This window comes from Kitasatospora sp. NPDC127111 (genome assembly GCF_042677465.1).
Classification (GTDB): Bacteria; Actinomycetota; Actinomycetes; order Streptomycetales; family Streptomycetaceae; genus Kitasatospora.
The window spans coordinates 1-54,468 of sequence record NZ_JBHXTG010000053.1; the positions used below are offsets into that span (position 1 = coordinate 1).

At 75.3% G+C, this 54,468-nt stretch carries 53 protein-coding genes and 1 riboswitch (1 of these 54 only partly in view); of the genes, 31 read left to right on the top strand and 22 right to left on the bottom strand.

Annotation, left to right across the window (positions count from 1 at the left end):
* Positions 1-208: 208 nt before the first annotated feature.
* Positions 209-4,201, bottom strand: coding sequence for an AAA domain-containing protein (locus ACFVHB_RS27255; RefSeq protein ID WP_380327480.1), 3,993 nt, complete (start codon positions 4,199-4,201; stop codon positions 209-211).
* A gap of 324 nt (positions 4,202-4,525) precedes the next feature.
* Positions 4,526-4,668: riboswitch (SAM riboswitch) on the top strand.
* 199 nt (positions 4,669-4,867) lie between these two features.
* Between ACFVHB_RS27255 and ACFVHB_RS27260 the strand changes: the two genes are divergently transcribed.
* Entirely contained in the window at positions 4,868-5,581 is a 714-nt protein-coding gene (locus ACFVHB_RS27260) for an IclR family transcriptional regulator (protein WP_380327482.1), read from the top strand.
* 116 nt (positions 5,582-5,697) lie between these two features.
* Here ACFVHB_RS27260 and ACFVHB_RS27265 read toward each other — a convergent pair whose 3' ends face one another.
* Both ACFVHB_RS27265 and ACFVHB_RS27270 read right to left on the bottom strand, forming a co-directional pair.
* Positions 5,698-6,372, bottom strand: coding sequence for a GNAT family N-acetyltransferase (locus ACFVHB_RS27265; protein WP_380327484.1), 675 nt, complete (start codon positions 6,370-6,372; stop codon positions 5,698-5,700).
* A gap of 146 nt (positions 6,373-6,518) precedes the next feature.
* Entirely contained in the window at positions 6,519-6,995 is a 477-nt protein-coding gene (locus ACFVHB_RS27270; RefSeq protein ID WP_380327486.1) for a flavin reductase family protein, read from the bottom strand.
* Positions 6,996-7,305: 310 nt separating this feature from the next.
* Here ACFVHB_RS27270 and ACFVHB_RS27275 point away from each other — a divergent pair, with 310 nt between their 5' ends.
* Both ACFVHB_RS27275 and ACFVHB_RS27280 read left to right on the top strand, forming a co-directional pair.
* Entirely contained in the window at positions 7,306-7,791 is a 486-nt protein-coding gene (locus ACFVHB_RS27275; RefSeq protein WP_380327488.1) for a DUF4231 domain-containing protein, read from the top strand.
* Positions 7,792-7,924: 133 nt separating this feature from the next.
* Positions 7,925-8,575 (top strand): hypothetical protein, encoded by a 651-nt coding sequence (locus ACFVHB_RS27280; RefSeq protein ID WP_380327490.1) that lies wholly within the window; start codon positions 7,925-7,927, stop codon positions 8,573-8,575.
* On the opposite strand, the gene ACFVHB_RS27285 is transcribed toward ACFVHB_RS27280, so the two are convergent.
* Positions 8,529-9,119 carry a hypothetical protein gene (locus ACFVHB_RS27285; protein WP_380327492.1) on the bottom strand — a complete coding sequence of 197 codons (591 nt, stop codon included), beginning with the start codon at positions 9,117-9,119 and terminating at the stop codon, positions 8,529-8,531. The genes ACFVHB_RS27280 and ACFVHB_RS27285 overlap by 47 nt on opposite strands.
* 301 nt (positions 9,120-9,420) lie before the next feature.
* On the opposite strand from ACFVHB_RS27285, the gene ACFVHB_RS27290 reads away from it, so the two are divergent.
* Positions 9,421-10,119, top strand: coding sequence for a hypothetical protein (locus ACFVHB_RS27290; RefSeq protein ID WP_380327494.1), 699 nt, complete (start codon positions 9,421-9,423; stop codon positions 10,117-10,119).
* Between the two features lie 96 nt (positions 10,120-10,215).
* Here ACFVHB_RS27290 and ACFVHB_RS27295 read toward each other — a convergent pair whose 3' ends face one another.
* The 4 genes from ACFVHB_RS27295 to ACFVHB_RS27310 form a co-directional block, all read right to left on the bottom strand.
* Entirely contained in the window at positions 10,216-11,604 is a 1,389-nt protein-coding gene (locus ACFVHB_RS27295) for a glutamate decarboxylase (protein ID WP_380327496.1), read from the bottom strand.
* Positions 11,605-11,805: 201 nt separating this feature from the next.
* Positions 11,806-12,600: a hypothetical protein gene (locus ACFVHB_RS27300; RefSeq protein ID WP_380327498.1), complete on the bottom strand. Its 795-nt coding sequence runs from the start codon at positions 12,598-12,600 to the stop codon at positions 11,806-11,808.
* A gap of 92 nt (positions 12,601-12,692) precedes the next feature.
* Positions 12,693-13,190, bottom strand: a complete 498-nt coding sequence (locus ACFVHB_RS27305) for a potassium channel family protein (RefSeq protein ID WP_380327500.1) — start codon at positions 13,188-13,190, stop codon at positions 12,693-12,695.
* 92 nt (positions 13,191-13,282) lie between these two features.
* Entirely contained in the window at positions 13,283-14,212 is a 930-nt protein-coding gene (locus ACFVHB_RS27310) for a hypothetical protein (RefSeq protein ID WP_380327502.1), read from the bottom strand.
* A 513-nt stretch (positions 14,213-14,725) separates the two neighbouring features.
* On the opposite strand from ACFVHB_RS27310, the gene ACFVHB_RS27315 reads away from it, so the two are divergent.
* The 3 genes from ACFVHB_RS27315 to ACFVHB_RS27325 all read left to right on the top strand — a co-directional run bounded on the left by ACFVHB_RS27315 (position 14,726) and on the right by ACFVHB_RS27325 (position 17,489).
* The gene (locus tag ACFVHB_RS27315) at positions 14,726-15,466 is read left to right on the top strand and encodes a leucine-rich repeat domain-containing protein (RefSeq protein ID WP_380327504.1); all 741 of its coding nucleotides are present in this window, start codon (positions 14,726-14,728) and stop codon (positions 15,464-15,466) included.
* A 210-nt stretch (positions 15,467-15,676) separates the two neighbouring features.
* A complete protein-coding gene (gene thrS / locus ACFVHB_RS27320; protein WP_380327506.1) occupies positions 15,677-16,909 on the top strand; it encodes a threonine--tRNA ligase in 1,233 nt (410 codons plus the stop codon).
* Between the two features lie 271 nt (positions 16,910-17,180).
* Entirely contained in the window at positions 17,181-17,489 is a 309-nt protein-coding gene (locus ACFVHB_RS27325) for a hypothetical protein (protein WP_380327508.1), read from the top strand.
* Positions 17,490-17,560: 71 nt separating this feature from the next.
* On the opposite strand, the gene ACFVHB_RS27330 is transcribed toward ACFVHB_RS27325, so the two are convergent.
* Entirely contained in the window at positions 17,561-17,968 is a 408-nt protein-coding gene (locus tag ACFVHB_RS27330; protein WP_380327510.1) for a VOC family protein, read from the bottom strand.
* An 88-nt stretch (positions 17,969-18,056) separates the two neighbouring features.
* Here ACFVHB_RS27330 and ACFVHB_RS27335 point away from each other — a divergent pair, with 88 nt between their 5' ends.
* A complete protein-coding gene (locus ACFVHB_RS27335) occupies positions 18,057-18,584 on the top strand; it encodes a MarR family winged helix-turn-helix transcriptional regulator (protein ID WP_380327512.1) in 528 nt (175 codons plus the stop codon).
* A gap of 86 nt (positions 18,585-18,670) precedes the next feature.
* Here ACFVHB_RS27335 and ACFVHB_RS27340 read toward each other — a convergent pair whose 3' ends face one another.
* The gene (locus ACFVHB_RS27340) at positions 18,671-19,306 is read right to left on the bottom strand and encodes a C40 family peptidase (protein WP_380327514.1); all 636 of its coding nucleotides are present in this window, start codon (positions 19,304-19,306) and stop codon (positions 18,671-18,673) included.
* A gap of 191 nt (positions 19,307-19,497) precedes the next feature.
* On the opposite strand from ACFVHB_RS27340, the gene ACFVHB_RS27345 reads away from it, so the two are divergent.
* A complete protein-coding gene (locus ACFVHB_RS27345; RefSeq protein WP_380327516.1) occupies positions 19,498-19,968 on the top strand; it encodes a RidA family protein in 471 nt (156 codons plus the stop codon).
* On the opposite strand, the gene ACFVHB_RS27350 is transcribed toward ACFVHB_RS27345, so the two are convergent.
* Both ACFVHB_RS27350 and ACFVHB_RS27355 read right to left on the bottom strand, forming a co-directional pair.
* Positions 19,932-20,420, bottom strand: a complete 489-nt coding sequence (locus ACFVHB_RS27350; RefSeq protein ID WP_380327518.1) for an SRPBCC family protein — start codon at positions 20,418-20,420, stop codon at positions 19,932-19,934. The genes ACFVHB_RS27345 and ACFVHB_RS27350 overlap by 37 nt on opposite strands.
* 17 nt (positions 20,421-20,437) lie before the next feature.
* Complete coding sequence (locus tag ACFVHB_RS27355) at positions 20,438-20,911, bottom strand: ArsR/SmtB family transcription factor (protein ID WP_380327519.1); 474 nt, start codon at positions 20,909-20,911, stop codon at positions 20,438-20,440.
* Positions 20,912-21,267: 356 nt separating this feature from the next.
* Here ACFVHB_RS27355 and ACFVHB_RS27360 point away from each other — a divergent pair, with 356 nt between their 5' ends.
* The 3 genes from ACFVHB_RS27360 (at position 21,268) to ACFVHB_RS27370 (ending at position 26,605) form a co-directional block, all read left to right on the top strand.
* The gene (locus ACFVHB_RS27360; RefSeq protein ID WP_380327520.1) at positions 21,268-22,761 is read left to right on the top strand and encodes a class I adenylate-forming enzyme family protein; all 1,494 of its coding nucleotides are present in this window, start codon (positions 21,268-21,270) and stop codon (positions 22,759-22,761) included.
* A 164-nt stretch (positions 22,762-22,925) separates the two neighbouring features.
* Positions 22,926-26,303, top strand: coding sequence for an amino acid adenylation domain-containing protein (locus ACFVHB_RS27365; protein WP_380327522.1), 3,378 nt, complete (start codon positions 22,926-22,928; stop codon positions 26,301-26,303).
* Complete coding sequence (locus ACFVHB_RS27370) at positions 26,300-26,605, top strand: acyl carrier protein (RefSeq protein WP_380327524.1); 306 nt, start codon at positions 26,300-26,302, stop codon at positions 26,603-26,605. Before ACFVHB_RS27365 ends, ACFVHB_RS27370 begins: the two co-directional genes overlap by 4 nt.
* Positions 26,606-26,727: 122 nt before the next feature.
* Here ACFVHB_RS27370 and ACFVHB_RS27375 read toward each other — a convergent pair whose 3' ends face one another.
* Complete coding sequence (locus ACFVHB_RS27375) at positions 26,728-28,197, bottom strand: hypothetical protein (protein ID WP_380327526.1); 1,470 nt, start codon at positions 28,195-28,197, stop codon at positions 26,728-26,730.
* Positions 28,198-29,073: 876 nt separating this feature from the next.
* Here ACFVHB_RS27375 and ACFVHB_RS27380 point away from each other — a divergent pair.
* Positions 29,074-30,639: a multicopper oxidase family protein gene (locus tag ACFVHB_RS27380; protein ID WP_380327528.1), complete on the top strand. Its 1,566-nt coding sequence runs from the start codon at positions 29,074-29,076 to the stop codon at positions 30,637-30,639.
* 139 nt (positions 30,640-30,778) lie between these two features.
* Positions 30,779-32,845, top strand: coding sequence for an NAD-dependent DNA ligase LigA (ligA, locus tag ACFVHB_RS27385; protein ID WP_380327530.1), 2,067 nt, complete (start codon positions 30,779-30,781; stop codon positions 32,843-32,845).
* Between the two features lie 114 nt (positions 32,846-32,959).
* On the opposite strand, the gene ACFVHB_RS27390 is transcribed toward ligA, so the two are convergent.
* Positions 32,960-33,625, bottom strand: a complete 666-nt coding sequence (locus tag ACFVHB_RS27390; protein ID WP_380327532.1) for an HAD-IA family hydrolase — start codon at positions 33,623-33,625, stop codon at positions 32,960-32,962.
* 268 nt (positions 33,626-33,893) lie between these two features.
* On the opposite strand from ACFVHB_RS27390, the gene ACFVHB_RS27395 reads away from it, so the two are divergent.
* From ACFVHB_RS27395 to ACFVHB_RS27415, 5 genes are all read left to right on the top strand, one after another.
* Positions 33,894-34,664, top strand: a complete 771-nt coding sequence (locus ACFVHB_RS27395; protein ID WP_380327534.1) for a putative protein N(5)-glutamine methyltransferase — start codon at positions 33,894-33,896, stop codon at positions 34,662-34,664.
* A gap of 99 nt (positions 34,665-34,763) precedes the next feature.
* Positions 34,764-35,567 (top strand): GNAT family N-acetyltransferase, encoded by an 804-nt coding sequence (locus ACFVHB_RS27400; RefSeq protein WP_380327536.1) that lies wholly within the window; start codon positions 34,764-34,766, stop codon positions 35,565-35,567.
* A 101-nt stretch (positions 35,568-35,668) separates the two neighbouring features.
* A complete protein-coding gene (locus tag ACFVHB_RS27405; RefSeq protein ID WP_380327538.1) occupies positions 35,669-36,565 on the top strand; it encodes an NAD(P)H-binding protein in 897 nt (298 codons plus the stop codon).
* 241 nt (positions 36,566-36,806) lie between these two features.
* Positions 36,807-37,400 (top strand): DUF1772 domain-containing protein, encoded by a 594-nt coding sequence (locus ACFVHB_RS27410; protein ID WP_380327540.1) that lies wholly within the window; start codon positions 36,807-36,809, stop codon positions 37,398-37,400.
* A gap of 220 nt (positions 37,401-37,620) precedes the next feature.
* Complete coding sequence (locus ACFVHB_RS27415; protein ID WP_380327542.1) at positions 37,621-38,022, top strand: hypothetical protein; 402 nt, start codon at positions 37,621-37,623, stop codon at positions 38,020-38,022.
* Positions 38,023-38,124: 102 nt separating this feature from the next.
* On the opposite strand, the gene ACFVHB_RS27420 is transcribed toward ACFVHB_RS27415, so the two are convergent.
* Positions 38,125-38,625: a DUF1772 domain-containing protein gene (locus ACFVHB_RS27420; protein ID WP_380327544.1), complete on the bottom strand. Its 501-nt coding sequence runs from the start codon at positions 38,623-38,625 to the stop codon at positions 38,125-38,127.
* Between the two features lie 161 nt (positions 38,626-38,786).
* On the opposite strand from ACFVHB_RS27420, the gene ACFVHB_RS27425 reads away from it, so the two are divergent.
* Positions 38,787-39,800, top strand: coding sequence for an AraC family transcriptional regulator (locus ACFVHB_RS27425; RefSeq protein ID WP_380327546.1), 1,014 nt, complete (start codon positions 38,787-38,789; stop codon positions 39,798-39,800).
* Positions 39,801-39,879: 79 nt separating this feature from the next.
* Here ACFVHB_RS27425 and ACFVHB_RS27430 read toward each other — a convergent pair whose 3' ends face one another.
* The gene (locus ACFVHB_RS27430; RefSeq protein WP_380327548.1) at positions 39,880-40,554 is read right to left on the bottom strand and encodes a phosphoribosyltransferase; all 675 of its coding nucleotides are present in this window, start codon (positions 40,552-40,554) and stop codon (positions 39,880-39,882) included.
* Positions 40,555-40,810: 256 nt separating this feature from the next.
* On the opposite strand from ACFVHB_RS27430, the gene ACFVHB_RS27435 reads away from it, so the two are divergent.
* The 4 genes from ACFVHB_RS27435 to ACFVHB_RS27450 all read left to right on the top strand — a co-directional run bounded on the left by ACFVHB_RS27435 (position 40,811) and on the right by ACFVHB_RS27450 (position 43,475).
* Entirely contained in the window at positions 40,811-41,329 is a 519-nt protein-coding gene (locus tag ACFVHB_RS27435) for a hypothetical protein (RefSeq protein WP_380327550.1), read from the top strand.
* 42 nt (positions 41,330-41,371) lie between these two features.
* Complete coding sequence (locus tag ACFVHB_RS27440) at positions 41,372-41,632, top strand: hypothetical protein (RefSeq protein WP_380327552.1); 261 nt, start codon at positions 41,372-41,374, stop codon at positions 41,630-41,632.
* 184 nt (positions 41,633-41,816) lie between these two features.
* Positions 41,817-42,620: a DUF2182 domain-containing protein gene (locus ACFVHB_RS27445; protein WP_380327554.1), complete on the top strand. Its 804-nt coding sequence runs from the start codon at positions 41,817-41,819 to the stop codon at positions 42,618-42,620.
* A 195-nt stretch (positions 42,621-42,815) separates the two neighbouring features.
* Positions 42,816-43,475: a DUF1326 domain-containing protein gene (locus ACFVHB_RS27450; protein WP_380327556.1), complete on the top strand. Its 660-nt coding sequence runs from the start codon at positions 42,816-42,818 to the stop codon at positions 43,473-43,475.
* A gap of 174 nt (positions 43,476-43,649) precedes the next feature.
* On the opposite strand, the gene ACFVHB_RS27455 is transcribed toward ACFVHB_RS27450, so the two are convergent.
* Entirely contained in the window at positions 43,650-43,826 is a 177-nt protein-coding gene (locus ACFVHB_RS27455; protein ID WP_380327558.1) for a hypothetical protein, read from the bottom strand.
* Positions 43,827-44,084: 258 nt separating this feature from the next.
* Here ACFVHB_RS27455 and ACFVHB_RS27460 point away from each other — a divergent pair, with 258 nt between their 5' ends.
* The 3 genes from ACFVHB_RS27460 to ACFVHB_RS27470 all read left to right on the top strand — a co-directional run bounded on the left by ACFVHB_RS27460 (position 44,085) and on the right by ACFVHB_RS27470 (position 46,825).
* Positions 44,085-44,600, top strand: coding sequence for a hypothetical protein (locus ACFVHB_RS27460; RefSeq protein WP_380327560.1), 516 nt, complete (start codon positions 44,085-44,087; stop codon positions 44,598-44,600).
* A gap of 135 nt (positions 44,601-44,735) precedes the next feature.
* Positions 44,736-45,809, top strand: coding sequence for an MsnO8 family LLM class oxidoreductase (locus ACFVHB_RS27465; protein ID WP_380327597.1), 1,074 nt, complete (start codon positions 44,736-44,738; stop codon positions 45,807-45,809).
* 101 nt (positions 45,810-45,910) lie between these two features.
* Positions 45,911-46,825 carry a hypothetical protein gene (locus ACFVHB_RS27470; RefSeq protein ID WP_380327562.1) on the top strand — a complete coding sequence of 305 codons (915 nt, stop codon included), beginning with the start codon at positions 45,911-45,913 and terminating at the stop codon, positions 46,823-46,825.
* A gap of 95 nt (positions 46,826-46,920) precedes the next feature.
* Here ACFVHB_RS27470 and ACFVHB_RS27475 read toward each other — a convergent pair whose 3' ends face one another.
* Both ACFVHB_RS27475 and ACFVHB_RS27480 read right to left on the bottom strand, forming a co-directional pair.
* The gene (locus ACFVHB_RS27475) at positions 46,921-47,454 is read right to left on the bottom strand and encodes an EF-hand domain-containing protein (protein WP_380327564.1); all 534 of its coding nucleotides are present in this window, start codon (positions 47,452-47,454) and stop codon (positions 46,921-46,923) included.
* Positions 47,455-47,503: 49 nt separating this feature from the next.
* Positions 47,504-48,058 (bottom strand): hypothetical protein, encoded by a 555-nt coding sequence (locus ACFVHB_RS27480; protein ID WP_380327566.1) that lies wholly within the window; start codon positions 48,056-48,058, stop codon positions 47,504-47,506.
* A gap of 271 nt (positions 48,059-48,329) precedes the next feature.
* Here ACFVHB_RS27480 and bla point away from each other — a divergent pair, with 271 nt between their 5' ends.
* Both bla and ACFVHB_RS27490 read left to right on the top strand, forming a co-directional pair.
* A complete protein-coding gene (bla, locus tag ACFVHB_RS27485; protein ID WP_380327568.1) occupies positions 48,330-49,286 on the top strand; it encodes a class A beta-lactamase in 957 nt (318 codons plus the stop codon).
* Between the two features lie 99 nt (positions 49,287-49,385).
* Positions 49,386-50,297 carry a glutaminase gene (locus ACFVHB_RS27490; RefSeq protein WP_380327599.1) on the top strand — a complete coding sequence of 304 codons (912 nt, stop codon included), beginning with the start codon at positions 49,386-49,388 and terminating at the stop codon, positions 50,295-50,297.
* Between the two features lie 128 nt (positions 50,298-50,425).
* On the opposite strand, the gene ACFVHB_RS27495 is transcribed toward ACFVHB_RS27490, so the two are convergent.
* Positions 50,426-51,649 (bottom strand): alginate lyase family protein, encoded by a 1,224-nt coding sequence (locus ACFVHB_RS27495; protein ID WP_380327570.1) that lies wholly within the window; start codon positions 51,647-51,649, stop codon positions 50,426-50,428.
* Between the two features lie 174 nt (positions 51,650-51,823).
* Complete coding sequence (locus tag ACFVHB_RS27500) at positions 51,824-52,396, bottom strand: TetR/AcrR family transcriptional regulator (protein ID WP_380327572.1); 573 nt, start codon at positions 52,394-52,396, stop codon at positions 51,824-51,826.
* A 162-nt stretch (positions 52,397-52,558) separates the two neighbouring features.
* On the opposite strand from ACFVHB_RS27500, the gene ACFVHB_RS27505 reads away from it, so the two are divergent.
* Positions 52,559-53,296, top strand: a complete 738-nt coding sequence (locus ACFVHB_RS27505) for an SDR family oxidoreductase (protein ID WP_380327574.1) — start codon at positions 52,559-52,561, stop codon at positions 53,294-53,296.
* Between the two features lie 94 nt (positions 53,297-53,390).
* On the opposite strand, the gene ACFVHB_RS27510 is transcribed toward ACFVHB_RS27505, so the two are convergent.
* Positions 53,391-54,347, bottom strand: a complete 957-nt coding sequence (locus ACFVHB_RS27510) for a GlxA family transcriptional regulator (RefSeq protein WP_380327576.1) — start codon at positions 54,345-54,347, stop codon at positions 53,391-53,393.
* Positions 54,348-54,427: 80 nt separating this feature from the next.
* Between ACFVHB_RS27510 and ACFVHB_RS27515 the strand changes: the two genes are divergently transcribed.
* A protein-coding gene (locus ACFVHB_RS27515; RefSeq protein ID WP_380327601.1) for an NADP-dependent oxidoreductase crosses the window boundary here: on the top strand, positions 54,428-54,468 show its beginning. It continues 895 nt past the right edge of the window; the window shows 41 of its 936 coding nt (coding positions 1-41); the start codon lies at positions 54,428-54,430; the stop codon falls past the right edge of the window.

Sequence of the window (54,468 nt, forward strand, 5' to 3'; positions counted from 1 at the left end):
CCGATGGTACTGCAGGGGGGACCCTGTGGGAGAGTAGGACGCCGCCGAACAATCATTCACAGAGAACCCCCACCCGGATCCCGGGTGGGGGTTCTCTGCATTTGCCGGTCGATTTGCCGGCCACCCCCGGCCTCGCGCCGATGGACCGGACGGCCGCCGGCGACTGACCGTCGCCGGCGGGCTCGCCGACGTGCGTGCCCGGCCCGCTTCAGGCCTCCTCGGCAGCCGACGGTCCGCCGCCCGGGCGCCAGGCTTCGCGGTCGCGGAGGTGGTCGAACTCCTCCACGGCGGCGGCGAGGACGTCGAAGTGGGGGAGCGGCGCCCACAGGCTGCGTTCACCGACGACGTACAGGCGGCGTTTGGCACGACTGGCGGCGACGTTGAGCAGGTGCGGGGTGCGGGCGGCCCAGTCGCGGGCGCCGGGCCGGGCACCGCCGAGGACGAGGATGACGACGTCGGCCTCCTTGCCCTGGGCCCGGTGGACGGTGGCGCAGCGTTCGTCGAGGACCTCGAAGGTCCAGCCGGGGCGGTTGCCGCAGATCTTCTGGCACTCGGCGACCAGGGCGCGGAAGGGGGTGATGATCCGCAGCCGGGTGAGGTCGACGCCGTGCTGGTCGAGCCGGTCGAGGACGAACTCGAAGGCGCGGCGGTCGCGCTCGCCCCAGGGGGCGTCGGGTGGCCGGGTGGGGTCGTCGGTGTTGAGCCAGCGGCTCGGCAGCAGGCCGTCGCGCTCGTCGTCGGGGAAGGGTTTGCCCGGGGTGCCGTAGACCATGAGGCCGCCGTAGGCGACCTCGTTGCTGATGGTGAACATCGGTTCTTCGCAGCGGCGGTGGACGCGCAGGGGCGAGCCGACCCAGACCTGTTCGTCGTCCCCGTCGGGGGCGGGCAGGTAGGTGCCGTAGCGGTTGGTGCGGTCGGCGACGGCCTGGGCGGAGGTGGCCGAGGGCAGCCACTGTTCGTCGACGCCGTAGGCGCGCAGCAGCCGGCGTTGCAGCGCGGTGGGCATGGTGACGACGGGTTCGAGCTGGAGGGGGTCGCCGACGAGCACGGCGCGGCGGGCGCGCCACAGGGCGCCGACGGCGGCCTGCGGGGTGGCCTGGCCGGCTTCGTCGACGAGGACCCAGCCGATGCTGCCCCGGCCGAGGCGGGCGAACATGCTGCCGATGGAGGAGAAGGTGGTGGAGACGACCGGGACCAGGAGGAAGAGGGTCTGCCAGGCGCGCTCGACCTCCTCGTCGGGGATCGGCCCGTTGGTGTTCGTCATCAGCTCCATGAGGACCTGGAGGTTTCCGTGGACCTTCTTGGCGGCTCCGGCGACGAGGGCGCGGTGCAGGTCGAGGGCGCGCAGGAAGAGGTCACTGCGGGCGGTCGCCCAGGCCTCGTCGGACCAGGGCGAGCCGAGTTCCTGGTCGCGCTCGTCGACGTGGAGCCAGCCGAGCGGCAGCGAGGGCAGCGTAGTCGCGGCCTCCCGCAGCCGGCGGTGGCGGGCGTCGAGGTCGGCGATGGCGGTGTCGAGGTCGCGCCGGGCCGCCGCGGCGGCGGTGCGGGCGCCCGAGAGGTCGGCGGCGGCCGCGTTCTGCCGGGCGAGGGCGGCCTGTTCGCGGGTCCGGGCGATGGCGAGTGCGTCGGCGGCGTCGGCGACCGCGCTGCCGGCGTCGGCGTGGCGGTCGGTGGCCAGGGCCTCGGAGTGGACGGCGGTGGCGACCTGCTCCACGGCGTCGTCGAGGGCGCGGCGTTGCTGGACGAGCAGGTGCATGATCTCGGCCTGGGTGCGTTCGCGGTGCTGCTCGGCGGCCTGCCGGTCGGCGGTGCTCTGCAGCAGCCGGCGCAGCCCGCCGCGCACACCGCGTTCGACGGCCGGGGGCGCGTCGTAGCGGGCGGTCAGTGCGTCCACGTACTCGCGGTGGTGCGCGGCCCGTTCGCGCGCACCGGACAGTCGTGCGCGGGCGGTCGCCAGCTCCTGACGGGCCGCGGGAACCCGCTCGCCGGCCGCCCGGTGGCCGGCCTCGGCCGTCGCGGTGGCAGCACGGGCGGCGGCGACGGCAGCGTCGGCCGCATCGAGGCGGGCCGCGGACGCGCCCACCCGTGCGTCGGCCCGCTCGATCGCGGCCTCCAGATCGGTGATCCGCAGGGCGGCCTGCGGGGACTCGACGGCCTCCAGCGCGGCGGCCAGGCGGGTGCGTTGCGCGCGCAGGCGCTCCACCTCGGCCTCGGCGGTGCGGAACGCGGCGACGGCCTCGCGCCACGACGGCACGGGCCGGGCGGGAGCGGCGGCCGGGACGGTGCCGGCACCAGCGGCCGGGCGGCGTCCGCGGGGCCCCGGCGGGTTCGGTGGCACCCAGTCGCCGAGGATCGACTTCATGCCGCGCAGCGGCGGCAGCCCGGCGGCGGTGCGGGCGTCGGTCTCCCGCTCCGGCAGGCGGCCCCACCAGAACCGCTCGCTGAACTCCCGGCGGTTGGCCTTGTTGCCGAGTACGGCCGCCACCAGGCCCCAGGCCGGCGCCCCGCCGAGCAGGGCGGAGGCGAGATCGGAGAAGTGGTCCGGGCCGCCCTGCCAGTGCTCGCCGAGTGCGTCCAGGCCCGGCAGTTCGGCGGTGATGTTCTCCACCGCGCCGTTGTTGGAGGAGGTGACCACGATCTCGAACCCGGTCAGCCGCGGGTCCAGCCGGACGACGTAGCGCCGGTGCCTGCCCTGCCGGTCGAGGCCCTGCCACGCGCGGCCGGTGAACGCCTGCCCCGGCCGGTCGAAGGAGGCCATGACGGCCGCCCGTTCGACCACCAGGGCGGCCACCAGGTCGCGCAGCATCGTGGTCTTGCCCGTGCCCGGCGGACCGTTCACCGAGAACATCCCGCCCTCGGTGCCGGTGCGGTCGGCGAGCATGCGGTCCACCGCGAACTGCTGGCTCAGCGCGAGCGGGAAGCGCGCGGGTGAGGGCCACCGGCCGGCCGGCACCAGAGCCGGGGCCACCCCGGCCAGGACGGCCTCGCGCGCCTGCCGCACGTCGGTGCGTGCCCCCACGTCGACCGAGTCCCGCTCGGTCAGGTAGGCGTCCAGCGCCGGCCCGAGCCCTTCGCCGGCCGCCGCCCGCACCCGGGCCAGGTCGGGTGGAAGAAGGCTGTTCAGGAACGGCGCGGCGACGGTGGCCTTCGCCCGCGGGTCACGCGGACGGTGGACCAGCCGGCTGCGCACGCGGATCACCCGCGGCCTCAGGTGCGCCTCGACCCCGCACAGGTCCGCGATCTGTGCGGTCAGCGCGACCAGGTCGGCGAGACCCACTGCCCGCGGACCCGCATCGTCCGCCCCGTCGGGCGGACCCGCGTCCGGGGTCGCAGGCGCGGCGGCGTGCCCGGAGCCGGCCGGGCGGCCGTCCTCCGGGCCGTCCGGCTCATCCGGGTCCTCTGCGTGCTCCGCGGCGGGACGGCGGGCAGCGGCCCAGTCGGCGGCGCGCCGTACGAGCGGTTCCGCGGCGCCCTGCCATGCGGCGCCGGCGACCTCGCCGAACAGCGCCCCCACCGCGCCCACGGCCGCGCCGCCCAGGATCTCGGCCAGCAGCTGCCGCCAGGCGGAGGCCCGGGACGCGGACGCGGGATCCGCCGCAGCTTGCGGGTGGGACGGCTGCCCGGGCACCGGTCCCGAGCCGGGGGAGTAGGGGATGCGGACGGCGGTCAGCTTGTCGATCGCGTTGCCGAACGCGTCGTTCAGGTCCTCGAAGCCGTCCAGCCACCCCGGCACGGACGGCCCGGGATCGAAGAGCCGACCGGTTGCCCACCCGCACGCGGAGATCACCGACGTGTCCTCCACCGGCCGGCCCTCATCGTCCAGGACCAGGGCGAACATGGCGCTCTGCCCCGACAGCACCAGCTCCGCCTGCGGCACCCCGGGGTCGGGGTCGGTCCCCTCGGGCAGCACCGTGATCATCGCCTGGCGCAGCAGCTCCAGGTCGAAGACGCCGCCGTACACCTCGTGGCGCCACATCTTGCCGTAGGGAGCCCGGCGCTTCGCCGTCGCCGGGTGGTCCGGATGCCACGGCAACGGCAGGCGCTCCTGGCCCGGTTGTGGGTCCAGGTCCACGACGTACTCGTCCGCGGGCCCGGAGCGCGCGGCACGGCGCCGGCGCGGCAGCGAGGGGATGCCCGGAGGGCTGAACAGCTCGATCGCCCGCCAGCACTCCAGCACGGCCTCCCGGTGACGGTCCCGCACGTGTCCGTTCCGCACTCATTGCCCCCGTGTCGAATGCGCGGCACGCGGCCGCTTCGTGTGCCGATCAGCTGCCCGCAGAATCTACCGGACGCCGGCCCCCGGGCCGAGTGGGCTGATCACCGCCCTGTCGAGGCGTCAGGGACCCTGGCCTGTCGGCATATCGGAGGCGGAGTGGCCTCCTCCTCCCGGAGCTGCCCGGCAGCACGGCAGCCACGGCCCGGTGGAGCCGACGGGCGGTGCGCCGGCACGGAGGGCACGAAGCACCCGGGCGTGAAGGCGGGGAGGTTTGGCGGGGCGGCCGGGGAATCTTGTATGGTTCCTCGCGAATCATCCAGAGGGGTGGAGGGACCGGCCCTACGAAGCCCCGGCAACTCCCCGGTCGACCCGGCGTGCGAAGTACGCGCCGTGCCGCCCGGGATCAGTGCCAACTCCGGCCTGTCGCCAACGTGGCGCGGGAAAGATGAGGAGACACGGTGCTCTCTGTGCTGTCCTTCGCCCGGGCGCTTCCCGCCCCGGCCCTTCCGCGTACCCGTCTCGTGCCCGGCGCAGGCAATCGGCCGACTTCTCCGGCCCGTCCTCGCTGACCGCCCCCGCTCCCCGCGCGGGAGCCCCCCCTGGGCGGACCCCCCCGCCGCTCACGGGATTTCGAGACTGGAGTACCCATCCATGGACATCACGAGCGGCGTCGGCGTGCTCGACAAGGCCACCTCGATCCTCGGCACCCTGGAGGCCGGGCCGACCACCCTGGCCGGACTCGTCGCCGCCACCGGCTTGGCGCGGCCCACCGCCCACCGGCTCGCGGTCGCGCTGGAACACCACCGCCTGGTCAGCCGGGACCTGCAGGGCCGGTTCGTGCTCGGCCCCCGGCTCGCCGAGCTCTCGGCGGCCGCCGGCGAGGACCGGCTGCTGGCCGCCGCCGGTTCGGTCCTCACCCACCTGCGGGACGTCACCGGGGAGAGCGCGCAGCTCTACCGCCGCCAGGGCGAGGTCCGCATCTGCGTGGCCGCCGCCGAGCGGCTCTCCGGACTTCGCGACACCGTCCCCGTCGGCGTCACCCTCCCCATGAAGGCCGGCTCCGCCGCCCAGATCCTGCTCGCCTGGGAGGAGCCCGAGCGCCTCCACCGCGGTCTCCAGGGCGCCCGTTTCACCGCCACCGCCCTGAGCGGCGTACGGCGCCGCGGCTGGGCGCAGTCCGTCGGTGAACGCGAGCCGGGGGTGGTCTCCGTGTCCGCGCCCGTCCGCGGCCCGTCCAACCGGGTGGTGGCCGCGGTCTCCGTCTCCGGTCCGGTCGAACGCCTCTCGCGCCACCCCGGCGCGCACGTCTCCCAGGTCGTCGTCGAGGCGGGACACCGCCTCACCGAAGCCCTCCGCCACTCCTGAACGGCCCGCGGCGCTTCCTGACGCCGCCGCGCCGCCGCCGGGGGCGCCGGCGGCGGGCGGGTCAGTCGAGCTCGTTCTTGTGGACGACACCACCCTTGACGATGAGGCAGTGGACGCTAGCGCGGGGCTGCGCGTGCCGCCTCGGGGAGGGCGGCCGCCGGGGCTCCGGGGTGGCGGGGGCCGAGCAGGACGACCACGCCGTCGGGGTGCGGTGCCGGGCGGGTGACCGGGCGCCAGCCGTGCCGCAGGTAGAAGTCGAGCGGCCCGCCGGCGGCGGCCGTGGTGAACAGCCAGAGCCGGCCGCGGGGCGCTGCCGCGCTCACCGCGTTCAGCAGGGCCGTTCCCAGGCCCTGGCCGGCGTGGTCGGGGTGGACCGCCAGTTCGTCGATCTTCAGGGCACCGCCCAGCAGGTCGCGGGTGCCGCGCTCGCCGAGGCCCTCGGTGGCGTGGCGGTAGGAGCCTTCGGAGGGGAAGGGCTCCGGCGTGGTCCAGGCGGTGGCGAATCCGACGAGACGACCGTCGGCGCGGCGGGCGGCGGCCGCGGTGAACCCCGGTCGGTCGGCGTCCCGGCCCAGTCGGTCCAGGAACTCGTCGGCCAGGTGGGCGGGTTCGTTCCACGGCGGTCGGCCGAAGGCCTGCGCGTACACGTCGCGGACGTCGGCGGCCCGGCCGAGCAGCGCGGTCCGGTCCACCCGGCGCACGTCGACGGCGGTGGTACGACGCGCGCCGTGGCCGGCGACGGAGTCGTCGCGGGACGACTCGATGCCCGGCGCCCCCGGTGATCCCGTCATCGGCCCCAGCTCCCCCTTTTTGCTTATGGAATGCAGCTGCATCATATAAGCAATAAGCCTGCGCCTGGGAGTTCTTGACCGAAAGCGGGGGAACGTGAAAGGGCGCGGGGGCGGCGCCGTGCGGGTGTACCCGGCCCGGGCGGGAATCAGGCGGGGTGGCCTGCCTCGATGTCGGAGACGTCCCGGTAGGACAGCACCGACGCGCCGGTGGGCGGGGCACTGACGGCCACCGGCGCCAGCAGCAGGCCGGTGTGGTCGCCCCAGTCCGCGCAGTCGATGACGCGGCCCACGAACCAGGCCGGCGCGTCCGCGAGGACCGGCACGCCGTAGGGCCCGTGGTACCACTCCACGCGGGCGAACTTGTCGGTGTCGTCGCCGCTCCGCCCGCCGAACAGTTCGGCCAGCCCCTGCCCGTGCGGCAGCAGGTGGACGCCCAGCGCGTCGGCCGCCAGGGCGGCGTCGTACGTGTGGTTCGCCTTGGAGATCCACACCACGAACCGCGGAGGGTGGATGGAGCACTGCCCCGCGAACCCGACCAGGCACCCCGCCGGCGGTGGACCGGGAGCGGTCACCACGTAGACCGGCTGGTCCAGCAGATCCGTGAACGCGTCGAACTCGCCCATGTCCTCAGCCTAGGGTCATGCCGCGGCGGGCGCCGACCGAGGCCGGGCGGCCGCCCCGTTCCGCCTGCGGGCCCTGCGGAGCGCGGAGCGGCCGTGCGGCCCGCCGGTGGCCGCCGGTGACCCGGGAGGGGTTCGCGGGTCGGCCGGATCAGGGCCGAGGCCGAGGGTGCGGAGCCGTCCGCACGCGGGCCGGTCCGCCCGGGACCGCCGGACGGCAGGAAGCCGACGGTCCGTCCACGGACGTGCGGTGTGAGAGCCTACGGTGGGGAGTCGCAGGTGTGCCGCGAGCGGCGGAGGAAGCGGGGGAGACATGGGATCTGGCGGGCTCGTGGGCGTCGGGCTGGCCCCGGCGGACACCGCTGGGCACCTCCTGGAGAAGATCCGGGAGGGCAACGGGTACGCCCGAACGAGGAAGAAGCGTTTCCGCCGCGCCTCGTCGGCGTTGAAGGTGCTGACACTCTCGCTGTCCGCCGCCTCGACGATCATTCTCGGCCTGCAGGACCTGGACTTCTGGGCCGGCCTGGGCTTCGCCCTCGTCGCACTGGTCACCCTGCTGGGGGCCGTTGAGTCGTTCTTCAACTGGCGATCGCGCTGGGTTCTGATGGAGGAGACCCAGTACCGGTTCCAGCGCCTCGCCGATGACCTCGAGTACCTGATCGCCTCAACACCGGCCGGTGAGCTCACGCACGACCGGCTCCGGCCGTTCTTCGACGAGTACCAGGGTGTGTGGGCGCACCTCAGCGAGCGGTGGCTGCAGGAGCGTCGCGCGCTGAGCGCTTCCGCCGAGAGCCGGTGAGCCGTCAGGTGCTCGGGGGGCAACCCGGCGGTCGTCGGGGTCACCCCCGGCCGGGGTGTCGGTCGGGTGCGGCTCGTGCCGCCGTGCTCCCGCGGAGGCCGCGGGTGGGCGCCCGTTCTGGGAGCATGCCCCCATGGACACCGAGACGCATGCCCCCATGGACACCGAGACGGTCGTACGCACCCGCCGGGCCCTGCACGCGGTGGCCGAGCTGATCCTGGCCGGGCCGCAGTACCGGGACAGCGGCACGATCCGGCTGCGCGCCTGCGCGGGCGGCTTCGCCACCTCCGTCGAGCCGCGGTTGCGGGTGGTCGGCGCGGAGCTGGTGGCGCCCGGGCAGGTGCTGTCCCTCGAACGGACGACCTGCGCGGCGCTCGGCGCGGCACTCGGGATCACGGTCGGCGCTCCCGCCGGGCTGTACCGGGACGGCTCGGGCGCCGCCGGCGACCACCCGGTCGAGGCGGACCCGTCCGCCGCCGGCTGGCTCGCACACTGCTTCGCGCTCGGCGACGCCGCGCTGCGCGGACTGTTCCCGGACGTGGATCCGGTGATCTGGCCCGAGCACTTCGACATCGGAGTGACCGCGGACGGGGTGAACTACGGCGTCTCGCCCGGTGACGCGTTCCGGCAGGAGCCGTACGCCTACGTCGGCCCGCACACCCCGCGGCAGGGCGAGTTCTGGAACGCGCCGTTCGGTGCCGCCCGGACGATCCGCGAGCTCGGCGGCGTCAGCGGCATCACGGCCTTCCTGGAGCGGGGCCGCCGGCTGGCCCACGGCGCCTGACGGGCCCCGGGCGCACCGAGGACCGCGCGCTTCCCGACGGCGTCCGCTCCTGGGGCGGCACCGGCCCCACGACCTGGGCGGCTTCGGCCTGACGGGCGTCGAGGATGTCCGCCTGGCGCTCGGCCCGGGCCTCCAGGCGCCGCAGCCGCGAGTCGAGCAGGTCGTCGGAGGTCGCGGCGCGCAGTGCCCGCCAGAGCGCGAGTTTGCCCTGGACGCCCGAGCGCATGGCCTCCACCTCCAGCAGGTCGCTCAGCGGCGACCGGCGGACCAGCCGTCCGTTGAGCTTCAGCCGGCCGGCCTTCTCGGCGGCGGCACCCAGCAGCATCCGGTGCCACCGCGGCCGTGCGCCGAAGGAGCGCATCAGGTCGACGAGCTCGTCGCGGTCCTCGGCGATCTCCCGGGCCAGCCGCCACAGGTCGGGCGCGGCCGGGCCGTCGGCGTGCTCCCGGGCGATCCGGCGCGCGAGGGCGGCACCCCCGTACGAGCCCGCCAGGTGGTCGTTGAGGTAGTGGGCGAGCAGGCGCTCGCCGTCGTGCTCCGTCATGGTGGTACCCCTTCGCGGTGCGGGGCCGCCGGTCGGGCGGCCGGGGCGGTCGGTCGCAGCAGGACCTCCGTCCCTCCGTCGTCGCGGTGGCCGGAGCGGCGGTGACCCCGCGGGCGTCGACGAGCGGCGGCTCGTGCGAGACCGGGTAGGACGGCTCCGCCTCGCGGCTGCCCAGCGGGACCGGACGGAAACGACGCCGCGCGGCCTCGCGGGCCGCCGACCGGCCGGCGCCGCGACACGCGGCGTGTCCGGCCGAGCGGGTCACCCGGCGTGCCCGGGTCGGGGAGGTCACAATGCGGAAATGGGACCAAGCCCCGGCCCGGCCGGTCCGCCGCCGGCGACACCCGATCGGGCCGCCGTGCGCGGCGAGCACTGGTGGCCGGTGGCGGTGGCGATCGCGACCGCCGCGCTGCTCCACGTGGCGCTTCCCGCGGCCTACCGGCTGGACCCGGTCTGGGTGGTTCCGGTGGTCCTGATGACGCTGCTGGCGGCGCTGATCATGGGTGACCCGGGGCGGATCGACCGTCGGAAGACCTGGCTGAGGGTGGTCACCGAGGCGTTGATCGCCTTCCTCACCGCCGCGAACCTGTACGCGGGGGTCCGCCTGGTGGCGGACATCCTGACGAACGACAAGGTGTTCGCCGACAACGCCACCGGCCTGCTGGCGACCGGGGGAGTGACGTGGGCGACGAACGTGATCGCCTTCGCGCTCTGGTACTGGGACCTGGACCGCGGCGGCGCCGCCGCCCGCGCCCACCGGCCCTTCGCGAACCCGGCGTTCGTGTTCCCCGAGATGCAGCCCACGGCCTACGCACCCGCCGGCTGGGTGCCGGAGTTCACCGACTACCTGGCGCTGGCCTTCTGGACGGCGACCGCGGTCAGTCCCACCGACGTCTCCGCGATCAAGAGGTGGGCCAAGCTGCTGATGATGGTGGAGGCCGCGGCCTCCCTCATCGTGGCCACCCTGGTGATCGCCCGCGCGATCAACATCCTGCAGTGAAGCCCCACGGCCCGGTGAGCCGCCACCCCAGCCCCCAGCCCCCAGCCCCCGGCCCCGGGTCGCGGGCGGTGCCCGGGGGCCGGGGGCCCGGGCGGGTCAGTGGTGGAAGCCGACGCGGTCCGCGTCGCGCGGGCGGCCTTCGTCGAGGTGCTTGATCACCCGGCGCATGTCGTCGGCGAGGAGCTCGATCTCGTCCCGGTCGACCCCGTGGCGGACCAGGACGCGCTGGATGACGGTCTCCTCGCGGTCGGGCGGCAACGGGTAGGAGGGCACCTGCCAGCCGCGCATGCGGAGCTGGTCGGAGAGGTCGTACAGGCTCCAGCCGACCGAGGCGGGGTCGGTGAGGGTGTACGAGACGGCGGGCAGGGCGCCCGCGCCGTCGTAGAGCAGGGTGAAGGGGCCCATGTCGGCGATCTGCCGGGCGAGGTGCTGGGCGGTGTCGGCGCAGGCCTGGTAGACCCGGCGGTACCCCTCGCGGCCCAGGCGCAGGAACATGAAGTACTGGGTGACGACCTGGCCGCCGGGGCGGGAGAAGTTCAGGGCGAGGGTCGGCATGTCGCCGCCGAGGTAGGAGACGTGGAAGACCAGGTCCTCGGGCAGCGCGTCCTGGTCGCGCCACAGCGCCCACCCGACGCCGAGCGGAGCCATGCCGTACTTGTGGCCCGAGGCGTTGATCGAGGCGACCCGCGGCAGCCGGAAGTCCCAGACCAGGTCGCGGTGGAGGAACGGCGCGATGAATCCGCCGGAGGCGGCGTCGACGTGCAGCGGGACGTCGAGGCCGGACTCCACCTGCATCCGGTCGAGCTCCGCGGCGATCTCCGCGACCGGTTCGTAGGTGCAGGTGTAGGTGACGCCGAGGATCGCGACGACGCCGATGGTGTTCTCGTCGACGTACTCGCGCAGCTGGTGCGGTTGCAGCCCGGTCGCCCCGGGTTCCACCGGCACCTGGCGCAGCTCGACGTCGAAGTAGCGGGCGAACTTCTCCCAGCAGACCTGTACCGGCCCGCACACCAGGTTCGGCCGGTCGGTCGGCTTGCCGGCGGCGCGGCGCCGGTCCCGCCAGCGCCACTTCAGGGCGAGGCCGCAGAGCATGGCCGCCTCGCTGGAGCCGGTGGTGGAGCAGCCGACCGCGTTGGCGTCGCCGGAGCCGGCCGGGGCGTGCCAGAGGTCGGCGAGGATGTTCACGCAGCGGGACTCGATCTCCGCGGTCTGCGGGTACTCGTCCTTGTCGACGATGTTCTTGTCGAGGCACAGGTCCATCAGGCGGCGGACCTCGTCGTCCGCCCAGGTCGTGCAGAAGGTGGCGAGGTTCTGCGCGGCGTTGCCGTCCAGCAGGAGCTCGTTGCGCAGCAGTTGGAACACCACGGCCGGGGGGACGGGGAAGTCGGGTATGGCCCGCTTGGGCAGCGGGTGCTCGCTCAACGGCGAGGCGAAGATGTCGACGGCCGCGTCGGCCGCCGGTTCCTGGGCGTTGTGCAGAGCCACCGGTCACCTCACGTATCGGTTCGGGGGCCGAATCGGATGGTGGATCCGAATCGGGCGATGGACCCGAATCGGACGATACGGCCCTGATCGGGGGCTCGGCACCCGGGCGTGCGCCATCCCGGGAACGGCCGCGCCGGGCGGGGCGCGTCCGCCGCCCAGGGGTCCGCCGCCTACGGGTCCGCCGCCTAGGGGGTCCGCCGCCTACGGGGGAGGAAGGGCGCCGCCCGTCGGCACGGCGGTGTGGTCGCGCGCCTCCTCGGTGCGTTCGGGCAGCAGCAGGACGGCGCCGACGAGGAAGCAGACCGCGCCGATCAGGGTCGTCGTGTCGGCTTCCGTGGCGTTGCGGACCTGGCCGGTGACCGGGTTGACGTACCCCGCCACGGCGGAGACGCCGAAGGCGACGGAGCCGACCAGGTTGGCCAGCGTGATCCACCACGACCAGGCCGTCGGCCGCCAGGCCGCCCAGCCGTGACAGGTCTCGTACCAGGCGAGGAGGCTGGAGACGAGGAAGCAGACCGAGCCGATCGCGTCGGGTCGCCAGACGTGCTGGTGGGCGGTGGCCGCGGACAGGTGGCCGGCCATGGCGACGGCCGTGCTGACGTTGAAGTACAGGGTGCCGACCAGCTGGATCGCGGTGGCCCACCAGTCGATCCGCCGTGGCTGGCGGACGAGGAACCGCCGGTGCGCGGGGTTGTCCGCCGGTGGGGCGGCGTCGACCGCCTCGCGGTAGCAGAGGAACGACGCCGCGGTGAAGAACAGCGACCCGACGAAGTAGGTGACGGTGTCCCACCGTGCGCCGACCGCCTCGGTGTAGCCGGGCACCGACCCGACGGCGAACAGCAGCGACCCGACGGCGAACAGCACCGCGATCCACCAGCCGCGGGCGGCGGGAGCCCACCAGGTCGAGTCGCCGGCGGGCTGCTGGTGCTTGCGGTGGCGCCGCGACTCCCAGCGGACCACGACGCCGTCCGGGAGCACGTGGTCGACGAACGTCACCGGGGCACCGGTGGGCCGGCGGCCCCCGTGCCGCCCGGGTGCCCCGTGCCGCCGGGGTGCCGGCGGTTCCGTCCCGCTCGGCCCGGTCGCCGTCATCGTCCTTCGCCTCCGTCCCGGGTGCCGCTCCGGTCGGCCCTGCGCTGCCGGCCGCGGTGGACCGCCCCCACGATGAGCTTGACGGCCAGGCCGAGGACCACCAGGTCGGCGAGCATCTGGACGGTGACCACCAGCCGGGCCGTGTCGCTCTTGGCGGTGATGTCGCCGAACCCGACGGTGGAGAACACGGTGACGGTGAAGTACAGCCCGTCGGTGTGGGACAGCGGCCCGCCGAAGCTGTTCCGCGACAGTGCCGCCAGCCCGACGTAGGTGGAGGCGAACAGCAGCAGGAAGAACGGGACGCTGGTGGCCAGCGCCTCGGCGGCCCGCAGCCCGGGGTGCCGGGAGCGGATGATCGAGCGGACCTGGACGGCCACCAGGGCGACGAATCCCGCGAGCCCGACGAGGAGCATCGAGACGGTGACCTGCGTGGACGAGTGGTCCAGGGGCAGCACGTAGTACAGGGCGACCAGCGCGATGACCGTGCCGGCCACCCGGATCACGGTCCAGATGACCCTGCGGGCCGAGGGCCGGCCTTCCGCCGGGCCCGGGGGCGGATCCTCGGGCGCCGTGCCGCCGCCGGGCATCATGACGCCCGCCTCAGCCGGGTGAGCGCGGCCCGGACGGACATGCCGCGGTCGTGCCACATCATGCCCGTGGCCGCGCCCAGGATGATCACCACTCCGATCGCGATGAAGAGCGCCATGAGGGCGAACACGACCCCGATCGGCCCGTACTCCCTGTCGTAGCCGGTGATCATGCCGGAGAACATGGAGTGGAAGACGACCAGCATCCCGGTCCAGTACAGACCGGTGGCGACCGCGCACGGCACCAGCCGGCGCCAGGCGATCCGCCCGCCCAGCAGGAACCACATCGTGAACCACCAGAAGCCGATGAACGCCGGGACGTTGAGGAGCCACCACAGGACCGGTGCGCCCGCGGAGAGCCACTTCCCCACGGCGGTGCCCAGGGCGGCCCAGCCCACGACCAGGGCCAGCCAGAGCAGCGACCGCAGCCGGTCCCGCGGCCCCAGCGGACGCAGCTCGAACATCTGCTGGTACAGCCTCTGGAGCGAGCCGGCGGTGGCGAGACCGCCCAGGAGGAAGAAGACCCACGACATGCCGGTGACCGCCCCGGACGTGACCACGGAGGAGGCGAACAGGTCACCGACGTCGGCGGCGGCCTCGTGGCTCAGTCCCAGCCGCAGCGTCAGCGCCGACACCGCCGACCGCCCGGCGAGGGCGGAGGTGATGAGGACGAACGGGATCGCGCACAGGAGCAGCGTGGCGGCCAGCTGCATGGCGTGGGTGATGAGGTCGAACGCGTCCAGCCGGTGCCGCAGGTACTCGGCCCACGACCCCGCGTACTTCGCCCTGCCCCACGCGGTCGCCCGCCGGGTGCGCCCGGCCTCGTGCTCGGGGGCCCGCCGGCCCGGCGGTCGGCCCTCCGCCGCGCCGCGGGACCGCGCCGCGTGCTCGCCCCGAGGCCTGCCCGGTGCCCTGTCCCTCGCCCGCATGACGCATCCTCCAGGAGCTGATCACCCCGGTCGGCTGGGACCCTCACGCGGCACCGGCGCGCGTGCCCGGGGGCCGCGGTCCCGTATCCACCGTCGCACGGAGGCCCCGGCCGTGTCAGGGCGAGCCGACCCGCGCGGCGTCGACGGCTGCGCCGCGTGCCGGGGGCCGGAGGGGACACGGGACGTGGTCCGCTCGTCGCGGGCCGCGGTGGCGCCGGAACGCCACCCGAAGGGGTGCCATCCGCAGCGCACCTCACTCAGCGTGACTGGCCCGCCCGGGCGCCGCGGGGGACACGGCGTTCTGACCACCTCGCCGCCGCCCGGCCGTGCCGGTGTGGGGTCGTGCCGCTGCCGGGGTCGTGTCGCTGCCCGGGCCGTGCCGTTGTCCGGGCCGTGCCGGTGCCGGCGGGGCACGGAACGCCCGCCACTCCGGCGGCGGGCCGCGGCACGGGCGTCGCGCCCCGGCGGCCCCGGCAACGGACCGGCCCCGACGGCCGGGGACGACGCGGGAGAATGGCCCGCGTGACGGACACCATCCTCAACCTCTGGCGGCAGCCGCTCGGCACCGTGCCCGAAGGCGTCTGGGAGCGCACCGAGCTGACGGTGCTGATCCTCGCGGAGACCGGCCTGAGCGAACTGCCGCCCGGGATCGGGGGTTTGCAGCGGTTGCGGACCCTCGACCTCGGGCACAACGCGCTCACCGCCGTGCCGGAGGAGCTCGGCGAGCTCACCGGGCTCGCCGGATTCCTCTACCTGCACGACAACGCGCTCACCCGGCTGCCGGAGACGCTCGGCCGGCTCACCGCGCTGCGCTACCTCAACGTCGGCGAGAACCACCTCACCGAACTCCCGGAAACCCTCGGCGAGATGGCCGCCCTGGTCGAACTCCGGGCGCAGCACAACCGGCTCACCGCGCTGCCGGACTCGCTCGGCCGACTCGGCGGGCTGCGCGAACTCTGGTTGCGCGGGAACCGGTTGACGGCGCTGCCGCCGTCCGTGGCGGAGCTCGCCGAACTGCGCGAGCTGGAGCTCCGGGAGAACGCCCTCGCCGAAGTCCCGCCGCAGCTCGCCGGACTGCCGCTGCTGCGCCGCCTGGACCTGCGCGGCAACCGGATCGCCACCCTCCCCGAGTGGCTGGCCGAGCCGGCCGCGCTGCCGGCGTTGGAGAAGCTCGACCTGCGCTGGAACGAGGCGACCCCCTCAGCCCGGCTGCTCGACGCGCTCTCCGGGCGCGGTTGCGAGGTCCTGTACTGAGGGCCGGCCGCGGGGAAAAGTGATCGCCGCGCGCGCCGCCGCCCTGCTACGGTGGGCGGCATGAAGCGCGCCGCAGCCGTCCAGACGACGACGCCGGAGAGAGTCCCGGCGCGCTGACTGCTGACCAAGTCCGAAGCCCCGGGGCGAGTGCCCCGGGGCTTCGTCGTACCGGTGGACCACTCGCCCGCAGATCCTGAGTGGAGAACCGCCGTGAACGACCACCGCCGCCTCGGCCGCGAGCTCGACCTGTTCGACACCGACCCGCTGATGGGCGCCGGCCTGCCGTACTGGCTGCCCGACGGCGCCGCCGTCCGGCACGCCCTGGAGGAGTTCATCCGCGGTCGCGAGCGCCGGGCCGGCTACCGGCACGTGTACTCGCCGGTGCTCGGCAAACGCGAGCTGTACGAGATCTCCGGCCACTGGTCGCACTACCGCGACGACATGTTCCCGCCGATGGACCTCGGCTCCGAGCAGGTCGTGCTGCGGCCCAGCCTCTGTCCGCACCACGCCCTGATCTACCGCTCGCGCGCCCGTAGCTACCGGGAACTCCCGCTGCGGATGGCCGAGTTGGGCGGCATGTACCGGTCCGAACTGTCCGGGGTGCTGGGCGGGCTCACCCGGGTGCGGGCGATCCAGCTGAACGACGCGCACGTCTTCTGCACCCCCGAGCAGGCCGCCGACGAGGCGGTGGCCGCGCTGGAGCTGATCCGCGAGGCGCACCGGGCGCTCGGCGTCCGTCCGGTCCGCTACCGGCTCTCGCTGCCCGGCGAGGGCGGCAAGTACGTGGCGGACCCGCTGCTCTGGGAGCGGGCCACCGGACTGCTGACCGAGGTGCTGGAGCGCTCCGGGGTGCCGTTCGAGGCGGCGGAGGGCGAGGCCGCGTTCTACGGGCCGAAGATCGACGTCCAGATCGCCGACGCCGCCGGGCGCGAGTCCACCCTGTCCACCGTGCAGATCGACTTCCACCAGCCGGAGCGGTTCGGTCTGCACTACATCGGCGCGGACGGCGCCAAGCACCGGCCGGTGATGGTCCACCGCAGCGTCATCGGCAGTGTCGAGCGGGTGGTCGCCCACCTGATCGAGCTGTACGGCGGCGCCTTCCCGGCCTGGCTCGCGCCCACCCAGCTCGTCCTGCTGCCGGTCTCCGAGGAGGAGGTGCCGCAGGCCGAGCGGCTCCGGCGGCGCTGCCTCGACCTCGGGCTGCGGGCCGAGGTGGCCGGGCCGGAGCGCGGCAGCCTGGGGGCCCGGATCAGGGAGGCCCGGCTGGTGCCGTACCAGGCGGTGATCGGCCCCAGGGAGGCGGTGGACGAGCGGGTGGCGCTGCGGCTGCGGGACGGACGCCGGCTCGATCCGCTGCCGGCCGAGGAGGCGCTGGCCCGGATCGGCGCCCTGGTGGCGGCGTGCGGCACCGAGCTGTGGGAGGCGGCGGACGCCCGGGCGTGAGGGGCGTTGCCGGGCCGGGTGTGAGCGGCGGCACCGGCCGCCGTGTGTGCGGAGGCCGGCGGCCGGGCGCGAGGGGGGGACCGACGGTCGGGCGTGAGGGGGCGTGAGGGGGGCCGACGGCCGGCGGGCAGGCGCCGGGGGGCGCCAAGTCGTACACGTACGACTAGCGGGGTGTGCGGTGTGTCGGCCCGCCGGGCCGGTGCGCCCGCCGTTCGAATGGGCGCGGCGGTCCGCCCACGACCGCCGCGCCCCCCGATTGGAGGTTCCCCTCGTGCGTTCCACTCCCGTCCGGCTCTCCCGGTGGCTCGCCGCCCCCGCGGCGGCGGTCTGCCTCGCCCTGAGCGGTGCGGCCGTCGCCGCCCCGGCGTCGTCCGCCCCGGCCTCACCCGCCGCGCTGCGGCCGCTGCCCGTCCCGGACACCCGCTACTGCGCGGCGGTGGTCGGCCACGTCCCCGGTGCCGACGGACGTGGCCCGCTGCTGGGGCACGGCTGCTCCACCGACTCCCGGGTCGACGCCCCCGCCCACGCGGACGGCGCGGCGAACCGGCCGGCCGACCGCCGGCTGCTCCTGGCGGAGTAGCGGGAAGGCGTGGTTCCGGCCGGCTCCCCGAGCGGGCCTCGCGCACGCCCGGAGAGCCGGCGGACGGCCGGTCAGTAGGACTGGAGCTCGATCAGGCGGCCTTCGGGGTCGCGGAGGTGGGCGCTGCGCAGGTTCGGCCCCCACTCGGGGCGGTCGGTGGCGACGGCGGCGAGGGAGCCGCCGTTGCGCAGGCAGAGCGAGAGGGCCTCGTCCACGTTGTCCACCCGGAACACCAGCATGGCGGTGTCCTGGACGGCCGGCGGCTCGGCGGGGAGTCCGGCGGTGCCCAGGGTGACGGCCATCAGCGCCCGGTCGTACAGCGCCAGCAGGGCCTGGTCGGCGACGTCCCAGTTGGCGTACGGACCCTCGGGCGAGCCCTTGACCAGGGTGGCGCCGGTCAGCGGCGGCAGGATCGCGCGGTAGAACTCGAAGCACTCGGCGAAGCGGGAGACGAGCAGGCGGTTGTACAGGGCGTCCACGACGGGCTCCTGGGGTCGGGCGGCGCACGGCGCACGGAATAATTAGTGGGTCTCCACCCACTATAGGACTGCACCTTAGACTTCTGCCATGACTTCCGAGAGCGCAGAGAGCGGTGCGGGTGCCGCGAGCGTCGGGTCCACGGCGGCCGGGCGTGCGACGGCCGGGCCCGGTGAGCGGTCCACCCCGCCGACCCTGCTGGACCTGACCACCTACCTGCTCTCGCGGACGGGCAAGACCGCCCGCGGCCGGCTGGCCGACCGGTTGGCGCGGCGCGGACTGCGGCTCTGGGACATGGCGGTGCTCGCCGCACTGGCCGACTTCGGGCCGCACGCGCAGCGCGACCTGGTGCGCCGGCTCGGCGTGGACGCCAGCGACATGGCCAAGGTCGCCGACCAGCTGGCCGCCGCGGGGTACGTCGAGCGGACCCGTGACACCGCCGACCGCCGGCGCGTCCTGGTCAGCATCACCGCGGACGGCCGGACCGCCCTGGCCGAGCTCGATGCCGAGGCCCGCGCCGTCCAGGACGCGATCCTCGCGCCGCTCGACGCCGAGGAGCGCCGCACCCTCCACGGGCTGCTGAGCCGCGTTCACCAGGGGCTGCCGGGCACGCCCTGAGCCGGGCACGCCCTGAGCCGGGCACGCCCCGGGCCACGGGAGACGAGGCCGCGCGGGGAGCGGTCGGCGCGGGCGGGCCGGAGCGCTCAGGCGAGCGGCTGGGGCCGGCGGGCGCCGGCGAACTCGCCGCCCCAGTGCGGGTCGTCGAACACGTCCGGGAGGCGGGCGACGAGCGTGCCGGTGTGCTGGGCGTGGATCATCGCGCCGTCGCCGACGTAGACGCCGACGTGGTGCAGCGGGGCGTCCGGGCGGGAGAAGAACAGCAGGTCGCCCGGGAGGAGGGCGGCGCGGTCCACCGGCGCGGACCGGTGGTACTGCGCGACGGTGTAGTGGGCGAGCTCCACCGCGCCGCCGCTCGCCCGGTACCAGCAGTAGAGCGAGAGCCCGCTGCAGTCGAAGCCGACCGTGCTCTCGCCGAGGCACTGGCCGTCCAGGTAGCCGTTCTCCTCGTCGCAGAAACCGAGGCCCGGGCCGAGCCGGTCGCCGCCACCCCACGCGTACGGCACTCCGAGCTGCTCGGCCGCCACCTCGGCGGCCGCGAGGCCCCAGGCGGCGGGACCGCCGGAGCGGCGGCCGGTGGCGCGGACGGGAGCGGGAGCGGGGGAGGGAGCGGGGGCGGCCGAGGCCGTCCCGGCGGCGAGGGCGGGACCGGCGCCCGCGGCCAGTGCCAGCCCCAGCAGCCGGCGGCGGCCGACGCTCCGGTCCGAGTGCGGATCTGCCATGGCGAACTCCCTGGTGGACGGCGGGCTACCAGGATCCCGGCCCGGTGGTCCGGACCGCCATCACCCGCAACGGTGAACCGCGCGGAGGACGGCCCGGACGCCGCACGGCGGGCACCGGTAAATGGTTTGACGGGTGCTCAGGGGTCGCCAACGATGAGGCGCACACGACCGTTCGACCTTGGGAGTGCCCCATGAGCAGCGCTGTCCGGCTGATCCGCAACCACCGGCTCACCCAGGCGGTGGACTACGCCTACGGCGCGGCCGTCGACGCCCCCGTCCGCTCGCTCTGGCTGGCCGGCGCCTGCCCGCTCGACGCCGAGGGGCGGACGGTCGCGGTCGGTGACCACGAGGGCCAGGCCCACCAGGTGATGCGGAACCTGATAGCCGTGCTGGAGGGCGAGGGCGCCGCGCTCACCGACCTCGTCCGGACCACGGTGTACGTCGCCTCCGCCGAGCAGAGCGACCTCGTCAAGGTCTGGGAGGTCTACCGCTCGTACCTGGGGAGTCACGACGTCCCCAGCACCCTGTTGGGCGTCTCGGTGCTGGGGTACGCCGACCAGCTGGTCGAGGTCGAGGCGGTCGCCGTGCTCTCCTCAACGGGGCCTGAGGGCGGGCGGGAAGGGGCTCAGTCGGCGGCGAGCAGGGCGTCCAGCTTCGCGTAGCCCTCGACCACGCCGCGTTCCATGCCGCTGGCGATCAGGGCGTCGCGGGCGGCGATCGTGTCGGTCACCGAGAGCCCGGTGATCCGGGTGCGTCCAGCTCCGAGCGGCTCGAAGAGCATGGTCTCGAGGAAGACGCCGTCCGGTTCGCCCTCGTAGGTGAAGGTCTGCACGAGCCGGCTGTTCGGCCGGACCTCGTGGAAGGAGCCGTAGAAGGAGGCGATGGTCGCGCCCTCGGACAGGGCCGAGTAGCGGTAGCGGCCGCCGGTGCGGGCCTCCCAGACGTCGATCTTCATCGTGAGGCCCTCGGGGCCGAGCCACCGGGTGACCAGCTCGGGGTCGGTCCAGGCCCGGAAGACGCGCTCGGGCGGGGCGTCGAACTCGCGCACGATCCGGATGGTGGGCAGGGCCGGGTCCGCGTCGATCCGGGTCTCGTGGTGATGGGTGGAGGTCATGACGGTGCTCCTTGGCTCTACTCGGGAGGATTGCTGCTGGGCGGGGCGCCCTGTTCGGAAGCGGCCACGGTGGACTCGGCGGCCGCGCTGGACGTGGGGGCCTCGGGGGTCTCGGCCGCCGCGGTGACCCGGGCGGATCCGGTGGCCGTGGCGTCGTCCCGGTCGTCCATCGCCGCGAGGACGGCGTCCAGGCGGCGGAACCGGTGCTCGGCCCGCTGCCGGTACCGCTCGATCCAGGTCGTCATCAGATCGAGGGCCTGCGGTTCGAGGTGACAGGGCCGGCGCTGCGCGTCGCGGCTGCGGCTCACGAGCCCCGCCTCCTCCAGCACCTTGAGGTGCTTGGACACGGCCTGCATCGACATGGCGTACGACTCCGCCAGCTCCCCGACGGTGGCGTCGCGCACCGAGAGGCGGGCGACGATGTCGCGCCGCGTCGGATCGGCGAGGGCGACGAACGCCCGGGACAGCTGGTCGACGGCCACGGCGTGCACCCCTGCTCTTCCTCAACCATGTGGTTGAGAACAACGCTACGCCGCTCCGCCCGCTTGTACAACCATTTGGTTGAGAAAGCCGGGGCGGGCGTCGGTCGGCCTGGAGGCCGCCCCCGGCGGGAAGATCCACGAGAATCCTTGACCCCCTAGTTGGTCTATGCCAATCTCTCAGCCAGGTCTGGACCAATACCCCATCGAGAGGTGTTCGGAGCTGACCTGGAGGGGCAACGGGGAGAGTGTCAAGTTCCATGCGCAGAGTTGCCGTTGGCGACATCGAAGACTCCGCGGGGTCGTCCGGGGCAACCGCGCGGCCGCGCGCCGGGGCGGCGGCCCGTCACGGAGCTCGCGGCCACACCGTGCACGGCCTGCTGGACCTGCGGGCGGCGGCGCAGCCCGACCGGACGGCGATCAGCACCGACGACGGGCAGCGGCTGACCTTCGCCCAGTGGCGGGAGCGGTCGACCGCGGTCGCCGTCGCGCTGGTCCGGCGGGGGATCCGCCCCGGTGACCGGGTGGGCCTGCTGTTCGGCCTGCGCGACTGGCCGGACTTCGCCGTCCACTACTGCGCGGTGACCCGGGCCGGCGCCGTCGCCGTGCCGGTCTCGGACCGGCTGCCGGCCGAGGCGGTCGCCTACGTGCTCGGTCACTGCGAGGCGGCCGGTCTGATCGCCGGCCCGGCCGCCGCCGTCCCCGCCGGGCCCTGGTGGACCACCACCGCGGCCGAACTCGCCGTCGAGGCCGAGGCCGAGTCCCTGGCGGTCACCGCGGACGCGGCGGAGGCCGGCCCGCTGCCGCAGGTCGGACCGGACGCGCTCGCCCAACTGCTCTACACCTCCGGTACCACCGGCCGTCCCAAGGGCGTACTGGCCGCCCACGGCAACGTGGTGCACGGCACCCGGCCGGGCGCCCGGCACCGGCCGCTGGCCCACTCCGAGGAGTTCCTGCACTCCTTCGCGGTCGGCACCAACGCCGGCCAGACCATGCTGGTCAACGCCCTGGACGCGCATCCGGCCGCCCTGGTGGCGACCCGCTTCACCCCGGGTCGCTTCGCCCGGCTGATCGAACAGCGCGGGGTCGGCAGCGTCTTCGTGGTCCCGGCGATGGCCGCCGAACTGCTGAACGCCGGGGTGCACACCCGCTTCGACCTCACCTCGGTCCGGCTGCTCGGCTCGACCGCGGCCGCCCTGCCGCCCACCGTGGCCACCGCGCTGACCGAAGCGTTCCCGAACGCCACCGTGGTCAACTACTACACCTCCACCGAAGCCGCGCCCGCGCAGACCGCGATGGTCTACGACCCGGCCCGGCCCACCGCGCTCGGCCTCGCCGCCCGCGGCGGCGTGATGGTGGCCGGGCCCGACGGCCGCCCACTGCCGGCGGGGGACACCGGGGACGTCCACCTGAGGACCCCCGGGGCCCAGCGCGCGTACTACCGTGACGCCGAGGCCGGCGCCGCCGTCTTCCGGACCGGCTGGGTGCGGATGGGCGACGTCGGCTTCCTGGACGAGGACGGCTACCTGCACCTGGTGGACCGCGAGTCCGACGTCATCAAGTCCGGCGCGTTCAAGGTCTCCACGCTCCAGGTCGAGGCCGCCGCGCTGGAGCACCCGGCGGTCGCCGAGGTGGCCGTGGTCGGCCTCCCGCACCCCGTGCTCGGGATGAGCGTGGCGGCGGCCGTCGTCCCGACCTCCGGCGCCGCCTTCGACCCGGCGGACTTCCGCGCCTTCCTCGCCGCCCGGCTCGCCGCACACGAGATCCCCACCCGGATCACCACCCTGGAGGCACTGCCGCGCAACGAGGGCGGCAAGCCGCTCAAGCGCGCCGTGCGTGAACTGCTCGCCGCTCCGGCCTGACCGGGCCGCCGCGCGGCCGGCGGCTCCCCGCCGCCGCTCACCTCCGGGTGCGCCGGGCCCACCCGCCGTCGCCCGGATCCGCCGTCACCCGGGCCGCCGCGGCGTGCCTCGCGCCTCCCTCTCCCCGTGGCAACCTCCCGACCCGACCCTGAAGCGAGTTGTCGATGCCTGAGCACATCCCGGAACCGAGGCCGATCACGGACGCGGCCGCAGCCGTCCCCGCGTCCCTCGCCCAGCAGGGCATCTGGCTCACCGAACGCCTCGGCGCCGCCCGTACCGGCTTCCACCTGCCGCTGCTGATCACCTTCGACCGGGTGGACACCGCCGCCCTGATCGCCGCCTGCGCCGCCGTCGTCGAGCGGCACCCGGCGCTGCGCGCGAGGCTGGTCGAGCACGAGGGCCGGCTCGAACTCCAGCCCGCCGCAGCCGGTTTCGCCGTCACCGAGCTCGACGCGGCCGCCGGCGGCTCCGGCAGCTTGGACGGCTCCGGCGGCGCAGGCGGCCCAGGCGGCCCGGCCGAGCTGCTCGCCGAGGAGACCCTCCGGCCGTTCGACCTGGCCACCGGCCCGCTCGCCCGCTTCAGCCTCGTCCACGGCCCCGACGGGCGCGCTGACCTGCTGGTCGTCGCCCACCACGCCGTGTTCGACGGCATCTCCAAGGACGTCCTGGTCGCCGACCTGGCCACGGCCTACAACGCCCTGGTCGCCGGCACGCCGGCACCCACCACGGGCACCCGCCGCTTCCCGAGCGCGCCCGCACCGGACGAGGCGCTGGTCCGGGAGGCCGCCGACTGGTTCGGCCCGCGTTGGTCCGACTCCGCCGACGTGCTGCTGCCCGGCGTCCGCCGGACGGCGCACGGCGCCGGCCCCGGCGAGGCCGTCACCCGCACACTGGACGCCGCCGCGCTCGGCGCGGCCGCCCGCGCCTGCGGGGTGACCACCTTCGAGTTCCTGCTGACCGCCGTGCACGCGCTGCTCCGCCGCTACGGCAACACCGACACCCCGGTGTCCCTGCCGCTCTCCACCCGGACGCCCGAACTGGCCGGCGAGATCGGCCTGTTCGTCAACGAGCTGCCGCACCACGCGCCGGCCGACGGCGAGCCGGCCGGAGGCTTCGCCGGGTTCGCCACCGCCGTCCGGGCCGGGCTGCGCGAGCTGTACCGGTTCCGGACGGTGCCGCTCGGCGCCGCCGTCGGCGGGCTCACCCCGCGCGTCGGCCTCACCCCGGTCTCCTTCGGCTACCGGCGCCGCACCGGCGGCCAGGCGGTCACTCCCGGCGGGGCGGTCACTCCCGGCGGGGCGGTCACTCCCGGCGGGGCGGTCACTCCCGGCGGGGCGGCCACTCCCGGCGGGGCGGTCATGCCCGGTCAGGCGGGGGAGCCGGCCTTCACCGGCACCGAAGCCCGCGTCGACCGGATGCTGTTCAACCGGACCGCGCGCAACACCCTGCACATCCAGGTGGTCGACGACCCCGACGGCTGCCGGCTCAGCCTTCAGTACGACCCGTCCGTCCTGGCCCCCGAGGCGGCGCAGCGGATCGCCGGACACTTCGAGACCCTGCTCGGCGCCGCGATCGCCGACCCGGCCACCCCCGTCGACGCCCTGCCGCTGCTCGGCGCCGACGAGCTCCACCTGGTCACCGAGGCGTGGAACGACACCGCCCGCCGCTACCCGGCGGACCGCACCGTCGTCGACCTGTTCGACGCGCAGGCCGAGGCCGCCCCGCGGGCCGTCGCCGTCACCGCCGCCGACGCCACCCTCGACTACCGCGAACTGCGCGAACGGTCCGTCGAACTGGCGGGCCGGCTGGCCGCGCTGGGCATCGGCGCCGGCTCCCTGGTCGCGCTCCACCTCGACCGCACCTCCCGGCTCCCGGTGGCCCTGCTCGCCGTCCTCCGCACCGGGGCCGGCTACCTCCCGCTCGACCCCGGTTACCCCGCCGACCGGCTGGCCTTCGTCCTCGCCGACTCCGGCGCCGCCCTGCTGCTCACCGACGGTGACCTGGCTCCCGAGGTGGCGGCCGCCGCACCCGTGGTGCTGCGGCTGGACGAGCCGGTGAGCCCCGGGGCCGCGTTCGAGCCGACCACCGCCCCCGGCCCGCAGGACCGCGCGTACGTCCTCTACACCTCCGGTTCGACCGGTGTGCCCAAGGGCGTCGAGGTCGGGCACCGGGCCCTGGTCAACCTGCTCAGCTCGTTCGCCGACCGGCTCGGCTCCGGCGCGGACGACGTGTGGCTCGGCCTCACCTCGCTCTCCTTCGACATCTCCGGTCTGGAGCTCTACCTGCCGCTGGTCACCGGCGGGCGGCTGGTGCTCGCGCCGGACGGGCTCGCGCTGGACGGCCCGGGCCTGAACGCCCTGATCCGCCGCGAGGGCGTCACCCACGTCCAGGCCACGCCCTCCGGCTGGCGGGTGATCCTGACCGGTGCGAGCGCGGACCCGGACCCGGCCGCGGACCCGGCCGCGGACCAGGGCTCGGCCGCGGACCAGGGCCCGGCCGCCGGCACCGGCGTGGCCGCCGTCACCGGCCTGGTCGGCGGTGAGGCGCTGCCGCTGCCGCTCGCCCGCGAGCTGCGGGCGCGCACCGCACGGCTGTTCAACGTGTACGGGCCCACCGAGACCACCGTCTGGTCGACCTGCGCGGAGATCCCGGCCGAGGCGGAGTCGGTGGGCATCGGCCGCCCGATCGCCAACACCCGCGCCTACGTGCTCGATCCGCACCGCCGCCCGCTGCCCGTCGGCGTCGCCGGCGAGCTGTACCTGGGCGGGGACGGCGTCGCCCACGGCTACCTCGGCCGGCCCGAGCTGACCGCCGAGCGCTTCGTCGAGGACCCGTTCGGACCACCCGGCTCCCGGCTCTACCGGACCGGCGACCTGGCCGCCTGGACGGCGGGGGGCGAGCTCGACTTCCTCGGGCGGGTCGACCACCAGGTCAAGATCCGCGGGCACCGGATCGAGCTCGGCGAGATCGAGGCCCGGCTGCTCGACCACCCGGCCGTCGGCGAGGCCGCCGTCACCGTCGACCAGGACGCCGCCGGTGAGCCGCGCCTGCTCGCCCACCTGGTGATCGACCCGTCGGCCACGGAACCGCCGGCCCCCGCCGAGCTGCGCGAGCACCTGCGGCGGACGCTGCCCGGCTTCATGGTGCCGCAGCTGTTCGTGCCGCTGGCCGCGATGCCGCTCACCCCCAACGGCAAGCTCGACCGCCGAGCCCTGCCCGCGCCCGGCGACGTCGGTCCTGCGGCGGGACCACCGGCCGAACCGGGGCCCTGCTCCGTCGCGGCGGCCCCGCTCGACCCGGTCACCCCGGTCGACCCGCTCGATCCGGTCGCGGCCGAGCTCGCGGAGATCTGCTCGGACGTGCTCGGCATCGCGGACATCGGCGGGGACGAGGACCTGTTCGACCTCGGCGCCCACTCGCTGGTGTTCATCCAGATCGCCGCCCGGATCCGCAAGTCGTTCGGCGTGGAGATCGACCTCGACGTCTTCTTCGACACCCCGACCGTGGCCGAGATCGCCGAGGCCGTCAAGGAGCTGACATGACCGACCAGTTGGACACCGGGCGGGGGACCGGCCTGCTGGCCGCGCTCGCCGGCATCGTCTCCGAGGCCAGCGACGGCGAGCTGACCGCCGCCGAGCTGCTGGCCGCCGCCGACACGCCGTTCGTCGCCCTCGGCATCGGCTCGCTCGTCCAACTGCGCCTGGTGGACGCGGTGGAGACCCGCTACGAGGTGTTCCTCGACCTCGACGGGGACGGTGACTTCCTGCGCAGTCTCAGCGCGCTCGCCGAACACCTGGTGGCCGGCCACGGCATCGCGGAACAGGCGGGGGGCGCCCCGGGCTGAGCGTCGGAGCGGCGGCGTGACGGCCCCCGGGCCGCCCTCGGGCGAGTCCGGGGGCCTCGGCGTGTCCAGCACGCCGGGTGTCCGCCACACCGGGGGACCGGTGCGGGGGAGCGGTGCCGGGCTCAGCCCGCCGCGGCGGCCGTCACCCGGTCCTCGACGGCGCGCAGGAACGGCTCCACCCCGTCCGCCGGGAAGTACCGGGTGTCCACCAGGAGGGTGGCGACCGCCTCGCCGTCCCGGTGCGCCAGGCCGAAGAAGAACTTGCTGTCCTGCCGCGCCCACCGCGACCGCCAACCGAACCGCCCGGCCGGAGCCTCCTCCGGCGCCCCCGGCTCGGCCAGCTGGCCGCCGACGGACGGGCGCTCCGGCTCGCGGTGGTCGTTGAAGAGCGCGTTGAGGTCGATCCCGGTGCCGCGCCGCTTCTCCTCCGCGAGTACGGCCGCCGCGAGCGCCCCCGGGTCGTAGTGCCCGTGCCGGGAGGTCTGCAGCTGGGCCCGCCAGGCCTGCCGGGCGAGGTCGTCGAAGCCGCCCGCCGTGCCGAGGACGACCAGCCCGTTCTGGGCGAAGGCGCCGACCGCCGTGCGCTGGGGCTCGCTCACCCGGTTGCCGAGGATCACTTTCAGCGGCACCGCCGCGGCCCCCGTGCGCGCGCCCAGTTCCAGGCCGACGGCCGCCAGCACGACGGCGCTGGCGGAGGTGCCGGTGCGCACCGCGGCGGCCCGGCTCGCCAGGTCGAGCCGGGGACAGACCAGCCCGCCCTCCCACCACCGCTCGGGCTCGCCGGGGCCGGCCTCCGCGGGCCAGAGCGAGGCCGGGATCCCGGCGAGCTGTCGGCTCCAGAGGGCGACGGCCGCCGCGCTCCGGGCGGTGGCCTGCGGGCCCGCCTCGTACGCGGCCTGTTCCCTCGGCTGCCGGCCCGGCACCGGGGGCGGCAGGGTGCCCGGGCGGCGGCGCTGCTGGGCGAGGAGGCGGCGCAGGTCGTCCCGGACCACCTGGGCGCCGGTGCCGTCGGCGGCGATGTGGGCGACGGTGAGCACGGCCCCGGCGACCAGCCCGTCCACCAGGACGGCACTGACCCGCACCGGCAGGCCGTCTCCGTCGGGGCCGTCGGCCGGTGCCGCCGGTGCGGGGTCCGCGAGCAGCTGGAACCGGACGGCCCGGTCCTGCGCGGCGAGCCGCTCCAGGACGGCGGGCAGCGGTTCGCCGTCCGGCGCCCGGACCAGCCGGACGCGCAGCAGGCCGGCGCCTTGCAACAGTTGGTCCAGCGCGCCGTCGGGGCCGGTGCGGTAGAGCGTGCGGAGCGATTCGTGCCGTTCCAGCAGCGCCCGCACCGCCGCGCCGAAGGCGGCCGGCTCGACGGGGTGGCGCAGCTCCACGGGCAGCGCGATGTTGAAGTAGTGGTCGTCCGGGGCGTACCAGGAGATCGGTGCCCAGATCGTCCGCTGTCCCCACGTCGCCGGGCCGGTGCCGTGCGGGAGCCCCTCGAAGCGGACCTCGACCGCCTCGTCCTCCGGCCGCCCGTTCGCGAGCCGGCCGTCCTCCGGCCGCCCGTTCGCGAGCCGCCCGTGCGCAGGCCGTGCGCCGTCGTCCATCGGCATGTCCCCCGTCCGCGTCCACCTGAAATGGTTCAGACCAATATGTGGTTCCGGATCCTAGGCCACCGGCCGGCGCCCGGCTACCGTCGGTCCACCGGCCACCGCCGGTCCGTCCGGCTACCGGGCCGTCCGTCCGGCCACCGGCGGTCCGCGCGGCGAACGCACCGACGCCCCGGAGGCGCCCGCCGCCCCGGAATCGCCCGCACCGGGGCTACGCCGGGTGGGTGAGCCCGCCGACCGCGACCGACCGGCTCCGCGCCATCACGGCCGAGCCGCTCGGCGGGGCGCCGACCGGCCGGCACGGGAGGCACCCGGAGGCCGCCTGGCCGAGGACCGCCGGACCGGCTCCGGCACCCGGGCCTTTCGGTCCTTGTCATGCGGGTCCGACAAGGAGAGGCTGCCCGTGGAACCGCCCGGCGTGGGAAGCACGGAAGGAGAGCCCTGGACATGGCCGAGCCGACCGTGCCGCTCTCCCGCCACGTGAGCCCCCGGTGGGAGCCCGGCGGCGCACCGGGCCGCCCGCGGCGCCGCCGCGACGGACGCCCGGGCCGGATGATCACCGGTGGAGCGCCCCCGGCGGTCTGCCCGCCCCCGGCCACCCCGCCGCACATAGCCCGGGCGGCCACCGCCACGACCGGCGCCGTCGGCCTTCACGGCTGACGGCGGCACGCACCCGGTCCGGGCCCGTGCCACGACCTTCGGGGCGTCGGCACCGAGCGGCCGGCCGCCGCCCCGCCCTCCCCACCGTTCCGGTGGCCGGACGTCCTGCCCGGTCGTCGGTGCCGCGCCGTACGAGGACCGTGCGCCGTCACCGTGCCGCCGGCATGCGACTCCCCACCACGCCAGCACACCGATGACGAGGTGCACTCGACCATGCGCACACCCACCCGCCGCGCCCTCCTCGGCGCCGCCGTGGCCACCGTCGGCAGCGGCCTGCTCGCCGCCTGCTCGGACCGGACGAGCGGCGCGGACCGCACCGGCCCCCGCGGCGAGCAGGCGTCGCCCCCCGCCGGCGACCACCCCGCGTCCCAGACCGCGGAGGTCGCCGCCGCCGAGGCCAGGCGGCACCCGGGCCCCGAACGCCGGGTGCGGCTCCTCGCCGCGGAGACCCGGCTCGACCTCGGCGGACGCAGCGTCACCTCCTGGGCCTACGGCGACCGGTTGCCCGGCCCGGAGATCCGGGTCACCGCCGGCGACACCCTCGCCCTCACCCTCGCCAACCACCTGCCCCGGGCCACGACGATGCACTGGCACGGCCTGGAGCTGCGCAACGACATGGACGGCGTGCCGGGCCTGACCCAGGACCCGGTCGAGCCCGGCGCCTCCTTCGAGTACCGCTTCGCGATCACCAACCCCGGGACGTACTGGTTCCACCCGCACACCGGCGTCCAGCTCGACCGCGGACTCTACGGGGCCCTGATCGTCGACGACCCCCACGAGCCCCTCCGCTACGACAAGGAGTGGGTGGTGGTGCTGGACGACTGGCTCGACGGCGTCGACGGCAGTACGCCCGACGACGTGCTGGCCGAGCTCACCAGGAGTTCCGGCGGCGCCCACGGAGAGCACGGGGAGCACGGCACCAGCGGCGCGCCGGGGGCCGCACCCCCGGGCCCCTCCCGGGTGGGAACGGGAATGACCAGCGAACTGCTGGGCGGCGAGGCCGGCCACGTCGTCTATCCGTACTACCTGATCAACGGTCGCACCGCCGACAGTCCGGAGACCTTCACCGCCAGGCCGGGCGACCGCATCCGCATCCGGATCGTCAACGCCGGCGCCGACACCGCCTTCCGGGTCGCGCTCGGCGGCCACGAGCTGACCGTCACCCACACCGACGGCTTCCCGGTCGAGCACACCACCACCCAGGCGCTGCTGATCGGCATGGGCGAGCGCTACGACGTCCTGGTGACCGCGGGGGACGGGGTCTTCCCGCTGACCGCCCTCGCCGAGGGCAAGGACGCCACCGCCCTCGCCGTGCTGCGCACCGGCAACGGCGCCGCCCCGCCCCCCGCCGTCCGCGTCGGCGAGCTGTCCGGGAAGCTGGTGACCTCCGCCCAGCTCAGCGCCGGCGCGGCCGTCCGCCTCCCGGCGAAGGACCCGGACCGGACCCTGCCGCTGCGGCTCACCGGCCGGGTGGCGGACTTCAACTGGGCCTTCGACGGCCGGCCGTACGATCCCTCGCAGCGCCACCTGGTGCGGCAGGGCGAACGGGTCCGGCTGGTGCTCACCAACTCCTCGGCGATGTGGCACCCCGTCCACCTGCACGGCCACACGTTCGAGCTGCCCGGGGGCGGTCCGCGCAAGGACACCGCGATCGTGCTGCCGAGGAGCAGCCTCGCCGTCGACTTCGACGCCGGCAATCCGGGCCAGTGGATGCTCCACTGCCACAACCTGTTCCACGCGGAGAGCGGCATGATGGCGGTGCTCGGCTACGCGACCTGACGGCCCGCTCCGGCACCCGGCGGCCCGGCCGCCCAGGCCGCCGCCGGGCGCCGTCCGGGCCGCCGACCTGCGGTTCCGCCGCCTCCCGCGACCCGGCGCCCCGGCCCGATTGTCAGTGGCGGGCGCGATGATGGGCGGTATGAAGGACGCAGCCACCATGGCCTCTCCCGCTGCCCTGGCGTCTCCGGACGCCTACGCCGACGCCGTCGCCACCGCCGTACGGGCCGCCGCGGCGTACTACGCCGACGGCTCCACCCCGCTCGGCGACGACGAGTACGACGCCCTGGTGCGCGCCATCGAGGCGTACGAGGCCGAGCACCCCGGGGAGGTCCTCCCGGACTCGCCGACCGGCAAGGTGGCCGGCGGTGCGGTGGTGGGCGACGTCCCGCACTCGGTGCCGATGCTCTCGCTGGACAACGTGTTCTCGGCGGAGGAGCTGGAGTCCTGGGCGGCCGGCCTGGAACGGCGGCTGGGCCGGCCGGTCGCGGCCTGGTGCGTGGAGCCGAAGCTCGACGGCCTCGCCGTCGCCGCCCGCTACCGGGCCGGCCGGCTCACCCAGCTGCTGACCCGCGGCGACGGCCTGGCCGGAGAGGACATCACCCACGCCGCCGACGCCGTCCTCGGCCTGCCCGAGCGGCTCACCGAGCCGGTCGACGTCGAGCTGCGCGGCGAGGTCCTGCTCACCCAGGAGCAGTTCGAGCACGCCAACGCCGTCCGCACCGAGCACGGCGCCACCCCGTTCGCCCACCCGCGCAGCGGCGCCGCGGGCACCCTGCGCGCCAAGGACCGCCCGTACCGGATCGAGCTCACCTTCTTCGCCTACAGCGCCGTCGGCCTGCCCGGCCTCGGCCACACCGAGCTGCTGGCCCGGCTCGCCGGCCTCGGCGCGGGCACCGCGGCCGCCACCGCCGCCGACCCGCGGCGCTGCACCACGCTGGACGAGGTCCGGCAGCGGATCGACGAGATCGCCGCGCTGCGCGCCGCGCTGCCGTTCGGCATCGACGGGGTGGTGGTGAAGGCCGACGCGGTCGCCGACCAGGAGGAGGCCGGCTCCGGCTCCCGGGCCCCGCGCTGGGCGGTCGCCCGCAAACTGCAGGCCCAGCACAAGGTGACCAGGCTGCTCGGGGTCGAGTGGAACGTCGGGCGGACGGGCATCATCGCGCCCCGCGCCGTCCTGGAGCCGGTGGTCATCGACGGCGTCACCGTCACCTACGCCACCCTGCACAACCCGGCGGACATCGAGCGCCGCGGCCTGATGCTCGGCGACCAGGTGTTCGTCTACCGCGCCGGCGACGTCATCCCGCGCGTCGAGGCGCCGCTGGTGGACGAGCGCACCGGCGCCGAGCAGCCGATCGAGTTCCCGCGGTCCTGCCCGCGCTGCGGCGACGCCATCGACACCTCCGAGCAGCGCTGGCGCTGCGTGCGCGGCCGCGGCTGCCAGGCCGTCGCCTCGATCATCTACGCCGCCGGGCGCGACCAGCTGGACATCGAGGGGCTCGGCGGCACCCGGGCCGTCCAGCTGGTCGAGGCCGGGCTGGTCGCCGACCTCGCCGACCTCTTCACCCTCACCCGCGAGCAGCTGCTCACCCTGGACCGGATGGGCGACACCAGTGCCGACAACCTGCTCGCCGCCATCGAGACCGCCCGCTCCCAGCCGCTGAACCGGGTGTTCTGCGCCCTCGGCATCCGTGGCACCGGCCGGACGATGTCGCGCCGGATAGCGGCGTACTTCGGCAGCATGGCGGCGATCCGGGCCGCCGACGCCGAGGCGCTGGCCGGGGTGGACGGCATCGGGGTCGAGAAGGCGGCCGTCATCGTCGCCGAACTCGCCGACGTGGCCGGTCTGTTGGACCGGCTCGCGGCCCAGGGCGTGGGCACCGCGGTGACCGCGCCGGCCGCCGCCGCGACCACTACCGACGCGGCCGCGGAGGGTGCGGCGGGCGGCGCGTCCGCCGGGGCGTTGGCGGGCCGGAGCGTCGTGGTCACGGGCGCGATGACGGGCCCGCTCGGCGAGCTGTCCCGCAACGAGATGAACGAGCTGATCGAACGCGCCGGCGGCAAGGCGTCCTCCTCCGTCTCCAAGCGCACCGGCCTCCTGGTGGCCGGCGAGAAGGCGGGCTCCAAGCGCGCCAAGGCGGAGGAGCTCGGCATCCGCATCCTCACCCCGGAGGAGTTCGCCGAGCTGGTCGCCGAACACCTCGCCTGAGGGCCCCGGCGGCGGTTCGTCGCTCTCCGCTCGCCGGCCCCCGGCCGACGGCGTCCGGCCGGGGACGGACCGCCGGGGACGGACGGTCTCCCGGGGGCGTCCGACGGAACGGGCTCAGCGGGCCTCGTCCCCCTCCTCGGGCTCCGGACCGAGCAGGGGGGCGAGGGCTCGGCACAGGTCGGCGGGGGAGCGGTGGAGCACGGCGGTCATGCCGAGGCGGGCGGCGGCCGCCACGTTCTCGGGGCGGTCGTCCACGAAGAGGCAGCGGCCGGGAGTGGTGCCGGCCCGCTCCGCCGCGAGGTGGTAGATCCGCGGGTCGGGCTTGGCCGCGCCCACCCGGGAGCTGTTGACGACCGCGTCCGCGAGGTCGGCGAGGCCGAGCGCGGCGAGGTCCTCGTCCAGCCACGCGGTGGCGTTGGTGACGAGCAGGACCGGGCAGTGCCGCCGGGCCCGGCGGAGCAGGTCGACGACGGCGACGTCGGCCCGCGCCGGCGCCCGGGTGAAGGCGGCGGCCAGTCCGGCGGCACCGGGCGCCGCGACGCCGGCGGCGGTGAGCCGGTCGGTGACCGCCCGCGTCCACTCGTCGCGGGTGAGCCGGCCGAGGACGAGCCGCTCCCCGAGCTCCGCGTCGAACGCGATCCGCGCGGTGGCGCCCTCGGACAGGCCGGCGGCCGCTTCGAGACGGCCGGTCTCGCGGTGGTCGAAGAAGCGGATCACGCCGTCGATGTCGCACAGCACGGCGTCGAAGGGCGGCTTGCCGGAGCCGCTGGTGGTCGTCATCGCCCCTGGATACCAGCTCGGTCCCCGGGCGGCCAGCCCGCGTGCGATAGGGTGGCGGCGCCGAATGCAAGCGTGGACTCGGGGAGGTGAGACCCATTTCCGGTGTGTCGGAGCGGGTGCTCCCCGGGACCGGCCGTGACGGCGTGCCGCGCCACCCCTGACGGTGGCGGGCCCGTTCGGTGACGGCCCCTCGGGGAGCCCTGGCGGATGGTTCCTTTCTTCGCCTGTCTTTCGAGGGGTTCTCCCGTTGTCTGTTTTCTCTTCTTCAATGCTGCGTTCGTCGGTGGCCTCACGCCTGCGCGCGGCCGGGTGCGTGTTCGCCGAGGACGAGGCGCGCATCCTGCTGGAAGCCGCGGCCACGCCCGCGGAGCTGGCCGCGATGGTCCGCTCCCGTGCCCAGGGGCGGCCGCTGGAGCACGTGGTCGGCTGGGCCGAGTTCGGCGGGCTGCGGATCGCGGTGGAAGCGGGCGTCTTCGTGCCCCGGCGCCGCAGCGAGTTCCTGGTCGAGACGGCGGCCGGCCTGACGCCCGAGGGCGCGCTCGTGGTCGACCTGTGCTGCGGCAGCGGCGCCCTCGCGGCCGCACTGGCCGCCGTGGTCGGCCGGCCGGCCGAGGTGTACGCGGCGGACGTCGACGCGGCCGCCGTCCGCTGCGCCCGCCGGAACCTGGCCGGTGTCGGCGGCCGGGTGTTCCAGGGCGACCTGTTCGACCCGCTGCCCACCGCCCTGCGCGGCCGGGTGGACGTGCTGCTGGCCAACGTCCCGTACGTGCCCACCGGCGACATCGCGCTGTTGCCGACCGAGGCCCGCGTGCACGAGGCGCGGCCCGCGCTGGACGGCGGCGCGGACGGCCTGGACGTGCTGCGCCGGGTGGCGGGGGAGGCGCCGCGGTGGCTGGCGCCGGGCGGGTCGCTGCTGTTCGAGACCAGCGAGCGGCAGGCCCCGGCGGCGCTCGCCGTCGCCGGCTCGGCGGGGCTGGACGCCGCCCTGCACCGGTGCGAGGACCGCGACGCGACGGTGGTGGCCGCCACCCGTCGGTGACCGCGATCGCCGACGCGCCGCCGAACCGCGGGCCACTGACCTGCGGTGCACTCCGAATTGTGATTGCGCCGCACGTCAGGGCGGTGATGGAGTACGCGCATGAACACTGATCATGACGAGTTGCTCGCCCTGCTGGACACCCGGATGCGTCGCGGGGCCGAGCCCGGGACGCCCGCCGCCCGGATCGAGCACACGCCGCACGTGGTGCGCCAGAGCGGACCGGAGAGCGTCTGGAACGGCATCCTCTGGTCGGACCTCGACGCCGGGACGGCGGACGCGGCGATCGCCGAGCAGGTGCGTCACTACACCGGGCTCGGCCAGGACTTCGAGTGGACGCTGTACGGCCACGACCGCCCGGCCGACCTCGCCGACCGGCTGGTCGCGGCGGGCTTCACCGCTGACGAGCCCGAGACCCTGCTGGTCGCCGAGGTCGCCGACCTGGTCCGCCGGACGGAGGGGACGCGGGCGCCGGCCGGCGTCGAACTGCGCGAGGTCACCGACGAGGCCGGCGTGGCGCAGGTCGTCGCCGTCCACGAGGCGGCGTTCGGCACCGACGGCACCCGGCTGGGTCGCCGCATCCTGGCCCAGCTGGCCGCGACCCCGGAGACCTTCCGCGTCCACCTGGCGATCGCCCACCAGGACGGTCGCGAGATCCCGGTCTGCTCGGCCCGGATGGAGCTGCACCCCGGCACGGGCTTCGCCGGCCTCTGGGGCGGCGGCACCCTGGAGGACTGGCGGGGGCGCGGCGTCTACCGGGCGCTGGTCGCCCACCGCGCGCGGATCGCGGCCGACCTCGGGTACGAGTACCTCCGGGTCGACGCCTCCGACCAGAGCCGGCCGATCCTCGAACGTCTGGGCTTCGCCGCCCTCACCACCATGACCCCGTACCAGTACGAGCTCTGACCCGGCCCGTTCGGCGCCGCGCGGACCTCGTAGACGCGTGCATATGGAGCTGAGCTCCTCGGCCATGGCCCGGCCGCCCCGCAGGGAATTGACTGGTTGCCATGACCGATGACACGCAGAACGCGCAGCAGCACCCCGTCGTCCCCGCCCCCGCCCCCGCTCTCGGCCCCGTCGCCGGCCCGGCTCCGGCCGGCCCGCTGGTCCTGGTGACCGGCGGCACGGGCAAGACCGGCCGGCGCGTCGTCGAGCGGCTGACCGCCCGCGGCCGGGCGGTCCGGACCGGCTCGCGCACCGCCCCCGTCCCGTTCGACTGGGACGACCGGAGCACCTGGGCGCCCGCCCTGGAGGGCGTCGGCGCGGCGTACCTCTCCTACTACCCGGACCTCGCGTTCCCGGGGGCGGTCGAGACGGTCGGCGCCTTCGCCCGGCTGGCGGCCAAGGCCGGCGTGGAACGGCTGGTCCTGCTGTCCGGCCGGGGCGAGGAGGCCGCGCGGGCCGCCGAGGAGGCGGTGCGGGAGGCCGGCACGGGCTGGACCGTCGTGCGCTGCGCGTGGTTCAACCAGAACTTCGACGAGAGCTTCTTCCTCGACCCCGTCCTGGACGGTGAGTTGGCGCTGCCGACCGGGACCGCCGTGGAGCCGTTCGTGGACGCGGACGACATCGCGGACGTCGCGGTCGCCGCGCTGACCGAGGACGGCCATCACGGTGAGGTGTACGAGCTGACCGGGCCGCGGCTGCTCTCCTTCGCCGACGTCGCGGCCGAGCTGTCGGCGGCCACCGGGCGCGCGATCCGGTTCACGGCGGTGAGCGTGGAGGAGTACCGGGCGGTGCTGACCGCGGCCGGGCTGCCGGGCGACTTCGCCGACCTCTTCACGCTGATCCTCGACGGCCGCAACGCCCACCTGTCGGACGGCGTCCGGCGGGCGCTGGGGCGCGAGCCCAGGGACTTCGCCGAGTTCGCGCGCGCCGCGGCCGCCACCGGCGTGTGGAACGCCTGAGGCGCAGTTGCCGCACCTGCCGTATCTTTCGCCCCGGGCCCCGGGCCCCGGGCCCCCGGGAATCCCGCTCGGGCCCGGGGCCCCGCCTGCCGCCGCACCGCCCGCACCGCTCGTGCCGCCGCACAGCTCGTGCCACCGCACCTGCCGCGCCGCCGCACCTGCTCGCACCGCCGAACTGCCGCTCCCCGATGCCCGGCTCGCCGTTCGCCGCCTGCCGGACCGGACGACCGAAGGAAGCCCGATGCGCCACGACCAGAGCACCGCCCACGCCGCCGCGACCTCCACCACCGCGACCTCCACCGCCGCGACCGCCGCCCCCGCGACCGCCGGTGGCCACAGCCGCGCGGCCGGCCCGCTGCTCGCCGTCGCCACCGTGGCGATGGGCCTGATGGCGGGTCTGTTCTTCGCCTTCGACGTGTCCGTGATGCCGGGCCTGGCCAAGGGCGACGACCGGACGTACGTCACGGCGATGCAGAACATCAACAAGGCGATCGAGAACGGTGTCTTCTTCCTGGTCTTCGCCGGCGCGTTCGCCGTCACCGGTGTCGCCGCCCACCTCCAGTACCGCGCCGGGCGCCGCAGCGCCGCCTTCTGGGCCGGTGCCGCGACCCTGCTCTACGTGGCCGCGCTGATCGTCACCATGGCGGTCAACATCCCGCTCAACAACGAGCTGGCCCGGGCGGGCGACCCGGCGCGGATCCAGGACTTCGCGGCCGTGCGCGACCGGTTCGAGTCCACCTGGGTGGCCACCAACATGCTGCGGACCGCGCTCTGCACGGCGGGTCTGGCCGCGCTGGTCCGCGCCCTGCTCGCGCACGCCCGCGCCACGCGCTGAACCGGCGCACCCGGCCCCACCTGGGCGCACCCGCTCCCACCACCCCGCCCGCCCGGTCGCTCCGGGCGGGCGGGGTCGTGCGCCCTCTGCGCCCCCTCGTGCTGTCGGCCAAGTCCCCTGTGGTGCCGGTGACTTGGCCCGAACGGGTGGGTCCTAGAATCATGGCGGCCTACCACTACCACCACCGGGGAAGGGGGCGACGGCCATCGTGGATCCCGTAATGCGACCGTTCCGCGTGGAGGGGAAGGCGATCCAACTCGCCAAGTACCTAGCGGAGGAGGAGATCGGCGATCTCGTCGGCTGTTCGTGCATCGGCAACGAGGTGACCATAGACCTGTCCGACACGCACGTCCTGATCAGCCTGGTGGACGTGGGCGAGGCGCTGCGGCTGAACTTCCACATGACGCACGACGGTCCGGCGCACGCCCGCTCCTGGAGCCGACGACTGCCGGCCGGCGCCGGTCCGGGTGAGATCGCCCGTCGCATCGCCCTGGACATCGCCACCCTCGGCCGTGAACTGGCACCCCTGCGCGACAAGCCCCCGACGCCGCCCGTGCGGCCGACGCCCCGTCCGGCACGCCCCGCGCCGCGGGCACGCCCGAGGCCCCCGGCGGCGCACTGAACGCCGCCGGGGGCCCCGGGCACCAGAGGTCCTGCCGGACCGTGGCGGGGATCGACGTCCCCGGAGCCCCCCGCCCGGTCCGGCGCGGGCGGGGGAGGCGGCTCAGTGGGCCGCGTCGCCGTGCACCACCAGGGCCCAGCACAGGCACCCGAGCGCCGCCGTGCAGAGCAGCGCCCGCGCCACGTTCCACCGCACCCAGCGCGCCTCGAAGCGGCCGCGCACCGACGCCGGGTCCGCGATCCGCCCGGGCTCGCCGGCGGCCGCCAGGGCGTCGTTCAGCGGAAGGTTGATCACCCGCGTCACCACCAGCGACGCCGAGTAGAAGACCAGCGCCGCCACCGCCGGCGGCAGCACGTCGTGCCCGTCGGCCGGCAGGTGCAGCGCCACCACCGCCGCCGTGGTCACCAGGGCCCCGACGAAGCTCAGCAGGAACCACCCGTTCAGGATGGCCACGTTGATGCGCTGCATCACGTCGATGAACGTCCGGTCCTCCGTCCCGCGCAGGCCCGGCATCACCGAGCACGCGTACGCGTAGAACAGTCCCGCGCTCAGTCCGGTGGTGATGGTGGCGGTCACGAGCACGACCACACGCGACAGTTCCATCGGGTGCATCCCCTCTCCGACCGGCGGCTCCGCCGCGGCACCACGCCCGCGGCACCGCTGCGCCGATCATCCCCCGTAACGCCGGACGAGGCCCGTCCGGCAATCAAGACCTTCTCAAATGACGGTCCGTCAAGCCATGTCCAGGCGTCTACGCTTACCCCATGGACACGCTCACCGGCCTGCTCGACGGCCCCAAGGCCCGGGGCGCCTTCCTGCTCCGCTCGATCCTCACCCCGCCGTGGTCGCTGCGGATCGAGGACGGGGCGCCGCTGTCGGTGATCACCGTGGTCCGGGGCGAGGCCTGGATCGTGCCCGCGGGCGGCTCCCCGCTGCTGCTGCGGCCCGGCGACGTGGCGATCGCGCGCGGACCCGAGCCGTACGTGCTGGCCGACACCCCGGACACCCCGGTCGACGTGGTGATCGGCCCGGGCCAGGTGTGCTCGCGCGACGGCGTGGACCTCTCCGGGTCGATGGTCGGGGTCCGTACCTGGGGCGAGGTCCGCCCCGGCGACGAGCACCCCACCGTCCTGCTGTCCGGCACCTACCAGGCCGAACACGAGATCGGCCGACGCCTGTTGGACCACCTGCCGACCCTGCTCGTCCGCCCGGCCGGTACGGACGCCGCCGCCACCGAGGACACCCTCGTCCGGCTGCTGACCACCGAGACGACCCGCGACGAGCCCGGCCAGGAGCTCGTCCTGGACCGCCTGCTCGACCTCCTCGTCGTCGGCGTGCTGCGCAGTTGGCTCGCCACCCCGGACAGCGGCGCCCCCGCCTGGTACCGCGCCCAGCACGACCCCGTGGTCGGCCCGGTCCTGCGCCTGATGCACGACGACCCGGCCCGTGCGTGGACGGTCGCCGCACTGGCCTCCGAGGTCGGCGTCTCGCGCGCCGGGCTGGCCCGCCGCTTCACCACCCTGGTCGGCGAACCCCCGATGGCCTACCTGGCCACCTGGCGGCTGGCCCTCGCCGCCGACCTGCTCCGCGACCCCGGGCACACCGTCGCCTCGGTCGCCCGCCGCGTCGGCTACAGCAACGCCTTCGCCCTCAGCGCCGCCTTCAAACGCGTCCGCGGCCTCACGCCCCAGGAACACCGCCGCCTCGCCGCGGCCACCCCGCCCGCCGCCACTCCGGGCACGGCGCCCGCCAGCACCACGGTGGTCCTGGCGTCCTGACGCCGCTCGGGCCCCGGTAGCAGGGCCGCTCGCGGTCGGGCGGGGCCGCGAACGGCACCGCCACGCCCGGGGCCTCGGCTCACGCCTGTTGCCGGGCCGCCCGGTCGACGGCGTGGAGGCTGCGGAGGGCGTCGGTCACCTCGTGGTCGGGGACCTGGCGGAAGTCCTCGTACCAGGGCCCGATCGCGTGGAGGTAGCGGTGCGCGGAGAGGCAGACGAGTTCGTCGACGTCGTCGCGGAGCTCACCGGCGGAGCGGGCGTCGCACACCGGCACGGCGAGGATGAGCCGGGCGGGCCGCTCACCGCGCACCCGGCGCAGCGCGGCGCGCGCGGTGACGCCGGTGGCCAGGCCGTCGTCGACCAGGACGACCGTTCGGCCCGCCAGCCGCGGCGGGGGACGGCCCTGGCGGTAGAGGTCCTCGCGGCGGTGCAGTTCCGCCCGCTCGCGTGCCAGGTCACCGGCGGGCCGGTCCGCGGTGATGCCGAGGATCTTCAGCACGCGCCGGTCGAACACCGGCGGGTCGTCGCCGACGACGGCACCGATCCCGGCCTCGGGCTGCCCCGGCGCGCCGATCTTGTGGACGACCAGGACGTCCAGCGGCGCACCGAGCGCGCGGGCGACCTCCACCGCGACCGGGACCCCGCCGCGCGGCAGGGCCAGCACGATCGGGTCGGCCGAGCGCCGGAGGCCGGGAGACTGCAGCAGCCGTTCGGCGAGCTCCCGGCCCGCATGACGGCGGTCTCGGAACCGCATCCTCTCCCACTTCCTCCCGCGGTCGGCACCGGCCCCCACGGCAGGGCGGTCACCACCCCGCCTCTACCGGGCGCCTACCCGGTGCGCCGCGGTTCATCCGGTCCGGTGCCGCGGCGGATTCGTCCGGCGATCGCCGGGCAGACGCGGAGGTGGTCGAGTCCGCCGTGGGAGGCGCCGGGTCCGACACCGGCCGCCCGCCCGCCGTCCCCGCGTGGATGCGGGAACGCACTCCACGGCACGGCCAGGGAGGACCGTCATGAAGCACAAGTCCGCGACGAGGACGAAGCAGGAGCCGCGCGGCCGCCCGCTGCACGACATGGGCGGCGCCACCGGTCCGGCGGACACCGCCGGGCACGAGCGCGCGGAGCGGGAGCGCCCGGACGGGGAGCCCGGGCCCGAGCGGGAGCCGTCGCCGATCGGCAAGGGCGGAACCGCGAACGTCGCCGGAAGCGCCGAACAGCAGCCGGAGATCGCCGAGGGCCCGGCCCCCGGCGTCCAGCCCGGCGAGCAGTACGCGCGCACGGGCCACGCGCCGCCGGTCGACGTCGACGCGCCGACCGGAACCGCCGTCCCCCGCGACGCGGCCGGTGACCCGGACGCGGTGCGGCGGTGGCAGCACGCCGACGAGCCGAGCCCGCTGGCGAGGCACATCGAACCCGAGGCAGCACTGGAGCAGCAGCCGGCCCCGGAGCCGCCCGGCGGCCACGACCCGGGGGCCGCACCCGAGGACGAGGGCATCCCCGACCTGCAGGACGGCTCTCCCGCCCAGGACTGATCCGGGGACCCGCAGCGGCAGGCCGTTCCCGGCGACGCCCCGGTGGCCGTGGAGTCCTTCGGCACCACCGGCGCCGAGCAGGCCCGGGGGGAGGCCCTGGACGATCGCCTCGCCCAGGAGGAACCGGAGGTCGACGAGGAGACCGCGGTGGCCGGACCGCCCGAGGAGGCCGCCGGCCGGCTCGTCCTGACCGATCCCCGCAGCGACTTCCGCGGCGACGCCCCGGGGGACGAGGCCGGACTGTCCGCCGAGGAGGAGGCCGTCCGGATCCGCCACGAGGACGACGCCGGCTCACCGGAATGACGGCACCGGCGCCCGCGCGCCGGCCGGCTCCGGCACCGACGACGCCGGTGCCGAGGCTGCGTTCGTCGTCCGCACGGATGGTTCCTGAGGACGAGCGCGGTCACCGGAAGCCCCGCCGGCGCCGGCCGGTGTGCCGTCCTCGGCGCGGGTGTGCTGTCCTGGAAGGACCAGGCAGGAGAGCACGATGCGTACCGTCACGATGGAGAAGCAGCCGCTGCGCAGCGGGGTGTTGATGCCCAGGAGGGATCTGGCCCTGGCGTGGGGCCTGATCGTGGTGATCGCGGCGCTGGCCTGGGTGATCACCGTCGGGCAGGCCCGGGACATGGGGATCGAGCCGGGCACGATGGGGATGGCGCTGCCGCTCTTCCTGCTGCTGTGGCTGGCGATGATGGCGGCGATGATGCTGCCCTCGGTGGCTCCGGTGGCGGTGACGTGGGCGCGCGGGATCGCCCGGCAGTCGAGCGGCTGGACCAGGGCGGTGCGCACCACCGAGTTCCTCGGCGGCTACCTGCTGGCGTGGACGGCGTTCGGGTTGCTGGCGTACGGCGGGCTGGCGCTCACCGGTGATCTGGTCGACCGCGACCCGCAGGCCGGGAAGTGGATCGGCGCGGCGGCGTTCGCACTGGCCGGGCTGTACCAGCTGGGGCCGCTGAAGTACGTGTGCCTGCGGCACTGCCGCAGCCCGATGGCGCAGCTGATGCGCTATGCGTCCTTCCGCGCGCCGGCGCGGGACCTCCGGGTGGGCGTGCACCACGGCGGCTACTGCGTCGGCTGCTGCTGGGCACTGATGGTGGTGCTGGTGCCGCTCGGCGTGATGAACGTGGCGGCGATGGCCGCGATCGCCCTGCTGATCTTCCTGGAGAAGCTGTGGACGCGCGGCCCGCAGCTGGCCCGGGTGGCCGGGGTGGCGTTCCTGGTGCTGGCGGTGCTGGCGCCGTTCCAGGACTGGCTGCTGCCCGGACTCACACCGAGTGACATGTCGATGTGAAACGGCCGACGGTGACCGGCGACGCGGTCGGCGGCGTCGTCGTTCACGACGAAGTCGCCCGCCCGGTCTTCCCCTCCCGGCGCGGGGGCGGCAGGCTGGAGGGGAGGCCGCTTCGGGATCCCGGGAAGTGGACTCGGGGCAGCGGTCTCCCGGAACCGGCCGGCCCGCGGGCCGGCGCGAGGGAAGCGAAGCGAGATGACCGAGCAAGCCGCGCCCGCAAGCACGCGCTGGCACCTTGCCGGCGACTGGTTCGACACCTGCAAGTGCACCATCCCGTGCCCCTGCTCGTTCGCCCAGCCCCCGACCTTCGGTGACTGCGACGGCGTCCTGGTCTGGCGGATCCGTGAGGGCAACTACGGCGACGTACGCCTGGACGGCCTCAACGTCCTGATGCTCGGTTCCTTCGTGGGCAACGTGTGGGCCCGTGAGCACACCGAACCGTACGCCGCCGTCTTCCTGGACGAGCGTGCCGACGAGCAGCAGCGGACCGCGCTGGGAGCCGTCTTCGGCGGGCAGGCGGGCGGCTGGCCCGCGGAGTTCGGCGAGATGTTCGGGGCCGAGATGCGGGGGATGGAGTTCGCGCCCGTTCACGTGAGCGTCGACGACGACCTGGCCACCTGGAGCGCCGAGGTGCCCGGGCGGGTGCGGGCGAGTGCCGAGGCGCTCACCGGGCCGACCACGCCGGAGGGCGCGCGGGTCCAGCTCCACAACGCTCCGGGCGCCGAGGTCGGGCCGGGGCAGGTCGCCACCTGGGGGCGGGCCACCACCGACCACGCGGACGCCTTCGGCTTCACCTGGGACCGCTCCGGACGGTCGAGCAAGCACTTCCCCTTCGACTGGAGCGGCCCGGCGTGACGACCGGCCACGGCCTCACGCCGCGGTAGTGCGGGGGCGTCGCCGTCGAACGTGGTGCTCCGCCCGCACCCGAAGGGTCCCCGGGCGCTCCGGCGCGTCACGGACGACCGGTCCCGCCGCGTCCCTGGACGCCGCCCCGGTCCGCCCGCCGGACTCAGCGGGCGGGCGATGCGGTCAGCACCACGCGTCGCCGTCGTGGCCGGCGGTCAGTCCGAGGGGGTACGTGCTCCCCGCCGCGGACCGCGTCCCGTCGGCGCCGTACGCGCCGGTCGCCGTCCAGGCCCAGCCGACCAGCCCGGCCGCCACGACCGGCCACACCAGCGCCTCGGTACGGCGGCCGCGCTTCGTCATGGCCGCGGGGTCCGGGGACCTGCCCGGCAGATGATCGACATCGAGCCGGTGCGGGGCGGCCGGTGGCCGCCCGGCCGCGCGCCGCGGTGGAGCGGTACCCGGCCGGGATCGGGGGGTGTTTTCGGACAATTCTCGGCGGGTGGGGGCGAGTTGGCCGGAATTCTGGCTTCCTTACGTTGAATTCACCGGCCGGCTGGGCAGGTTGAGCCCGTTGGCCAGGACCGTTACCTCGGTGGTTGATGGCAGAAATGAGATGCCATGGACGATTTCGACGGTGAACTCCCCAGACAAGAGCCGGTGTTCTGCGTGCGCATCGGCGCGGTACTCGACCTCGAGCGCGACGGTGCCGGACACCCCGGAATCCGCGGCCTGTGGCGGCAATTCCCCACCAACGGCGGCACCCTCGCGGACCCCCGCGCCGGCGACCACGCGGTGCTGCCCCGGCCGCGGCACGCCGGCCCGCGCGGGCGGCGGGACGCGCAGTGCCTGCTGCAGCGCGTCAGGGGCGGACCGCACCACCCCGTCGTCCGGCCCGCCCGGGCCGGCGGTGAACCCCTGCCGCCGGCGCCCGCCGCGCCCCCGGCCCGGCCCGAGCGGCCGGACATCGCGCCGGTCCGGCGGGGCGTCTGCTCGGCGGGCGAGCCGCATTGCGGCGCCGAGGCCCGGCCCTACGCCGGCGGGTGGTTCTGCGAGGACCACCGCCCCGGCGCCGACTTCGGTCGGCCGGGAGCCGCCGGCGCGCGGCGGGAGGAGCCCCGGCCGACCCGGGAATGAGATCCGCGCCGGCGGTGGTTGGCCCCTGACGTGAACACCCCCGACGTGGACAGTGCCGACGTGAACGCCGCCGACGTGGCCGGTGCCGACGTGAACGCCGCGCACGTGAACGCCGCCCTTGTGGCCGGTGCCGACGTGGCCGGTGCCGCGCCCACGATCCGCCTGTCCGTCCTCGACCGTTCCCGGACCAGGCAGGGGGAGGAGCCGGCGCAGGCGCTGCGGGACACGGTGGCGTTCGCCCGGGAGGCGGAGCGGCTCGGCTACCACCGCTTCTGGGTCTCCGAGCACCACGGCGTCCCCGGCGTGGCGGGCTCGGCACCGACCGTGCTCGCCGCGGCGGTGGCGGCGGCCACCGGCCGGATCCGGGTCGGCACGGGCGGCGTGATGCTCCCCAACCACCGACCGCTGGTGGTGGCGGAGCAGTTCGGCGTGCTCGCCGCGCTGTTCCCGGGCCGGATCGACATGGGCCTCGGCCGCTCGGTGGCCTTCACCGACGGTGTCCGGCGGGCACTCGGGCGGGAGAAGGACGCCGCCGAGGACTTCCCGGCCCAGCTGGCCGAGCTGCTCGCCTACTTCGACGCGGCCGGGCGCACCGCTCGCGACGTCCACGCCCGCCCCGCCGAGGGAATGCACGTCCCGGCCTTCGTGCTGGCCACCGGCGCGGGCGCCGACCTCGCCGCCGACGCGGGGCTGCCGCTGGTCATCGCCGCGGTCCGCGGGGAGGAGCGGATGCTGGCCGCGATCGACCGCTACCGCGCCCGGTTCCGGCCCTCGGCGCAGGCGGCCCGGCCGTACGTCGTCGTCTCGGGGACGGTGGCGGTCGCCGGGACCGCCGAGCGGGCCCGGGAGCTGCTGGTTCCGGAGGCCTGGGCGAGCGCCCACGCCCGCACCCACGGCGAGTTCCCGCCGCTCGCCCCGAGCACGGAGATCCGGGCCCGGGCGATGACGGCCCGCGAGCGTACCGCCTACGAGGACGCCCTGCGCGGGCACATCGCCGGTACGCCGGAGCAGGCCGCCGCCGAGCTCGCCGCCCTGGTGGAGCGGAGCGGGGCCGACGAGTTCCTCGTCACCACCAGCACGTACGACCGCGCGGCGCTGCTCGACTCCTACCGCCTGCTGGCCGACGCGATGGGCCTCGGCCGGGCCCCGGGCCGGCCGGGCCGAGCCGGACCGGGCCGCGGCGGACCGGGGACGACCGGGGTGAGCTGAGCCGGACCGGGGGGGGCTGAGGCTCCGTCAACCGCCCGCCCCGGGCGGACCGCCGTGCCCCCGTGCCGGGCCGGGCGGGACGTCCGCCTAGGGTCGGGGGCATGAAGTTCTTCCGTTCCAAGGCCACGCCCCAGCACGACCCGCACCTGACCGCCCTGACGGTCGACCAGGCCGAGTACCTGCGCGACCTGGTGCGCCAGTACCACGCCGGCCACCCGCAGGTCACCGTCGTCGGTGACACCCTGCACGCGCCGCAGGGGACCCGCTCGCTCCACAACCTCGCCCAGCTGTGCCGCCGCGCCGACCCGCGCGCCTGGCCCGGGCTGGTCGAACAGCACTTCCGCGCCCTCGACGGCGCGGAGGCGGCCACCCCGCAGGGGGCGGCGGAGGTGCTCCGCGCGGTGTACCTGCGGCTGGTGCCCGAGGACGCCTTCCCGCCCGAGGCCGCCGCGGCGTTCGGCTACGTCCGGCGGGTGGCGCCCGGGCTGCAGGAGGCGCTGGCCCTGGACCTGCCCGAGGCGGTCCGCCTGATGGACGACCGCGCCGTCGCCGAGGTGGGGCTGGAGACGCTGCGGGCCGCCGGCCGGGCCAACCTGGTGCGGGAGCCGGTCACGTACGACCTCGCCCACGGGCCGGGCGGTGCGGCCATGCACATCGTCTCCGGCGAGTCGATGTTCGTCGCCAGCAAGGCGCTGGTCCTGGACGAGCTGGCACGGGCCGTGACGGGGGCGGAACTGCCGGAGGAGGGTGCTCTGTTCACGGTGCCGAGCCGGCACCACCTGGTCTTCCACCCGCTGGCCGGCCCCCAGGTGGTCGAGGCGGTCAACGACTTGGCGGCCTTCGGCCTCGGCGCGTACCAGGACAACCCGGGCCCGCTGTCGCCCCGGCTCTACTGGTGGTGCAAGGGCGTGGTGACCTCGCTGACCCACATCGACGAGGAGACGCGCTCGTTCTCGATCGCCCCGCCCGAGGAACTGATGGCCGTGCTGCGCCGCCTGCGGGACGCCGGAGCCTGACGGGCGGTGGCGGCCGGGCCGCGGCGCCCTCGGTTCACCAAGGCGCCGCGTCCCAGCCGGCCCGACCCGCCCGACCGGCCCCGGGCGAGGGGCGATCAGTACAGCGCGTCACCCATCGGGGAGTCGTCACCGGTGACGTACGCGCGGATCGACGCCAGGTACTCCTGACGGCCGACGCGCCCGTCGCCGTCGCGGTCCAGCGCGTCGAAGGCCGCGTCGGCGTGGTCGGGCCGGTTGCCCAGTGCCTGGCGGAGCGTGGTGAACTGCGAGCGGTCCAGGGCGCCGTCCTGGTCGGCGTCGGCGAGGTCGAACAGGGCGCCCAGGGCGTACCGGCAGACGGTGTCGAACTTCTCGGCGTCCACCCAGGCGACGTACTCCTCGTAGGTCATCACGCCGTCGCCGTTGGCGTCCATCGCGGCCCAGGCCCGTTCGCCCGTGGCGCGTGCGGCGATGACCAGGGGATCGTCGTCGCCGCGTCCGGTCGCCCGCTGGGCCCGTTCGATCCGGACGAAGTAGTCGTGCCGGGAGGCGACTCCGTCTCCGTCCGTGTCCAGCATCGCGTAGATGCGGGCCTTCGGGGTCGCGGGGTCGGCCGGGACCGTCCGGGGCTCGGTCCGAGGGAGTGGCATGTCGGTTCTTCTCCATGTGCGGGTGCGCGTACGGGTGGGCCGGTCCGCTTCAGTGGGTGAGGCGGACCACGAGGGTCGAGTCGACGGCGGTCTCGCCCGCCGGGGTGCCGCAACCGGTGCCGCTGCTGGTGCCCACCGCGTTGACGATGTCGCCCGCGAAGCGCGCGCTGTCGGCGGTGACGGCGCCGGTGACGACCAGTGAGGCGGTGCCGTCGACCTTCACCACGTCGATCCGGTCGAACCGGAAGGTGGAGGCGGTCCGGTCGGTCCAGTGGACGGTCGTGGTGGCCGTGTCCCCGTGCTCGTCGCCGGTGCACTCGGCGGCCGGCATGGTGACCGTCCGCTCGAAGGTGCCGGTGGCCGCGGGGGCGCCGGCGGCATCGACGCACGACACGGTGCCGGTCATGGCCAGCGTGTCGCCCACGGGGAGGTCGGTACCGCCCGCACCGACCGCGGTGGCGAAGACGCCGTGGGCGTTCAGCACGCAGGTGGCGTCGGTCGTGGGCCCGGCGGGGTCGGCCGGGGCCGAGGCCCCGGCGAGTAGCGGTACGGCGGCACACAGGGACAGGGCCGCCAGGAAGGCACCACGGCGGGCGATCTTCATGCGCTGTTCTCCCGTTGGCTCTCTAGGGTCTTCGGAACGGGTGCGCCCGTTCGCGGCCGCCGTCCGGCGCGGCGGCCCCGCGGGTACAGCGACCATGATCGGTGGACGGGCCCTCGATGTCCGGACGACCCGCCAGGCCGGCGCACCCCGCCGTCAGCGGCGACCTCCCGGCGTCACTCGTTCGTGTGCGGTGTGACTCGCGTGGAACTTACCCGTCGCTCATCGCGTGTTGATCGTTGTCGAGATCGCAGGGGAGAGAGGAGACACCGTGATGAGGATCGGGACGACCGGGGGTGCGTCGGGGGCGCGTCCGTCGCGACGGTCGGTGCTGGCCGCCGGAGCCGGCGCGGTGCTGGCCGGCGGCCTGCTCACGGGCGGGCGGGCCCACGCGGCGGCGGCCGGGGACGCCGGCCCCGCCCGGCGGCTGGCCGACCTGGAACGACAGCTCGCCGACCTGGAGCAGGAGCACGCCGCCCGGCTCGGGGTGTACGGGCGCAACACGGCCACCGGCCGGACGGTGGTGTACCGGGCGGACGAGCGGTTCCCGCTCTGCTCGGTCTTCAAGCCGCTCGCCGTCGCGGCCGTGCTGCGGGACTTGGACCGGGACGGCGAGTTCCTGGCCGAACGGATCCACTACACCGCGGATGACGTGGAGGCCTCGACGTACGGCCCGGTCACCGGCCTGGAGAAGAACATCGCCAACGGCATGACCGTCGAGGAACTGTGCGCGGCCGCCGTCAGCCAGAGCGACAACGCGGCGGCCAACCTGATCCTGCGCGAGCTGGGCGGCCCCACGGCGGTCACCCGGTTCTGCCGCTCGATCGGCGACGGCCGGACCAGGCTCGACCGGTGGGAGCCGGCGCTCAACTCGGCGGAGCCGTGGCGGACGACCGACACCACCAGCCCGCGCGCCATCGCGGGGACGTACGCGAGGCTGCTCCTCGGCGACGTGCTCCCGCCCCGGGACCGCGAACGGCTGACCGGCTGGATGCTCGCCAACACGACCAACCTCGCCCGGTTCCGGGAGGGCCTGCCCGGCTGGATCCTGGCGGACAAGACCGGCGGCGCCAGCTCGTACGGGGTGGCGAACGACGTGGGCGTGGTCCGGAAGCCGGACGGGCCGCCGATCGTGCTCGCCGTGCTGACGACCACCCACGCGGCCACCGGCCCGAGCGACAACAAGCTGGTCGCGCGGACGGCCGCGCTGGTGGGCGAGGTGCTCGGCTGACGCCTGCCGGGTGTCCGGCCACCCCGGCCGGTCGGCGGTGGTGGCCACCCCGGCTTCGGCCCGGCCGGCGGGGGTGGCCACAATGGCGGCGTGAACGACGTGGACTACCAGGTGCTGTTGCAGGACGCGATGGAGGCCGCCCGGCGGGCGCCGGAGCGGGGTCGGGTCGCCGACTACATCCCGGCGCTCGCGAAGGCCGACCCGACGGCCTTCGGGATGGCGATCGCGACCGTGGACGGCGAGGTGTTCGGGGCGGGTGACTGGCAGCAGCCGTTCTCGATCCAGTCGGTCTCCAAGCTGTTCACGCTCGCCCTGGCACTGGCCGAGGGCGGCGACGCCCTCTGGACGGGCGTGGGCCGCGAGCCCTCCGGCAACCCGTTCAACTCGTTGGTGCAGCTGGAGTCCGAGCACGGCATCCCGCGCAACCCGTTCATCAACGCGGGCGCGCTGGTGGTGACCGACCGGCTGCTGAAACTGACCGGCGACGCGGTGGGCGCGGTCCGCGAGTTCCTCCGGGCCGAGTCCGGGAACCCGGCCGTCGCGGTGGACGACTCGGTGGCCTCCTCCGAGGCGCAGCACGGTCACCGCAACGCCGCGATGGCGCACTTCATGGCCAGCTACGGCAACCTGCGCAACCCGGTGGACAGCGTCCTCGCGCACTACTACGCGCACTGTGCCATCGAGGCGAGCTGCCGCGACCTCGCCCTGGCCGGGCTCTTCCTCGCCCGGCACGGGACGAGGGCCGACGGCTCGCGGCTGCTGTCCCGCAGCGAGGCCAAGCGGATCAATGCCGTACTGCTCACCTGCGGGACGTACGACGCGGCCGGGGAGTTCGCCTATCGGGTGGGGCTGCCCGGCAAGAGCGGGGTGGGCGGGGGTGTGCTGGCCGTGCTGCCGGGCCGGGGAACGGTCTGCGTCTGGAGCCCGGGCCTGGACACCGCGGGGAACTCGGTGCTCGGGGTCGCCGCCCTGGACGCGCTGACGACGGCGACGGGCTGGTCGGTGTTCTGAGCACCCCGTCCGGGCCGGGCACCCCGCCCGGCCGTCCCGGTGGGCCGCGCCGCCCCGGTGCCGGCGCGGCCCACCGGAACGGTGCGACGGGACGGTGCGACGGGTCGGCGCGACGGAAGGGCACCCGGTCAGGGAGTACGGGTGTGGGTGAGGGTCTCCCAGCCGATGAAGTAGTTCACGCCGAACGGGCTGTGGGCCGCCACGTACCGTTCGGTCTGCGGCAGCGCGAGGCCCTCCCGGTCGTGGTACTCGTTGTAGGCGAGCTGGACGGCCGGCCCGAGGCCGGTGTCGAGGCTCCCGTCGCACAGCCAGCCCGGGGCCTTGGCGCCGTTCTCGTACTTGGTGTGGAACTCCAGGGCCTTGACCAGGCGTTGCCGTCCCTCGCTCCACAGGTCGAGCCCCTGCAGCCGGGCCGTCTCGGCCGTCTGCGCGGCCGCCGCCAGGCCCCAGCCGGTGTGCCCGAAGTCGCGGCAGGTCTCCTGCGAGAGCCCGTCCACGAAGGTCTGCTGCCCCTGCCAGTAGCCGACGAGCGCGTCCCGGCCGCTGATGCCGGCGTTCGGGGGCGGCACCGGCAGGGTCCCGTCCGAGGCCAGGTACACGTAGGCGGGCAGCCGGCCGCGCCACATCGTGACGGCCCGGTCGAAGGCCTTGTGGTCGTCGAGGAAGACGGCGATGCCCATCAGCGCGTCGGTCTCGATCAGCTCCCAGTTGCCGTTCTTGCGGGGGCTGCCCGGCGTGAGCTGGGGCAGGTAGACGGTGCGGAGCATGGTGGCGAAGCGGTCGACGGAGGCGGCGGGCCAGCCCGCCTTCGAGTACCGGACGAGCTCGGCGGCGCGGGCCCAGTTGTTGCCCGACCAACCGGTCTGCAGCTGCGCGTTGGTGTTGGTGTGCTCGCGGACGACCTTCGCCCAGGCGTCCATGATCTCGATCGCCTTGTCGGCGTGCCGCTTGTCGCCACCGAGCACCCACCGCAGTGCGTGGGTGTAGGCGGCCATCGAGTCGTCGCGTTCGTCGGAGCAGCCGTGGTTGGGGTTGGAGCTGGAGCCGCACTCGACGGTGGCACGCGGCTTGGGCTGCCAGGAGAGGGCGGCGTACCGGCTGGCCCCGAGGTCCGCGAAGGCGGACTTCCACGGCTCGGCGCCGGCGTCCACCTTGGCCTTGACGAAGGCCAGCTGCTGCTCGCCCACCAGGACACCGGGGTGGCGGAACGGCGCGTCGAGCGGGCGCGTCCGTTCCTGGCCGGGCACGGCGGCGGATTCGGCGGTCGACGCCGTGGCGGGGGCGGTGGTGATGGCGAACAGGGCGGCGAGTGCCGCCCCGGTGGTGAGGGTCTTCGTGGTCCAGCGGCCCATGGGGGAGTCGTCCTCTCGGCGGGGAAGCGGCGTCGGGGCGAGCATGTTAGGAAAGTTTCCTAACGAGAGGAGAGCATTGAACCACCAACTCATGGGCATGCCAAGGGGATCGCCGGCGTCGCGGCCGGCGGATGCGGGCCAGGACGGCCGAAGCCGGTCCGGGCCGCGGGGTCGTCACGGGCGGGTCTTGAGGCCGTCCAGGGTGAGGTCGAGCAGGCGCTCCGCCCGCTGCCGGTGCTCGGGGCCCGCCGAGGTGAGGGCGATGCCTTCGAGGGCGGCGCCGAGGTCGGCGGGGCTGATGTCGGTGCGGATCGTTCCGGCGGCCACGCACGCGTCCATGAGCGCCGTGATGGCGGACCGGATCATGTCCCGGCTGTGACCGTAGGGGTTGCCTCCCGTCGCGGCGATGGCGCGCAGGGCGTCGATCATGCCGTACTTGGCGGTGACGTAGTCCAGGAAGAGGCGCGTCCAGGCGCGCAGGGCCTCCTGGGGCGGCTTCGTCGCGAGGAGGTCGGGGACGGCCTCGCACAGTTGGGCCACCTCGTTGCGGTAGACCGCCTCGACCAGCGCCTCCCGGGTGGGGAAATTGCGGTACAGGGTCGCGCTGCCCACGCCCGCCTCCTTGGCGATGCGCTCCAGGTGCGCGTCCAGCCCCTCCGTCGCGAACACGCGCACGGCGGCCGCGAGGATCTTCTCCCTGTTGCGCCGCGCGTCGGCCCGCAGCGGTCGTCCTGTTCCGTCGGCCATCGGCGTTGCCGTCCCCTCCCGGAAGCCCTCGTCGGCTCTTCAGCAGCTCTTCGCTTGCTAACCGGAGGCGCCTCCACTTAGCCTCGGCGTAAGTGGGGGTGCCCCCGCTTCACTGTAGGTCAACGCGCCGACGCGCGTACGCTCCGTGGGAGGAAGCCGGGCATGCAAGGAATCGAGGGCAAGGTCGTCGCGATCACGGGTGCCAGCAGCGGCATCGGCGAGGCGACGGCGATCCACCTCGCCGAACGCGGAGCCCACCTGGTGCTCGGAGCGCGGCGGGAGGACCGGCTGAACGCGGTGGTGGACCGGATCACGGCAGGGGGCGGCTCGGCCACCGGGGTGGTCGTCGACGTCACGCGCCGCGAGGACCTCAAGCGCCTGGCGGACACGGCCGTCGAGCACTTCGGCCGGCTCGACGTCCTGGTCTCCAACGCCGGCACCATGGCGATCTCGCCGTTCGACGAGCTGCGCCAGGACGACTGGGACGCCATGGTCGCCACCCACATCACCGGCCTGCTGAACGGCATCGGGGCGGCCCTGCCCGTCTTCCGGCGGCAACGGGCGGGCCAGTTCGTCAACGTCGCGTCCACCGCGGCCTACGTCGTGAAGCCCCCGCAGGCCGTCTACGCGGCCACCAAGGCGGCGGTGAAGGTGTTGACCGAGGGGCTGCGGCAGGAGTCGGGACCGGACCTGCGGGTCACCCTCGTCTCCCCGGGGTTCACCGACACGGAGGGCGTGGGCAAGGGGGCGAGCCCCGAGGCGGCGGCGGCCCTCGGGCGGCTGCGCGACGAGATCGCCATGCCGCCCTCCGCCGTCGCCTCCGCCATCGCTTACGCCATCGGGCAGCCGGACGGCGTCGACGTCAGCGAGATCGTCGTCCGCCCCACCGCGCAGGCCTGACCGCGGGGCGGGTGACCGGCCCACCGCGCAGGCCTGACCGCGGCGCGGGTGACCGGCTCCGCGGCCGACCGACCGGCGGCGGAGCCGGCCGGGCTCAGCTGCGGAAGGTCCGCCGGTAGGCGCCCGGCGGGACGCCGATCGCGCTGTGGAGGTGCTGCCGGAGCGAGGCGCCCGTCCCGAAGCCGACCCGTTCGGCGATCCGGTTGACCGTCAGATCGCTGCTCTCCAGCAGGTGCCGGGCGAGGTCGACGCGCTGCTGGGTCAGCCACTGGCCCGGGCTGAGCCCGACCTCGGCCCGGAAGCGCCGGGTGAAGGTGCGCCGGCTCATGCCCGCGTGGTCGGCGAGGTCGGCCAGCTGGAGCGGCTCGTGCAGCCGGTCGAGCGCCCACGCGCGGGTGGCGGACGTCCCGGCGTCGGCGCCGGCGGGTACCGGCCGCTCCACGTACTGCGCCTGGCCGCCCTCGCGCTGCGGCGGGACGACGCAGCGCCGGGCGACCTGGTTGGCGACGGCGCTGCCGTGGTCGGAGCGGATCAGGTGCAGGATCAGGTCGATGCCGGCCGCCGCCCCGGCCGAGGTCAGGATGCGCCCGGAGTCGACGAACAGGACGTCCGGCGCGAGGTCGACCCGCGGGTAGTGCCGACGGAACCGGTCGGAGTGCCGCCAGTGGGTGGCCGCCGGGCGGCCGTCGAGCAGGCCCGCGCCGGCGAGCAGGTAGGTCGCGACGCAGATGCCCGCGATCCGGGCGTCGGGCCGCAGCAGACCCAGCGCCTCGGCGACCCCGCGCGGCAGCGCGTCCGGGCCGGTGATCCCGGCGAACTCCTCGGCGGCGGGGATGACCAGGGTGTCGGCCCCGGCCAGGGCGGAGCGGTCCCGTTCGACGGTGATCGAGAAGTCGGCGGCGGTGCGGACCGGCCGGCCGTCCAGCGAACAGGTGACCACCTCGTACAGCGGCCGCTCCTCGGCGTCCGCGGCGGTGCCGAAGAGCCGGGAGGCGAGGCTCAGCTCGAACGGGATGACCCCGTCCAGGGCGAGAACGACGACACGATGCATGGCCCGATCCTTGCACATGATGACCTCCGGGCCGCTATCGACGCAGGTCGGAGCGCGGCCATCCTGGATCCATGACGACGATGAAGGCCATCTCCCAGGACACCTACGGCGGCACCGACGT

Excerpts from the sequence above, each read along its gene's own strand:
- ACFVHB_RS27475 (WP_380327564.1), bottom strand. The coding sequence starts at position 47,454 with ATGCCACTCCCTCGGACCGAGCCCCGGACGGTCCCGGCCGACCCCGCG.
- ACFVHB_RS27395 (WP_380327534.1), top strand. The coding sequence starts at position 33,894 with ATGCTGCGTTCGTCGGTGGCCTCACGCCTGCGCGCGGCCGGGTGCGTG.
- ACFVHB_RS27505 (WP_380327574.1), top strand. The coding sequence starts at position 52,559 with ATGCAAGGAATCGAGGGCAAGGTCGTCGCGATCACGGGTGCCAGCAGC.
- ACFVHB_RS27335 (WP_380327512.1), top strand. The coding sequence starts at position 18,057 with ATGACTTCCGAGAGCGCAGAGAGCGGTGCGGGTGCCGCGAGCGTCGGG.
- ACFVHB_RS27375 (WP_380327526.1), bottom strand. The coding sequence starts at position 28,197 with ATGGACGACGGCGCACGGCCTGCGCACGGGCGGCTCGCGAACGGGCGG.
- ACFVHB_RS27415 (WP_380327542.1), top strand. The coding sequence starts at position 37,621 with ATGCGACCGTTCCGCGTGGAGGGGAAGGCGATCCAACTCGCCAAGTAC.
- ACFVHB_RS27345 (WP_380327516.1), top strand. The coding sequence starts at position 19,498 with ATGAGCAGCGCTGTCCGGCTGATCCGCAACCACCGGCTCACCCAGGCG.
- ACFVHB_RS27430 (WP_380327548.1), bottom strand. The coding sequence starts at position 40,554 with ATGCGGTTCCGAGACCGCCGTCATGCGGGCCGGGAGCTCGCCGAACGG.
- ACFVHB_RS27265 (WP_380327484.1), bottom strand. The coding sequence starts at position 6,372 with ATGACGGGATCACCGGGGGCGCCGGGCATCGAGTCGTCCCGCGACGAC.
- ACFVHB_RS27480 (WP_380327566.1), bottom strand. The coding sequence starts at position 48,058 with ATGAAGATCGCCCGCCGTGGTGCCTTCCTGGCGGCCCTGTCCCTGTGT.
- ACFVHB_RS27510 (WP_380327576.1), bottom strand. The coding sequence starts at position 54,347 with ATGCATCGTGTCGTCGTTCTCGCCCTGGACGGGGTCATCCCGTTCGAG.
- ACFVHB_RS27290 (WP_380327494.1), top strand. The coding sequence starts at position 9,421 with ATGGGACCAAGCCCCGGCCCGGCCGGTCCGCCGCCGGCGACACCCGAT.
- ligA (WP_380327530.1), top strand. The coding sequence starts at position 30,779 with ATGAAGGACGCAGCCACCATGGCCTCTCCCGCTGCCCTGGCGTCTCCG.
- ACFVHB_RS27400 (WP_380327536.1), top strand. The coding sequence starts at position 34,764 with ATGAACACTGATCATGACGAGTTGCTCGCCCTGCTGGACACCCGGATG.
- ACFVHB_RS27315 (WP_380327504.1), top strand. The coding sequence starts at position 14,726 with ATGGCCCGCGTGACGGACACCATCCTCAACCTCTGGCGGCAGCCGCTC.
- ACFVHB_RS27450 (WP_380327556.1), top strand. The coding sequence starts at position 42,816 with ATGACCGAGCAAGCCGCGCCCGCAAGCACGCGCTGGCACCTTGCCGGC.
- ACFVHB_RS27390 (WP_380327532.1), bottom strand. The coding sequence starts at position 33,625 with ATGACGACCACCAGCGGCTCCGGCAAGCCGCCCTTCGACGCCGTGCTG.
- ACFVHB_RS27280 (WP_380327490.1), top strand. The coding sequence starts at position 7,925 with ATGGACACCGAGACGCATGCCCCCATGGACACCGAGACGGTCGTACGC.
- ACFVHB_RS27410 (WP_380327540.1), top strand. The coding sequence starts at position 36,807 with ATGCGCCACGACCAGAGCACCGCCCACGCCGCCGCGACCTCCACCACC.
- ACFVHB_RS27285 (WP_380327492.1), bottom strand. The coding sequence starts at position 9,119 with ATGACGGAGCACGACGGCGAGCGCCTGCTCGCCCACTACCTCAACGAC.
- ACFVHB_RS27340 (WP_380327514.1), bottom strand. The coding sequence starts at position 19,306 with ATGGCAGATCCGCACTCGGACCGGAGCGTCGGCCGCCGCCGGCTGCTG.
- ACFVHB_RS27275 (WP_380327488.1), top strand. The coding sequence starts at position 7,306 with ATGGGATCTGGCGGGCTCGTGGGCGTCGGGCTGGCCCCGGCGGACACC.
- ACFVHB_RS27435 (WP_380327550.1), top strand. The coding sequence starts at position 40,811 with ATGAAGCACAAGTCCGCGACGAGGACGAAGCAGGAGCCGCGCGGCCGC.
- ACFVHB_RS27260 (WP_380327482.1), top strand. The coding sequence starts at position 4,868 with ATGGACATCACGAGCGGCGTCGGCGTGCTCGACAAGGCCACCTCGATC.
- ACFVHB_RS27500 (WP_380327572.1), bottom strand. The coding sequence starts at position 52,396 with ATGGCCGACGGAACAGGACGACCGCTGCGGGCCGACGCGCGGCGCAAC.
- ACFVHB_RS27420 (WP_380327544.1), bottom strand. The coding sequence starts at position 38,625 with ATGGAACTGTCGCGTGTGGTCGTGCTCGTGACCGCCACCATCACCACC.
- ACFVHB_RS27380 (WP_380327528.1), top strand. The coding sequence starts at position 29,074 with ATGCGCACACCCACCCGCCGCGCCCTCCTCGGCGCCGCCGTGGCCACC.
- ACFVHB_RS27460 (WP_380327560.1), top strand. The coding sequence starts at position 44,085 with ATGGACGATTTCGACGGTGAACTCCCCAGACAAGAGCCGGTGTTCTGC.
- ACFVHB_RS27405 (WP_380327538.1), top strand. The coding sequence starts at position 35,669 with ATGACCGATGACACGCAGAACGCGCAGCAGCACCCCGTCGTCCCCGCC.
- ACFVHB_RS27365 (WP_380327522.1), top strand. The coding sequence starts at position 22,926 with ATGCCTGAGCACATCCCGGAACCGAGGCCGATCACGGACGCGGCCGCA.
- ACFVHB_RS27425 (WP_380327546.1), top strand. The coding sequence starts at position 38,787 with ATGGACACGCTCACCGGCCTGCTCGACGGCCCCAAGGCCCGGGGCGCC.
- ACFVHB_RS27310 (WP_380327502.1), bottom strand. The coding sequence starts at position 14,212 with ATGCGGGCGAGGGACAGGGCACCGGGCAGGCCTCGGGGCGAGCACGCG.
- ACFVHB_RS27350 (WP_380327518.1), bottom strand. The coding sequence starts at position 20,420 with ATGACCTCCACCCATCACCACGAGACCCGGATCGACGCGGACCCGGCC.
- ACFVHB_RS27370 (WP_380327524.1), top strand. The coding sequence starts at position 26,300 with ATGACCGACCAGTTGGACACCGGGCGGGGGACCGGCCTGCTGGCCGCG.
- ACFVHB_RS27445 (WP_380327554.1), top strand. The coding sequence starts at position 41,817 with ATGCGTACCGTCACGATGGAGAAGCAGCCGCTGCGCAGCGGGGTGTTG.
- ACFVHB_RS27455 (WP_380327558.1), bottom strand. The coding sequence starts at position 43,826 with ATGACGAAGCGCGGCCGCCGTACCGAGGCGCTGGTGTGGCCGGTCGTG.
- ACFVHB_RS27470 (WP_380327562.1), top strand. The coding sequence starts at position 45,911 with ATGAAGTTCTTCCGTTCCAAGGCCACGCCCCAGCACGACCCGCACCTG.
- bla (WP_380327568.1), top strand. The coding sequence starts at position 48,330 with ATGAGGATCGGGACGACCGGGGGTGCGTCGGGGGCGCGTCCGTCGCGA.
- ACFVHB_RS27495 (WP_380327570.1), bottom strand. The coding sequence starts at position 51,649 with ATGGGCCGCTGGACCACGAAGACCCTCACCACCGGGGCGGCACTCGCC.
- ACFVHB_RS27270 (WP_380327486.1), bottom strand. The coding sequence starts at position 6,995 with ATGGGCGAGTTCGACGCGTTCACGGATCTGCTGGACCAGCCGGTCTAC.